Consider the following 57,281-nt stretch of genomic DNA (forward strand, 5'->3'; position numbering starts at 1 on the left):
GGCGTGCACCGCGGCGCCGGCGGCGTCCACGGCGCGGTCGGCGGCGGCCCACCAGCCGCCGCCCGGCGGCCCGCCGGCGGCCGGATCGCCGGGACGGGGGTCGTCGAGGTGCGGGATGTCGGCGGGAGTAGGCAGCGAATCGGCGTCGGCCGCCGTCCCGGCCTTCGGCCGGCCGTCGGGCTCGTCCGGCGGAGGCCGGTCCTCGACCGGCGGCGCGGCGTCGGGCGGAGCGTCGGGGGCCGGGTCGGGCCCGCCGCCGAGTTCCTCGGCGAGCACCCGCCGCTCGAGCTCGGCCCACCAGCGTTCCAGCTCGGCCTGCTGCTCCTGCTGCCACCGGCCCTCGGCGGCCGCGGCGGGGGCGGCGGCGTCGGGGGGTCCGGCGTCGGTGGCGGTGGTGTCCGGCTCGGCGGCGTTCCCCGCGTCGGCGGCCCCGGCGCGAATTCCGGCGTCGGCGGGGGGTTGCGCGTTCGCGGCCGAGGCGGTGCGCTCCGTGTCGGTGGCGGGGTGGTGGCCGGTGAGGGCCTGCAGCAGTCGGCGGATCATCTCGGCGGGCACCACCTGGCCGTCGACCTCGCCGGGGGCGTCGCCGCCGAGCAGGGTGCCGATCGAGGCCACCACGGTGAGCAGCACCCGCACCGGCGGCAGCTCGCACTCGCCGGGGCGCAGCACCAGGTCCAGCAGGCAGTCCACCATCCGCTGCCCGCGGCTGCGCGCATCGCCGGGCTCGGTGCCCAGGGCGTCGGCGCAGGCGCCCAGCGCCCGGTGCAGCGCCCGGGCCTCGGGCAGCGTGCAGACCACGCTGAGGGCGGCCATGCCCTCGGCGCGTTCGGAGCGCAGGTACACGCCGCGCTCGCGCAGCGCCCGGGCCAGCCGGCGGGCGGCCTCCCGGGCGTCGCGGACGGCGACGATCCGGCGGGCCCGGTCGCCCAGCTGGGCCGGGGTGGTCACCGCCGCCCGCCGGGACATCCAGGCCAGCAGCTCGGCCTCCACCGCCGCGCGCCGCGCGTCGTCGGCGATCGGCGCGACCTTGTCCAGCAGGTGCCACAGGTGCCCGGCGTGCAGCAGGCCGGTCTCCAGGGCGGCCAGCGTGCCCGGCAGCCGGTGCACCAGGGTCAGTGACCGTTCCAGCAGCGCCTCGGCGGCCTGCGCGGTGAGGTTCAGCGCCAGCGCCAGCTCCGGGGTGGCCCACTCGCTGACCGCGCGCAGCGGCTCGGCGCGGGCCGCTCAGCGGTCCGGGCTCATCGCGCCGGGTTCGCCCTGGGCCCGGTCGGCCGAGGCCGGCCGGGAGGCGGCGAACGCGGCCACCGCCCGGGCCCGCCGCGCGGTCTGCCGGGCGATCTCCCGGTCGGCGGCCTGCACCGCGCCCAGCGGCCCGGACGCCCAGCCCACCGCAGGGGCGTCGGGGCCAGGCGGGCAGTCCGGGTCGAGCACCCCGAGTTCCGGCTCTCGCTCCATGTCTTCGATCATATGTTCGAACACCCGACCGGGCAAGGCCTGTGGACACGTAACGCCAGGTCAGGAACGCGGCCCCGCGGACCGCAGCGGCACCGGACGTGCCGCGGGCAGAGCAGCGTCAGGCCGGGAGGACGGCGGTGCCCTGGACCTCGACGAGTGCCTCGTCGTCCCACAGCCTGGCCACGCCGATCCCGGCCATCGCGGGGTAGTCGCTGCCCACGAGCCGCCGCCACACCGCGCCGATCTCGCGTGCTCGGGCCCGGTAGTCGGCCAGGTCGACCGCGTAGACGGTGAGCGAGGCCAGGTCCCCCGGCGACCCGCCGGCCGCCCGCAGCGCGGTGAGCAGGTTGCCCAGCGCCCGTTCGAACTGGGCGACGACGTCCCTCCCGACGATCCGGCCCTCGGCGTCCATCGCCGTCTGCCCGGCCAGGAACACCGTCCGCCCCCCGGGCGGGGCCACCACCGCGTGCGCGAAGCCCGAGGGCCGGGCCAGCTCCGGCGGGTCGACGCGTTCGAGACCGCTCACGACTGCACCGTCCCGCCGTCGACGTTGATGCCCTGCCCGGTGATCGCCGCGCTTGCCACGCAGAGCAGCACCGCGTCGGCGACCTCGTCGGGGTCGACGAGCCGGCCGATCGGCTGACGGCGGGCCAGCGCCTCGCGCGCCTGCTCCGGCGTGCGACCGGTCGTGGCGCTGATCGTGTCCACCGTGAGCGCGGTCATCGGGGTGTCGACGTAGCCGGGGCACACCGCGTTCACCGTCACCCCGCTGCCGGCCACCTCGGCGGCGGCCGAGCGGACCAGCCCCAGCAGGCCGTGCTTGCTCGCCGTGTATGCGGCGACGTAGGGGTCACCGCGCTTGGCCGCGGTGGAGGCGACGGCGACCACCCGCCCCCAGCCGGCCTCGACCATCCCGGGCAGCGCGCGGCGCAGCAGCCGGAACGGGGCGGTGAGGTTGAGGTCGAGCATCCGGGCCCAGTCCTCGTCCGTCGTCCGGGCCAGCGGGGCCGAGGCGCCGGCGCCGGCGTTGAGCACCAGCACCTCCACCGGGCCGCCCCACTCGCGCTCGACCGCGCCGAGGACGGCGTCGGCGGCGGCGGGATCGGTGAGGTCGGCCGGGACGACCAGCGCGGGGCCGAGCAGGCCGGCGGCGACGGCGGCCAGCTCGTCGGCGGAGCGGGCGGAGAGGGCCACCGCGTGGCCCTGGTCGGCCAGCCGCCGGGCGACGGCGGCGCCGATGCCGCGCCCCGCCCCGGTCACCAGGCAGCGGCGGGAGACCACGCCGGCGAGCTTGCCAGCCGCTCGTGACGACCGTCAACATGGCGACATACCGGCCGGGGAGCGCGGCCGGTGCCCGGCGACCACGGAGGGGTGGAGCGCATGCGGCCCGAGGAGTTCACCGACATCCGCTACGACGTCGAGGAGGACAACCACGCGGTCATCACCATCGACCGTCAGGAGCGGATGAACAGCTTCCGCGGCCGCACCGTCGACGAGCTGATCTCGGCGTTCAAGCACGCGTGGGCGGACTCCCGGGTCGCCGCCGTCATCCTCACCGCGGCCGGGGAGCGGGCCTTCTGCACCGGCGGGGACGTCAAGGAGCGGGCCGAGACCGGCGGCTACGGCGAGACGGAGTGGGGCACCTTCGAGATCGAGCGGCTGCACCGGATCATGCGGGACATCCCCAAGCCGGTCATCGCCGCGGTCAACGGCATCGCGATCGGCGGCGGCCACGTGCTGCACGTGCTCTGCGACCTGACCGTCGCCTGCGAGGAGGCGACGTTCGCCCAGTCCGGGCCGCGGGTCGGCTCCTTCGACGCCGGCTTCGGCTCGGCCTACCTCGCGCGGGTCGTGGGGGAGAAACGGGCCCGGCAGATCTGGTTCCTCCTCGACCGGTACGACGCCGCCACGGCCGAGCGGTGGGGACTGGTCAACGAGGTCGTCCCGCGCGCCCAGCTGCTGGACACCGCCCGGGCCTGGGCCCGGAAGATGGGCACCTACTCGCCGACCGCGCTCCGCTTCCTCAAGCACTCGTTCAACGCCGACACCGACCACCTCGGGGGCATCTCGCACCTGGCCTTCGACGGGCTCTCGCTGTTCGCGGTCAGCGAGGAGGGCATGGAGGGGGCCCGGGCCTTCGCCGAGAAGCGACAGCCGGACTTCCGCCGCTTCCGGTGACGGCCCCGCCGCCGCGCCTCGCTCCCCCCGCGGGAGAGGATCGCTGACGTGCTCGACGGACACCTCCTCGTGGACGCGCACGTCCACGTGCCCCACCTCGCCACCCTCGCGCCGGCCTGGATCGACTGGGCGCGCCAGTTCGGCCGGCCCGGCCTGCTCGAGGAGGTCTGGCGCGCCGACGGCAGCCCCGACCCCGTGGAACTGGACCGGCTGTTCGCCGAGGAGGGGGTCGACGTCGCGCTGCTGTTCTGCGAGTACAGCCCCAAGGCGACCGGCTACCAGCTCTTCGACGACCTGCTGCCGATCGTCGAGCACAACCCGCGGCGGTTCCGCCCGGTGGCCAACGTCAACCCGCACCTGCACTTCCCGATCGCCAAGGAGCTCACCCGCCAGCTGGACCTCGGCGCGGCGGCGCTGAAGCTCCACCCGGTGCACGGCGGTTTCCGGGCCGACGACGCCGCGCTGTACCCCGCCTACGCCGTGCTGGTCGAGCGCGCGGTGCCGCTGGTCGTGCACTGCGGCACCAGCAGCTTCCCCGGGTCGACCAACGCCTACGCCGATCCGCAGCTGCTCGACGCCGTCCTCCGCGACTTCCCCGACCTGCAGGTCGTCCTCGCCCACGGCGGCCGGGGCTGGTGGTACGACGCCGCGGCCTTCCTGGCGGTCTCCCGGCCGAACGTCTGGATCGAGCTGTCCGGCCTCCCGCCCAAGCGGCTGCCCGAGTACTACGCCCGCTTCGACCTCGGCCGGCTGGCCCGGAAGTGGATCTACGGCACCGACTGGCCCGGCGTGCCCGGCCAGGCCGCCAACGCCCGAGCGGTCGCCTCCCTGGGCCTGCCCGACGACGTCGTCCCGCTGGTCCTCGGGGAGAACGCGCGCCGGGTGTACGCGGGCCTCGACCCCGCCTGAGGGGACCCCGGTTCGTCGTCCGGCGGGGCATCGGTCAGGATGGAGCGGATGTACCGGGGGAGAGGAGAGGTCACCCGTGGGCAAGCACCGGGCACCTGACGCAGACCCCACCGACTTCGACGCGGCGACCACCGCCCTCGTCGACGTCACCGGCGACTACGAGATCGACGCGGCGCACACCCGCATCGGCATCCGCGCCCGGCACGCGATGGTCACCACGGTCCGCGGGTCGTTCACCGACTTCAACGGGACCGCGCACCTCGACACCGGCGACCCGGCGGCCAGCTCGGTCACGCTGCGGATCCGGACGGCGAGCATCGACACCGGCCAGCCCGACCGGGACGCGCACCTGCGCTCGGCGGACTTCCTCGACGTCGAGACCTACCCGGAGATCGTGTTCGTCTCGACCGACGTCGAGCAGATCGAGGCCGACGTCTACGCGGTGAGCGGTGACCTCTCGATCCGCGGCACCACCCGCCCGGTGTCGGTCGACTTCACCCTCACCGGCTCGGCGAAGGACCCGTTCGGCAACACCCGGGTCGGCTTCGAGGGCGCGCTGGCGATCAAGCGCAGCGAGTGGGGGCTCACCTGGAACACGCCGCTGGACACCGGCGGCGTGCTGGTCAGCGACCGCATCCAGATCGAGTTCGACGTCTCCACCGTCCGCGTCCGCTGACGGGCGGCGCGCCCTACAGCCGCCGGATCGTCGCCAGCCAGGCCGGTGCGCCGGCGTCGTCGTGGAAGCGCGTCAGGATCCGGTCCGGCTCGACGGCGGCGACCTCCCATCCGGTGGCGGGCTCGAACGCCGCTCGCAGCTCGTGCCGGCCGACGGGGTGCGGGCCGGTGCCGGGGCCGTCGTCGCTGAAGCACAGCACGTACAGGGTCCCGCCGCGCCCGGTCACCGATGCCAGGCTCGCCACGTATCCCGGCCGCTCGTCGCCGTCCAGGGCGTGGAACAGCCCGCAGTCCAGCACCGTGTCGAACCGGCGCCCCAGCCGCTCCAGCCGGAGCGCGTCGGCCACGGCGAACTCGGCCGCGATCCCGCGGTCGTGGGCCTTCTCCCGGGCGATCGCCAGCGCCGTCCCGGCCACGTCGACGCCGAGGACCGGCAGGCTCAGCGACGCGACGTGCAGTGCGTTCTCGCCGGTTCCGCACCCCGCATCCAGTACGGCGCCGGCGAACCCGCCCGCGGCGGCCACCCGCACCACCGCCGGCTGCGGCCGGCCGACGTCCCACGGCGCGGGGCCGTCGTGGTACGACGCATCCCAGGGCAGCCCCGTCATCCGCTCGTGAGCGGTCGGCTGCCGACCGGCGAACGGATCGTCAGCGGAGGTCCCCGGCACCGTCGTCCTCCTCGTCCACCTGTTCCCGGCACCACATCGTGGCACCCGGGGCCGACGGGTCGGAGCGGACCGGATCCGGCCGGCGTCGGGGCCGGCGACGGCGCCAGAACGGCGTGGCGAACCGGCGCACGTCCCCGTAGTGACGCGCGTGGTCGGCCAGGTACCGGGCGCACTCGTCGTCGCGCGCGGACTCGTATCGGGCGACCACCGTCCCGGCGGATCCGGGACGGTCGAGCAGGTGCCCGGCCGCGTCCGCAGCGGACTCCGCCGTCCGGAGCGCTCGCAGGACCCCGCTGCCCGTGAGCGGGTCGACGGAGAGCGCCGCGTCGCCGACCGACAGCCAGGGCCGCGGATCACCGGCGCGCCGCGAGCGTTGGCTGGCTGCGGAGTGCGCTCGTGGCGCCGACCGCAGGGGCGCGGCACCGACTCGGGCGGCGGTCACGGCCGTCGCGCTCAACCGGTCGCGCCACGGCGCGCTCGCGTGCAGACCGCCCTCCCGGCAGAGGTCGGCGTCGGTCATCAGCATCCCGACCATGCCCGCCCCCGGGAGCGGCGCGGTGTACCACCAGCCCTCGGCGGCGGCCTCGAGGAGCAGGTACTGCTCCTCGGCGACGTCCACGCCGTCCCACCGGACGGCCAGGGCGACCAGCCGGTCGAACGTGCTGCGTCCGGCGCCCAGGGCGCGGGAGATGCCGGCGCGGCGTCCCGTCGCGTCGACCACCAGCCGGCCGCGCACGGCACGCCCGTCGGCACAGGCCAGCAGCCACGCGTCACCGTCCGGCCGGCATCCCACCGCCGCCGTGCCGGTCCACAGGTGCGCGCCGGCGGAGGCGGCGGCGTCGGCCAGCATCCGGTCGAAGGCGCGGCGATCGACGTGCCAACCGCACGCGTAGCCGCTGACGAGGTGGGAGTGCTCGACCGGTGCCGGGTCGGCCCAGACGCTGCGGGTGCCCCACGAGGGCAGGGGGTGCAACCCGGTGAACCGCTCCCAGACGCCGAGGTCCTCCAGCAGCGGCCAGACGAGCGGAGCGAGCGTCTCCCCGACGCGCGGCCGGTCGAAGCGGCTGCGTTCCAGCACGGCCACCGACCGGCCCGTGGCCGCCAGCCGCAGGGCCGTCGCCGAGCCGGCCGGCCCGCCGCCCACGACGACGGCGTCCCAGGTGGACGGCACGGTCAGTGCTGCGGCCGGAGGGTGCGGCAGCGCTCCTCGAGGCACGCCCGGGCCCGGTCCAGGTCGAAGCCCAGGCGCCGCAGGCGTTCCAGCAGCGACGGGTCGACGACCCCGTCCTCGAACAGGCAGGACAGGAGACCGCACAGTGCCTCGTCCACCTGGCCGGCGCCGCCCGAGGGGGCGGGCGTGTCGCCTCCCCGCCACACGGCGGCGGTGACCGTCCGCTCCCGCGTGAACGGCCGGCCGGCACGGGTGCGTCCGCGTGCGCGCACCCGCGCGCGGTAGACGCCGGGAGCGGCGGTGCCGAAGCCGGCCCGGAACTCGCCGGGTGCCCCCGGCGCGAGGGGGAGCACCGTCGCCGATCCGTCGGGGCGGGTGATCTCCGCCCACACCGCGGGGTCGCCCTCGATCGGGAGGCTCGACTGGGTCAGGGTCGCGTCGAGTGCGACCTCGGCGCCCGGCTCGTAGGAGCGCTGGCTCGCCTGGGCCCGGAGCGACACGTTCGAGAACGCGTGCACGACCAGGCTGTAGGGCAGGCCACGCCGGCCGGGGTCGGCCTCGGCGGCGTCCGGGAGCGCCCCGGCCCCGGGCGTACCGCCCTGCTCGGCCACCACCGAGAACGCACGCTCGAACTCGTACGGTCGACGCGGCGGGACCGGCGGGTCGGACGGGCCGCGACGGCCCCTCAGGATCTCGCGGTCGACACCGTCGGCGTCGTCGGTCGGCCCCGTCCGGGGCCGTCCCGGCGTGAGCAGCGCGTGCCAGGTGCCGGCCTGGTCGAACCGGCGGGGACGCAGCTGGACGGGCAGGGCGAGCCGGTAGTACGCCACGCCGTCGCCGGTCCCGTACTGCATCGTCGGTTCCTGGGTGGCCCGCCACGGTTCCACGAGCAGGCCGTTGGGCGTCTGCAGCCGGAAGTCGACGGCGTCGGGCCGGGGGGTCAGCAGGACGACCTCGACGCCCGAGTCGGCGTCGCTGAGCTGGAACGGGATGCGGTGGACGGCGCCCCGGACCAGTTCGCCGTCGGGGTCGAGGACGACCTCGGCCTGGGTGAGGCCCGCCAGGATCTGGAGGAAGTACTTCTGCAGCAGGAACCGGTTGTCACCGGTGATCGCGCCCGTGACGAGCAGGAACCCGCCGTTGTTGCCCGACACCGTCTGCAGTGCGGGCACGCTGATGTTGTGCGGCTGGCCGAGGCCCACCGCGAAGGTCCGCTCGTTGATCTGCCCGGCGACGTCGGAGATCAGCCGTGGGCTGTTCTCGATGCCGTCGGTGAGGACGACCAGCGCCTTGACGTCGAACGGCGGCGCCGCGGTCAGCACGGACCGGCCCTCGGCGATGCCGTCGCCGATCGACGTCGCCCCCAGGGGATCGAGGGCGTTGCCGTTGATGACGTCGTGGGTCGCCCTGCGGTTCACGTCCGTCAGGCCGCCGGGTCCCAGGGGCAGGACCGGCTGCAGCGACTGGGCGTCCTGGTTGTAGCGCACGAGGCCGACGCCGTCGCCCTCGAGCACCAGGTCGACGAAGGTGTTCGCGGCCTGCTGGAGCGAGGCGTGCTTGCTCTGACCGTCGCCGCGGTCCTCGGCCATGCTGCCCGACCGGTCGAGCACCAGGGCGGCGGCCGCCGTCGCGCGGGCGACGGTGTTGCCGTCGACCGAGACCTGCCAGGTGTCCCCGGACGCGGCCTCCCGGACGGTGAGGGTCTGCGTCGGGATGGACGACGGTGCGACACCCGTGCGGTAGACCAGCCACAACCGGGCGCCGGCGACGGCGTTGGGGGCAGTGGGGCCGACCGTGACCGAGGACGTGGCCGCGACCAGCTGCGGGTGGGCCGGGCCTCCGCCGGGCGCGAAGTCCAGGGTGACCGCGGCGCCGGGCGAGACGACCTCGAACGTGATGGCCAGCGCCGCCTCGCGCACCATGCCCATCGGACCCTGCGGCACGTCGGTGAAGCGCAGGTGGGGCGTGAGCAGGGTGATCGAGGCCTCGTCGCAGTGCTCCACCTCCACGTGCTCGTCCCCCTGCCGGACGACGAAGCCCAGCGTGTGCCACAGGGTGGCCATGTCGTCCATGCTGGTGACGTCGCGGTCCCACCGCGCCTGCCCCCCGGTGTCCTGGGGGACGACGTCGTTCGGGCGCGGCACCGGCCACCAGTTGTCCCCGCAGGCCTTGAAGTCCGCCTGCCACGGGAGCGCCATGGCCCTGGAGATGCTGCCGGCGGTCACGGTCGGGGCCAGCCGGAACGGCGCGGTGTAGGGGGACTCGATGATCGGGCGGTCTCCCGGCGCGAGCCCGCCGCCCTCGATGCCCGGGAAGAACGCGCCACCCACACAGGCCTCGAGGGCCGCCCGGTCCAGGCCGTCGGGCGTCACGTCGGCCTCGGGCGCCGGCACCCCCACCCAGTCGGCCGTGTAGGCGCCGGACTGCCAGCGCTGCACGTGCGCGAGCTGGATGGGCGTCAGCGACGAGTCGGCCCCGTTCAGCAGCGGCATGTCGCCCAGCGGGCGGAGCCGGGCGACGATCGCGTCGACCAGCGGCTGGCTGGTGACGGGCTCGGGCCAGGTGTGCGCGCCGAAGATGCCCTCCACCCACCGCATGTCCCGGGCCCGCTGCAGGATCGGGTGGATGTCCCGCGTGTACGACGTCGTGGTCGGCGCCGTGCGCAGACCCAGGTCGACCATGTGCTGCAGCACCCGGTCGTAGAGCGTGACGGGGCTGTCCTGGTGCGGCGCGAACTTGGGTGGCGCGGTGATCACCCACGCCCGGTCGACCGCCGGTGTCGAGCCGTCGGCGCGGAGCGTGATCGATGCGCTGACCGGGCCGTCGGCGACGTCGTCGTACCAGCCCGCGTTGGCCCAGAAGTTGCCGATGAGGTTCCCGGCGGGTGATGCGGCGTCCCCGCGCCCGCCCAGCACCAGCAGGTGGCCGGCGTCGTCGGACCTGATCTCGCCGAGGGGCACCGGGACCACCGGGTGCCCGGCGAAGTGGATCGACCCGCCGTCGAACACCGCCCGCTGGTCCGGGCCAGTGAGGGTGCGCGGGCCGGGGTCGATGGTCAGGTCGGCGACCGGTTCGGCGTTGCCCCGGCCCGGGTGCGCGGCCTTCGCGTTGACCAGGTGGACGGTCCAGGAGATCTCGGCGTCGTCGTCGGTGATCTCCTGGACCGTGCCGTCGTCGTGCTGGGCGAAGACGCGGAACCGGGCCGCCTGGCGCTTGACCCGGCACTGGGCGTCCTTGAAGCCGCCCTGCGGCTGCGGCACCTCGCCCACGCGCTCGGGTCCGATGAAGAACTCGTCGGGGCTGTTGCCCACCCGTGCGACGCCGATCGCCGGGTGGATGCGGTACACCGTGGCCACGGGACGCTCCTTCCACGTGGGACCTCCGTCCCACGGGCAGGAGCTGCTGCTCGCGGCCGGGTGGGACCGGACGCCGAGCAGTGTGGAGCCGCGCGCGTCACGCCCCCGTCACGAGCCGGTCACCGGCGGGAGCCGGCGTTCTCCCGCCTCGACGGCGCAGCGGGCCCACGGGGCGGCGCGAGCCCCTCGCCACGCGCCCTCAGCGCATCGCGCCCTCGGTCAGGTAGCGGGTGTGCCAGCTCAGCGCCTCGGCCAGCAGGTGCGGGGTGTGCCGGCCGGGGGCGTCGCGCAGCGCGCGGTCGTAGTAGTCGCGGAGGAGGGGCCGGTAGTCCGGGTGGGCGCACCGCTCGATCACCAGCTCGGCGCGCTTGCGCGGCGGCAGCCCGCGCAGGTCGGCGAGCCCCTGCTCGGTGACGATCACCGCGACGTCGTGCTCGGTGTGGTCGACGTGGCTGACCATCGGCACGATCGTCGAGATCGCCCCGCCCTTGGCCGTCGACGGGGTGAGGAAGAAGGAGATGTAGGCGTTGCGGGCGAAGTCCCCCGAGCCGCCGATGCCGTTCTGGATCCGGCTGCCCATGACGTGCGTGGAGTTGACGTTGCCGTAGATGTCGGCCTCGATCAGCCCGTTCATCGCCAGGACGCCGAGCCGCCGGACGATCTCCGGGTGGTTGCTGATCTCCTGGGGTCGCAGCAGGATCCGCTCCCGCAACGCCTTCGCCTCGGCGTCGAACCGCGCCGTCCCCTCCGGGCTCAGCGAGAACGCCGTCGCCGAGGCCGACACCATGCGGCCCGAGCACAGCAGCTCGAGCATCCCGTCCTGGATGACCTCGGTGTAGGCGGTGAGCCCCTCGAAGGACGAGCCGCCGAGCCCGGCGAGGACGGCGTTGGCGACGTTGCCCACCCCCGACTGCAACGGCAGCAGCGAGCGCGGGACGCGGCCGCGGGCCACCTCGTGCTCCAGGAACTCGACGATGTGCCCGGCGATGGCGACCGAGTCCGCGTCCGGCGGACGGAAGGCGCTGTTCCGGTCCGGGGCGTCGGTCTCGACGATCGCGACGATCTTCTCCGGCGGGCAGCGCAGGTACGGCACCCCGATCCGGTCGTCGGGACGGGTCAGCTCGATCGGCCGGCGCGACGGCGGCAACGCGGTGCCGTAGTAGATGTCGTGCATCCCGTCCAGCGCCGGGCTCTGCCGGGCGTTGACCTCGAGGACGACGCGGTCGGCCAGGTCCAGCCAGGTCTTGTTGTTCCCGACCGACGACGACGGGATCAGGTCGCCGTCGGCGGTGATGCCGCTGACCTCGACGACGGCGACCTCCAGCGGGCCGAGGAAGCCCATCCACGCCATCTGGGCGACGTGCGACAGGTGGACGTCGATGTACTCCATGAGCCCGGCGTTGATCTTCTCGCGGCTCACCGGGTCGGACTGGTAGGGCAGCCGCAGCTCGATCCCGTCGGCGGCGGCGAGCGCGCCGTCCAGCTCCGGGGCGGTGGAGGCGCCGGTCCAGACGTTCACCCGGAAGGGCCGGCCGGCCTCGTGCGCCTCGTGGATCTCCCGGGCCAGGGCCTGGGGGACGGCCTTGGGGTAGCCGGCGCCGGTGAAGCCGCTCATGCCGACGGTGTCGCCGTCCCGGATGTGCGCCGCGGCCTCCTCCGCCGGGACGACCTTGCGGGCCAGGCCCGGGGAGAGGATGCGTCCGGCGCCCGCCATGGCCCCACGCTACGCGGCGCGGCCCTCCGGCCAGAGGGCGAGCAGCGTGCGGATGCCCGTGACGAGCGCGAGTGGCTGGTCGAGCATCGGGTGGTGCCCCGCCTCCGGCAGGTCGACGACGGGCAGCCCGTCCGGCACGAGCGCGGCCATCTCGGCGGCCATCTCCGGCGTCACCAGGCCGTGCTCGCAGCGGAACAGCGCCGCGGGAGCGGCCAGTCGGGGGAGCAGCTGCCGCACGGACGGGCGGGTGCCGAAGAACGAGGGGTCGAACTTCCACGTCCAGCCGCCCTCGACCGGGCGCAGCGAGCCGCGGGCGACGTGCTCGCGGACGTAGGGCAGGTAGGCCTCCTGCGGGGGGAGGGTGCGGAAGCGGGCGACCGCGGCGTCGAGGTCGGCGTGCACCTTGTGCACCCGCGGCTGCTCGCGCAGCGTCTGCTCCTCGGGCGGCTGCCGGTCCAGCGGGGAGTCGATGACGGCGACCCCGGCGACGGCGCCCCCGTGCTCGACCCCGGTGGTCAGCGCGACCCAGCCGCCCATGCTGTGGCCCAGGACCACCGGCCGGGACAGCTCCTCGGCGGCGGCGACGGCGAGCACCTCCCGCGACCACTGCGACATCCCGTAGCCGTCCCGCCGCTCGCTGTCGCCGTGCCCGCTGAGGTCGAGGGCGACGACGCGGTGGGTCGCCAGCAGCGGCGCCACGTGGTCCCACCAGCCGGAGTGCGCCGCGCCGCCGTGCACCAGCACCAGCCCGGGCCGGCCCGGCTCGCCCCACGCGCGGTAGTGGACGCGGGCTCCGTCGACCGGCACGTCCCGGTGCTCGGGTGCACTCGCCAGTGCACGGGGGAACCAGGCCGGGGTCGGGTCGCCGGGGCTCGGCATGGGTGTGCTCCTCGCGGTCGTCGAACGCGGGCCCCGGGGGGCCGGATGGGCACGTTACGCAGGCGCCCGGTGCGGGCACGTTCGTTGACCCGATCGGGGAGCGCTGGTTAGGGTCGGCGTGCGGCAGGGGAACCGGTGTGCGGATGCCGCACACCGGGCCGTCCACCGCACCCGACGACGAGGAGCCGCCATGGAACTGGAGTCGATCCTCGACCCCACCGGCGCGACCGACGCCGCCGCGGACACGTCGCTGGCCCCCCGGCCGACGACCCTGCGCGGCAAGACGCTCGGCCTGCTCGACAACACCAAGCCGAACGGGGCGGCGCTGCTGTCCGAGCTCGGCTCGGTCCTGCGGCAGCGCTACGGGCTCAAGGACGTGCTGATGTACAGCAAGCCCTACTTCGGCACCCCGGTGGAGCCCACGCAGACCCAGCGGATCTTCGAGGAGTGCGACTTCGCGATCACCGCGATCGGCGATTAGGGCTCCTGCAGCGCGGCCAGTCTGGCCGACGGGATCCTCTTGGAGCGGCAGGGCGTGCCCGCCGTCTCCATCTGCACCGACGCCTTCCGCATCACCGCGGAGGCGATGGCCCGGACCTACGGGTTCCCGGGCTTCGCGTACGTGTCCATCCCGCACCCGGTGGCCTCCCTCTCGGCCGAGGGCATCCGGCAGCGGGTCGAGGAGATGCTGCCCCGCGTGCTGGAGATCCTCGGGGTCGAGGACTGAGCGGGTGAACGACACCCAGCGCGCCATCGAGCACTGCTACGCGAAGGGCTGGACCGACGGCCTGCCGGTCGTCCCGTGCGACGCCGAGGCGCTGGAGGTGGTGCTCGCCCGGGTCGACCGCGACCCGGGCGAGGTGCTGTTCGAGATGCCGCAGATCAACCGCGCGGTCACCGTGCGGCTCGCGGCGGTCAACGCGGTGATGGCCGGCTGCCTGCCGGAGTACTTCCCGGTCCTGGTGGCCGCGTGGGACTCGCTGCGCGAGGAGGGCTACGCGGGCAAGGGCATCTGGCAGAGCACCACCGGCACCGCCTCGCTGCTGCTGGTCAACGGTCCGGTGCGCACCCAGCTCGGCGTCAACTGCGCCGGCAACCTGTTCGGGCCGGGCTTCCGGGCGAACGCCACCATCGGGCGGGCCGTCCGGCTGACCGCGATCAACGCCCTCGGGCTGCGGCCGCACGAGCTCGACCAGGCCACCCAGGGCACGCCGGCGAAGTACACCGCCTGCATCGGGGAGAACGAGGAGGAGTCCCCGTGGGCGCCGCTGCACGTCGACCACGGCCTCGCCCCCGAGGACAGTGCGGTGACGGCGATGACGATGCGCTCCACGCTGCACATCGAGGCCCGGCACACCGGCGTCCCCGAGCAGCTGCTCACCGACGTCGCCGGATCGCTGGCCCGCACCGGCGCGCTGCTGCACCAGACGGTGAGCGCCTGCGTCGTCCTCGGCCCGGAGCACGCGCACCTGCTGGCCGACGCCGGCTGGTCCAAGCGCGACGTCTCCCGGTTCCTCCACGAGCAGTCGTTCGTGCCGCGGGAGGTCCTCGACCGCGCCGGCAAGGGGGCGGTGTCGGCCAAGAGCCACTGGCGGGTGGCCCGCGACCACCCGGACGCCGTCGTCGACGCCGGGCCCGACCCGGCCCGCGACGGCATCTCCGCGATGACCTCGCCCGAGGCGGTCCTCGTGGTGGTCGCCGGCGCGTCCAACTCCGGCGTCTCGGCGATCGTGGAGACCTTCGGGCCGCGCGGCGGCCGACCGGCCGTCACCCGGATCGCGGGGGTCTGACGCGTGCCGGAGGAGGGCTTCCGGGAGAACCTCGCCACGGTGCTCGAGGCGGTCGCCGACGCGGTCGGCACGCTCGACCCGGACCGCACCGTCCTCGTGCACGGCGACCGGGCCCGCACCTGGGCGCAGTTCGACGAGCGCGCCGCCCGGCTGGCCGGCGCGCTCGCCGCGCGGGGGGTCGGCCCCGGCGATCCGGTCGGCATCGGGCTGTACAACTCGCCGGAGTACCTCGAGACGGTGTTCGCGGTCCTCAAGCTGCGCGCCGTCCCGGTCAACGTGAACTACCGCTACCGCGAGGCCGAGCTCGAGCAGGTGCTGCGGATGGTCGGCGCCCGCGGGCTGGTCGTCGACGCCACCCTCGCCGACCGCGCGGCCGTCGTCGCGGGCCGGTTCCCCGAGCTGTCCGCGGTCGTCGTCGCCGGCGACGAGGGCAGAAATGGCCATTTCTGCCCCTACGAGGAGGCCATCGCCGGGCCGCCGGCGCCGCGGTGCGAGCGCTCGGCCGACGACTGGGTGCTGCTGCTCACCGGCGGGACGACGGGGCTGCCCAAGGCCGTGGTGTGGGACTGCGCCGGCGTCTGCGGGGTGGTCTCCTCGGCCTACGGGCGGGCGCAGCGCCCCGTTCCGGCCGACCTCGGCGGCGTGGTCGCCGACGCCGTGGCGGCGGTGCGCGAGGGCACCGCGCCGGTGTTCCTCCCGGCCTCGCCGCTCATGCACGGCACCGGCTTCTTCACCAGCCTGGGCAACCTGCTGCGCGGCGGCCGGGTGGTCACCCTGCCGCAGCGGTCGCTGGACCCCGCGGCGCTGTGGGCGGCGGTGCAGGAGCACGGGGTGCACGAGCTGGCGATCGTGGGCGACGCGTTCGCCGTCCCGCTGCTGGCCGAGCTGGACCGCGCCGCCGCCGAGGGGACGCCGTACGACCTGGGCTCGCTGCGCCGGGTGTTCAGCTCCGGGGTGCGGTGGGGCACCGAGACCAAGCGGGGGTTGCTCCGGCACGGGCGCCTCACGCTGCAGGACTCGATCGCCGCGACCGAGGGCGGCCCGTTCGGCATCTCGCTGTCCGGCCCGGACCCCGACGCGGTCACCTCCCGGTTCACCCTGCCCGCCACCGCCCGGGTGGTCACCGCGGACGGCCGCGACGTCGTCCCCGGGTCGGGCGAGGTCGGCGAGCTGGCCAGCACCGGCAACCTGCCGCTGGGCTACCTGGACGACCCGGTCGCGACCGCGGCGGTGTTCCGGACCTTCGACGGCGTGCGGCACGCCGTCCCCGGGGACTCGGCGACGGTCGAGGCCGACGGCACGCTGACCCTGCTGGGCCGCGGCTCGGGGGTCATCAACACCGGCGGCGAGAAGGTCTTCGCCGAGGAGGTCGAGCAGGCGCTCGTCGACCACCCCGCGGTGGCCGAGGCGGTCGTCGTCGGCGTCCCGGACGACCGGTGGGGGAGCCGGGTCACCGCGCTGGTCGTGGCCGAGCCCGGCGCCGAGGTGGACGCCGACGCCCTGGCCGCGCACGTGGGCGCCCGGCTGGCCGACTACAAGCGGCCGCGGCTGGTCACCGTCGTCCCGGCGATCGAGCGGACGGTGTCGGGGAAGATCGACCGGCGCTGGGCTACGGAGCGGGCCCAGGAGCTGAGCGGGCGGGACTGACCGCTCAGAGCTGACCGGGCGGCGTCGGTCGCACGCCGAGCAGCCCGATGTCCCGCTCGACGAGGCGGGCGGTCTCCTGCAGCGGCTGCAGCGCCGCCCGCCGCAGCGCCGTGGGGGACAGCCGCCGGGAGTGCGTCCCGACGTTGACCGAGGCCACGACGGTGCCCTGGGAGTCGCGCACCGGCACCGCGATGGACGTGACCCCCTCCTCCAGCTCCTGGTCGACCAGCGCGTACCCGTGGGCCCGCACCTCTCCGAGCACCTCGCGCAGCCGCACCGGATCGGTGATCGTCTTCGAGGTGCGTGCCTCCAGCCGGGTTCGTCCGAGGTGGGCGTCCAGCTCCTCGTCCGGCAGCGCGGCCAGCTGCACCCGGCCGTGCGAGGTGAGGTAGGCGGGCAGGCGGGTCCCGATCGTGATGCCGCCGACCCGCACGCGGCGGGGGCCGACCCAGGCGACGTAGACGATGTCGTCGCCGTCGAGGACCGCGGCGCTCACCGTCTCGTTGAGCCGGTCCGACAGCGCGGTGAGGTGCGGCGCCATCACCTGCGGCACCGACATCACCGACAGGTAGGTGTAACCCAGCTCCAGCACCGACGGGCGCAGGTGGAAGCGGCGGTCGGCGGTGCCGACGTAGTCGAGGTCGACGAGGGTGAGCACGAACCGGCGGGCCGCGGCGCGGGTCATGCCGGTGCGGCGGGCGATGTCGCTGAGCGTCAGCTCCGGCTCGTCGGCGGTGAACGCCTTGATCACGGCCAGCCCGCGCTCCAGGGACTGCACGAAGTAGTCCCCGCGCGCCCGGCCGCCGGCCGTCACGGTCTCGTCCGCGCCCTCGGGCACGGTCTCCGGTTCGCTCAGTGGGTCCAGCTCCTCCGCGCCGTCGCGGTCGTGTGCCGCGCCGTCCATGTGGCCGTCGATCCTCGTCCGTGCGGCGGCGCCGGGACAGGCACCGGGGACGCTACCCGCCCGACGGGGTGACGATGACCTGCCCGCGGTCGGCGTCGACCCGCACCCAGTCGCCGGTGCGGATCAGCTCGAACGGGTCGCCGTCGAGGTCGGTGACCGCGGGCACGTGGGTCACCACCACCCCCAGGGCGATCTTGGTGTTCATCGTGGTGAAGACCATCGCGGCCGGGGCAGAGCCCATCAGCCGGGACATGTGGAACATGCCCGACCAGCCCGAGGAGCCCTTCGCGCCGCGGAACACCAGCACCTTGCCGGCGAAGGACTGCCCGACCAGCTCGTGCCGGGACTCGATGACCCGCCCCTTGCGCGGCTCGACCCCGCCCCAGCCGGAGATCGCCTCGCGGGTCACCAGCGCCTCGCCCTCGGCGACGCCGCCGACGAGGCCGCGGCCGGTCAGGACGACGGGGGTGCTCACGGCCGTTCCCCCCGCCAGGTGCCGGTCACCGCGGCGTCCACGCACTCGGTCAGCGTCCCGAACCAGCCCTGCACGTTCATGATCGCGGGCAGGTAGTGCACCTGCTTGGCCGAGTCGGTGGCGATCACCCGGGTGCCCTTCGGGAGGAACTGCCCGATCGCCGGGCAGGTGTCGCTCATCAGCAGCGCACCGGCCTCCTCGAGCGCCCGCGCGTAGCCGTTCTGCTCGGCGACGTGGCGCAGCGCCCGGGGCGTGAAGACCCACAGCTCGGTGTCGGCGTGCACCCGGCGCCCCTCGAGCAGCCGGACGACGTCGCGGATCTGGCCCAGCGTCGCGTGCGGGCACCCGATCATCACCAGGTCCACCGCGTCGTCGCGCGCGGTGGCGTTGAGGTGGGCGTGGGCCTCCCGGCGCTCGGCCGGGCCGTAGCGCAGCCGCTGCACCGGCGCCCGCCCGGCGAGGGCCTCCTCGACGGTGCGCGCCTCGGCCGTGATCCCGGGGACGTGGTACATCTCCACCCCGCCCGACGACGCGGCCGCGGCCCCGAAGTGCTTCAGGCGGACGAGGTCCGGCGTCGCGGCGATCCCGTCGACGACGGGGATGGCCTCCTCCGGCAACTGCTCGCCGATCCAGTAGCCCAGCAGGCCCCAGTCGAGGTTGGCCTCCACCGGCGTCGTCACCTCGACCAGGTGCGTGCCGCGCCGGTTCTCCTCGAGGTGCAGCCCCCAGTAGGGGATCTTGCCGGTGAGCATGGCCGCGCCGGTGCTCTCCCGGCCCTCGACGTTGGTCCGCGCGCCGAGCACTGAGTTGACGTAGACGACCGCCGAGCTCTCCATCCAGGCGCAGTGCTCGCCCTTCAGCGGCACGTTGCCCACCTGGTACGGCGTGCAGGTGTTGAGCAGGTGGATGCCGTGCTCGGCGTTGTACCGCTCGCTGGCCACGATCTCGTCGTGCTCGGCCTGCGGCAGCCCCTGCACCTGCCAGTGCTTGGTGTCCATCGGCCCGATGAGCTGGTAGCTCTGCGCCTTCACCGGCGGGATGGTCAGCACCGTCGGCGCGTCCAGGCTGTGCTCGGAGAACGCGGCGTCGGGGGTGGGGGAGCCGCACACCAGGCTGTGCCGGGAGCCGAAGAGGTTGGCTCCGCACACGTTGTCGGTGTCGACCAGCCGCTCGGCGCCCAGCACCTCGCCGTAGCGGACCAGCAGGTCCATCGCCGCGGCGACCGCCTCGCCCTGCGCACCGTCGAGCATCGCCTTCTCGTCGTCGGCCAGCCTCACGACGCCTCGCCTCCGTCGAACCGGACGCCGTCCTCCACCAGCCGGGCCTGCAGCTTGGCGACGTCGACGTCCCCCAGGGCGACCCCGGCGGAGAGCGCCAGGTCGGCGGCGGTGCCGGCGGCCTGGCCCATCGCGAAGCACGGCCCCGAGACCCGGGCGCTGGACTGGCCCTCGTGGGTCATCGACGCGCACCGGCCGACGACGTAGGTGTTGGTGAGCACCTGGGGGACGATCATGCGGAACGGCAGCTGGTTGTAGCCGCGGGGCTGCCGCTGCCAGCGGATCTCGACGTCGCCGGCCACGTGCGCCTCCACCGGCCACCCGTTGACGCCGATGGCGTCGGGGAAGTCCGCGCAGTCGAGGATGTCGTCCTCGCTGAGCTGGTAGGCCCCGACGATCCGGCGGGTCTCGCGGATGCCGATGTCCGGGGCGATGTCGACGACGTAGGCGGCCTCGAAGCCGGGCACCTCCTGCTGGTAGAACGGGAAGACGTCGCGCACCTGGCGGCGGCCCTGGAGCTCGCCGCGGGTCAGCTGCCAGACGTCGGTGCCGTCGATCGCGCTGCCGTCGGGGTTGCGCAGCTGGGTGATGTTGGCCCGCCACTCCAGCGGGTTGCGCTGCGGGCGCACGATCGGCCGCTTGCGCGGGAAGAGGTACCGGCCACCGAGCTCGGCCTCGTCCATGAGGTCGGGCAGCTTGTCGTAGGTGGCGTGGGCGGCGTCGGCGTCCACGCCGTTGATGCGGAACATCAGCGACGGGTAGAGCATCCCGTGCGCCGGGTCGGTCTTCTCGTACGGCGCCCCGGCCCAGGCGGCGAGGTCGCCGTCCCCGGAGCCGTCGACGAACACCTGGCCGCGGATCGCGCCGCGGCCGGACTTCGACTCCACCAGCAGCGCGTCCACCCGCTGCTCGTCGGCCATGACGACGCCGACGGCGAGGGCGTGGAAGAGCAGCGTCACGCCGGCCTCGACCAGCAGGTCGTCGAGGGCGATCTTGTAGGCGGAGATGTCGTAGGCCTGGGCGAGGATCCGGTTGGCGAAGCTCAGGTGCGGCGCGTTGAGCCCGTCGAGGGCCGCCATCCGCTCCAGCAGCTCGTCGGTCAGGCCGTGGACGACCTGCCGGTCCTCGCCGTGCACGCGCGCGTGCAGCCCGCAGAAGGTGGACAGCCCGCCGGCGCTGCCCGCCCCGCCGGTGTAGCCGTTGCGCTCGACCAGGATGGTCGAGCGGCCGGCGCGGGCGGCGGCCGCGGCGGCCATCACCCCGGCCGGGCCGCCGCCGACGACGACGACCTCGTACTCGCCGATGACGGCGGTGCGCCGTCCGGGTTCCTCGATCCAGGTCACCGGTCCTCCTCGGGGCCGCGGCCCGGGGCCGGTGCGGTGAGCACCGCGCCCTCCGGGACGGGGGAGACCAGCCTGCGGTACGCCGACAGCCAGCCGTGGTCCGGGCCCGGTTCGGCGGTGCCCAGGCGCTCGCGGCGGGCGGCCAGGACGTCGTCGGGGACCTCGAGGTCGACGGTGCGCCGGTCCACGTCGATGACGATGCGGTCGCCGTCCTCCACCAGGCCCAGCGGGCCACCGAGCGCCGCCTCCGGGGTGACCTCGCCGACGACGGTGCCGACGTTGACCAGGCCGGACATCTGCCCGTCGGTGACCAGCGCGACGCTGTCGCCGAGGCCCGCGCCCTCCAGGGCGAAGACGACCGCCGAGCCCAGCGCCATGCCGGGGCCGCCGACGACGCCGAGGCCGCGGACGACGAGCACCGTGCCCGGGTGCACCTCGCCGCGGGCCAGCCCCTCCAGCGCCGCGTCGCGGGAGGGGTAGCACAGCGCGGTGCCCTCGAACCGGCGGTTGCCGCGGTCGTCCACCGGCCGCTTGACCACCGCGCCGCCGGGGGCCAGCGAGCCGCGGACCACGACGATGGTGGGCCGGGTGCCGAACGGCCGGTCCGCGGGGCGGACCACCTCCTCGTCGGCCGCCTCCGCGTCGGCCAGCACCTCGCCGAGCGTGCCGCCGTCCACCGTGGGGACGTCGAGGTCGAGCAGGTCGCGCAGCTGGGCCAGCACCGCCCGCGTGCCGCCGGCCCGCTCCAGGTCCTCGATGAAGTGCGGCCCGTTGGGGCGGACGGCGCACAGCAGCGGCACCCGGTCGGCGAGCTCGGCGAACAGCCCGGGCACGTCGACGTCCACCGCCGCCTCGTGCGCCACCGCCTGCAGGTGCTTGATCGAGTTCACCGAGGCACTGGTGGCGAGCATGACGGTCACGGCGTTGCGGAAGGCCGCCGGCGTCATCACCTGGCGCGGGCGCAGGCCCTCGGTGACCAGGCCGACGATGCGTGCGCCGGCCCGGCGGACGCCGTCCCACATCGCCGGGCTGTTGGCCAGCACCGGCGTGGTGCCCGTCAGCGACATGCCGAGCGCCTCGCAGGCCATGTGCATGGTGTTCGCCGTGCCCAGGCCGGCGCAGACACCCGGGCCGCGGATGGCGTTGTCGGCCATCCCGCACAGGTGCTCGAAGGTCATCCGGCCGGCCGCCACCGACCCGGCGGCGAGGAAGACCTCCTCGATGTCGACGTGCTCGCCCCGGTAGTCGCCGCTGGGCTGGTAGCCGCAGCCGACGACGACCGTCGGGATGTCCAGCCGCGCGCCGGCCATGAGGTGCGCCGGGGCGGTCTTGTCGCACGAGGCGAGGGTGACCATGCCGTCGAGCTGGGCGCCCTCGACCGCGACCTCGACGTCGTTCACGATCAGGTCGCGGCTGGGCAGGATGTAGCGCCCGTCGCGGCCGGCCGAGGTGATGAAGTCGCTCGGCGCTGCCGTGCGCACCTCGAAGGGCAGCCCACCGGCGGCGCGGATCGCCTCCTCCAGCACCGGCACGATGCCGTCGAGGTGGCTGAAGCAGATCGCCAGCTTCGACGAGCTGTTGACGATGGCGATCTTGGGCTTGCGCATGTCCTCGTCGGAGATGCCCAGCGCCCGCCACTGTGCCCGGCGCACCGCCCAGCGGGAGCTGCCCTCCTGCAGGTTGCTCCGCAGCTCGCTCACGGGGAGACGCCCGCCACCGAGTCGTGCCACGGGATCATCAGCCGCTTGGTGAGCGTGACCGCGGCGTAGAGCAGCGAGCCCATGAGCGCCAGCAGCACGATCACGGCGAACAGCTGCGGCGCGTCCAGCGCGTTGAGGCTGCGCACCACCAGGTGGCCCAGGCCCTCGCTGCCGCCGAGGTACTCGCCGACGATCGCGCCGATCACCGCGAAGACGATGCCCACCTCGGCCCCGGCGAAGATGTAGGGCAGCGTGCTGGGCAGCTCCAGGTTCCGGAACGTCGCCCAGCGGCTGGCGCCCAGGCCGCGCATGACGTCGCGGTGCCCGCGGTCCACCGACCGGACGCCGAGCATCACGTTCAGCATGATCGGGAAGAACGCCAGGATCGCGGCCATGATGATCTTCGATGTCGTCCCGAAGCCGAACCAGATGACGAAGATCGGGATGAACGCGACCTTCGGGATCACCTGGAGGGCGACCAGCGCCGGCTGCACGGCGCGCTCGAGCCAGACCACCCGGCCGAGGATCGCGCCGACGGCCATGCCGAAGACCAGCGCGAAGAAGAACCCGACGAGCACCTCGTAGAGGGTGATCCAGATGTCGGTCCAGACCGCGGCGGTGCCCAGCATCGTGACCAGGGAGTCCCAGACGTCCAGGGGTGCGGGGAGGATGAACTCCGAGACGCCGATGACCGAGACGGCGAACTGCCAGCCGCCGATCAGCAGGAGCAGCAGGATCGGCGTGGAGATGAAGGGCAGCGCCTTCATCAGCCCGTCGCGGTCACCGGCGTAGCGCTGCTTGGCCTCGGTGCTGCCGGGACCGGTGGAGGTCTCCGGTGCGGGGCGGTCGAGCGTGGTCATGCGTCCTCCTCGACGGCGCTGGTGTTCGAGCGACTGCGCATGCCGGTCACTCCTCGTCCAGTTCCTGGCGGAGCACCCGGACGATCTCCTGGAACTCGCCACTGGTCTCGGTCTCCAGCGAGCGCGGCCGCGCCAGCGGGACGGGCGTCACGGAGCGGATCCGGCCGGGCCGCGGGGTGAGCAGGACGACCCGGTCGGCCAGGAAGACCGCCTCGTTGATGGAGTGCGTCACGAAGACGACGGTCGCGCCGGCCTGCGCGTGGATGGACTGCAGCTCCAGGTTCATCTTGTCGCGGGTGAGGGCGTCGAGCGCCCCGAACGGCTCGTCCATCAGCAGGATGGTCGGGTCGTAGCTCAGCGCCCGGGCGATCGCGGCGCGCTGCCGCATGCCCCCGGAGAGCTCCCGCGGGTAGGCGTTCTCGAACCCGGGCAGGCCGACCAGCTCGCAGAGCTCCGCCGCCCGCGCCCGGCGCGCCTTCTTGCCGACGCCGCGCAGCTTGAGCGGCAGCGCGATGTTGTCGGCGACGGTGTACCAGGGGAACAGGTTGGCGTCCTGGAAGACCAGGCCGAAGTGTTCGAAGGCCTCGTCGTTGCGCTTGCCGCCGCGCCAGATGCTCTGCCCGTCGGCGGTCACGGTCCCCGAGCTCGGCGGGAGCAGCCCGGCGAGGATGCGCAGCAGCGTCGTCTTCCCGCAGCCCGAGCGGCCGACCAGCGAGATGAACTCGCCGCGGCCGATGGAGAGGTTGACGTTGCTGAGCGCGTGCACCTCGCCGCGCCGCGCCTGGTAGATCTTGTCGACCCCGGTGACCTCGAGCTGGGCCTCCCGGAGTGGTGCGCTCGCCGCCGCCGGTGCGGCGGGCACGTGGGGCGCGGGTGCGGACACGGTCATGCCGTCCTCCCTGGAACCGGTCGGGGTGGTCATCACGGGGCCGGGGCGAAGTCGTTGGTGTACCACTCCTCCGGGTTCAGCCCCTCGGGCACGAAGCCCGACCCGGACATCTCCTCGTAGACCGTCTGCCACTGGTCGGGCAGGGTCCGGGCGATCTCCTCCTCGCCGGCCGCGGTCCACGACTCCACGTACTGGCTGAGGGCGCCGCGGGCGACCTCCGGGTCCTCGAGGGTCGGGATCGCGTACTCGGAGAGGCACTCGATGGTCTCGGCGAAGTCGTTGGCCTCGTCCTCGGCGACGAACAGCACCGCCTCGCGGATCGCGGCGAGGTAGGCGCGCAGCTGCTCCTGCGCCTCGGGGTCGTCGGCCTGCTCCTGCGAGGTGATGTAGACCTGGCCGCCGCTCTGCACGTCGTCGGACGGCGAGTAGATGACCGCCTCCGGCTGCTGGGCGTCGAGCGCCACCGCGGTGTCCAGCGAGACGACGTACCCGCCGATCCGGCCGGAGGTGACGAGGTCGAAGACGCCCGGCGCGAGGCCGACCACCTGCGTCTGCACGTCGTCGGGGTCGATGCCGGCCGAGGCGGCGGTGAGCTTGAGGATGATCTCGCTGGTGCCGCCCTCCGACGGCGTGCCCATCAGCCGGCCCTCGATGTCGGCCGCCGACTCCAGGGGGTCGGATTCGGCGGAGACGAAGCGGATGGTGCCGGTCTTGAAGATCTGGCCGACGTTGACCAGCGGCGCGTCCCGCTCGCCGATCGCGAGCATGGTCTCCATGTCGCCGACCCGCGTGATCAGCGCGCCCCCGGCGATCACCGTCTGGATCGCCTGGGCCGAACCCTGCGTCGTCTCGAAGCTGACGTTCAGGCCCTGCTCCTCGAACTGGCCGCAGGACGCCGCGACCAGCTCCGGGGTGAAGGTCAGGCTCTCCAGCGGGAGGATGTTGAGGAAGGTGACGTCCTGCAGCTCGCCGCCGCCCCCGCCGTCGCCGTCGCTCCCGGACGCCGCCTCGTCGTCCCCACCGCCGCAGGCGGCGAGCAGCGTCGCGGCGCTGGCCGCGGCGACCGCGGACCGCCACCGGCGGGAGCGGGGGCGGGAGCCGGAGGGGTGTGCGTCGGTGCGGGTCATCTGGGCTCTCCCTCGAGCGGACGGGACGACGGGGTCGCGCGGAACGGCCGCGGGGGTGTGGGGATCACGGTGACCTCCCTGCGGGGCGCACGAGCCGGGCGGAGTGGAGGGGGCGGGTCGCTGGTTCGACCGGGAGCGGAGAGTGTGCGGCATGCGATCACTCGTGCTCTTCCCGAACATATGACCCGCGTCACGGCGGTGTCAACGCCGCCGCCCCGATCGGCCGAGAGCGTGACCCGACCGTGACCCACGCCACACCGGCCTCGACCCGGCCGGGCGGCCCGGGTACGGTCTGTGCGGCAAGTGCGCAGTCGTTCGCATGCCGCACGCAAGGCCCGGCCCCCAGGAGGAGCCCGTGAGCAGTCAGCTGGAGACGAGGGACGCCGGCGTCCCGGCGGGGGACACCGACGCCGACGGCCGTCCCCGGGTGGACATGGAGACGCTGCGCCGCGTCATGGAGTACTACGCCCGCCAGGGGTGGACCGACGGGCTGCCGGTGATGCCGGTGACCGACTCCTACCTGGCGGAGTTCCTGGCCCGGACCTCCCGCGCGCCGGGCGACGTCGTGTTCCGGATGCCGCACCTCGACCGGGTCTGCACGGTCCGCTCGGCCGCCGTCAACGCGGCCATGGCCGGCTGCCTGCCCGAGTACTTCCCGGTGGTCCTCGCCGCCTGGGACGCCCTGACCGCCGAGGGCTACGCCGGCAAGGGGATCTGGCAGAGCACCACCGGCACCGCGCCGCTGCTGCTGGTCAACGGGCCGGTCCGGGAGCGGATCGGGCTCAACAGCCGCGGCAACGTCTTCGGCTCCGGGTTCCGGGCCAACGCCACGATCGGCCGGGCCGTCCGGCTGACCGCGATCAACGTCTTCGGTCTGCACCCGCACCAGCTCGACCAGGCCACCCAGGGCACGCCGGCCAAGTACACCTGCTGCATCGCGGAGAACGAGGAGGACAGCCCCTGGGCGCCGTTCCCGGCCGACCACGGGTTCGCGGCGGGCGACAGCACGGTGACCTCGATGCTGGTCCGCTCGGTGGTCCACCTCGAGGCCCGGCACACCACCGACCCCGAGCAGCTCGGCCGCGATCTCGCCGGCACGCTGGCCCGCACCGGCGCCCTGGTGCACGAGACGATCAGCGGCTGCCTGGTGCTCGGTCCCGAGCACGCGCACCTGTTCGCGGCGGCCGGCTGGTCGAAGGCCGACGTCCGACAGTTCGTGTTCGAGCACGCGGTGAACACCCGCGAGCGGCTGGCCGAGGTCGGCAAGGACGCCGTCTCGCGGGAGACGCGCTGGCGGCTGCCGGCCGCCCACCCCGACGCGGTGCCGGACACCGCGTCCTCGACCGGGCAGGACCTCGTCCCGGTGCTCAACTCGCCCGAGGCGCTGCTGGTGACCGTCGCCGGCGCGCACAACGCCGGCGTCTCCGCCGTGGCCGAGACCTTCGGCCCGCGCGGCGGGCAGCCGGCGATCGCCCGCGTCCAGGACGCACCCACCCAGGAGGACAGCCGATGACCACCGTGCACGAGCCGGCCCGCGACACCCCCGTCTACGGGGAGTTCGACGTCGTGGTCGTCGGCGGGGGACCGGCCGGGATCATGGCCGCCACCGCCGCCGCCCGGACGGGGCGCTCCACGATCCTGCTCGAGCGCTACGGCTTCCTCGGCGGCGCCGGCACGATGGGCGGGCTGTCCACGTTCTGCGGGCTGCACGCCAAGGTGCGCGGCGAGCACCGGCAGGTCATCCACGGCCTGGCCGACGAGCTGCTCGAGCGGCTGGTCAAGCTCGACGGGCTCAACGAGCCGCACCTCACCATCAACGACGGCATCCTCGCCCAGGCCTTCGACATCTCCAGCTACAAGCTGGCCGCCGACGAGCTGGTCACCGGCTCCGGCGCCCGGCTGCTCTTCCACGCCGTCGCCGTGGGCGTGGTCATGGCCGACGACGCGACGATCGACGCCGTCCTCATCGAGTCCAAGTCCGGGCGGGCCGCCGTCCGCGGGCGGGTCATCGTCGACGCCTCGGGGGACGCCGACGTCGCCGCCTGGGCCGGCGTGCCGTTCGAGAAGGCGCCGCACCTGCTCTACCCGTCGCTGATGTTCCGGATCAACGGCGTCGACGTCGCCGCGGCCGGGGACGCGCCGTGGCGCACCGTCGAGCGGCTGATGAACGAGGCGGAGGCGGCCGGCACGCACACCTTCCCGCGCAAGAAGCCGATCGTCCGGCCGCAGCGCAACCCGCTGGAGTGGCGGGCCAACCTCACCCAGCTGTCCAACCCCGACGGCAGCGCCGTCGACGGCACCGACGTCGACCAGCTGACCCACGGGGAGCTGCAGGGCCGCCGGCAGGCCTTCGACGCCTTCGACTTCATCAAGCACCGGACGCCGGGCTTCGAGAACTCCTACATCGTCGACCTCGCCCCCCAGGTCGGGATCCGCGAGACCCGGCGGGTGTTCGGCGAGTACCGGCTCACCGAGGACGACGTGCTGGACTGCGCGGACTTCCCCGACACGATCGGCGTCAACGGCTGGCCGGTGGAGGCGCACGTGGCCGGCACCGTCGAGTTCCGCTGGCAGCGGGGCGAGGACTCGCGCGGCTACAACCAGCTGCCCTACCGGATGGTCGTGCCGCAGGGGGTCGACAACCTCTTCGTCGCCGGGCGGTGCGCCTCGATGACGCAGGGCGGGCAGTCCTCGGCGCGGGTCACCGGGCCCTGCTTCGCGATGGGGGAGGCCGTCGGCACCGCCGCCGACCTGGCCCTCGCCGGCGGGCTGGCCGTCCGCGACGTGCCGGTGCCCGAGCTGCAGCGCCGGCTGGAGCGGGCCGGCGCCTTCCTGGGCCGCGGGGAGGAGTGATGGCGCAGCTGCGCAGCAACTTCCCGGTCGGCGGCACCCCGTGGGCGATGCGCCGGGCGCAGTGGACCGCGCTCGGGCTCACCGACGAGGACATGGAGAAGCCGAAGATCGCCATCGTCAACAGCTCGTCGAAGCTGGCCAGCTGCTTCAGCCACCTCGACGACGTCGTCCCGCCGCTGATGGCGGCGATCCGGGCGGCCGGCGGGGTGCCCTTCGAGGTGCGCACCGCTGCGCCCAGCGACGCCATCACCAGCGCCGGGGCGCAGGGCCGCTACATCCTGCCCACCCGGGACCTCATCGCCAGCGACATCGAGGTCGCCGTCGAGGGCGCCCAGCTCGACGGCATGGTCACCCTCGCCTCCTGCGACAAGACCACGCCCGGCCAGCTCATGGCCGCCGGCCGCCTGGACCTCCCGACGATCGTCGTCGGCTGCGGCTACCAGCCCTCCGGCGTCTACCGGGGCGAGCACGTCGACTTCGAGGACGTCTTCCTCTACGCCGGCCACGTCGCCACCGGCGCGATGACCGTGGAGGAGCTCGCCGAGATGGCCTCGGTGGCCGTCAGCGGCCCCGGCGTCTGCGCCGGCATGGGGACGGCGAACTCCATGCACATCGCCACGGAGGCCCTGGGCATGGCGATGCCCGGCAGCACGCCGGTGCTGGCGCTGAGCGACAAGATGTTCGCCGACGCCGAGCGGGCCGGCCGGCGGATCGTGGACCTGGTGCGCGAGGACCTCCGGCCGCGCCAGATCCTCACCCGGGGCGCCTTCCGCAACGCGGTGACCGCGGTGCTGGCGATCAGCGGGTCGGTCAACTGCGTCAAGCACCTGCAGGCGATCGCCGTCGAGGCCGGCTGCGACGTCGACGTCCTCGCGCTGTTCGAGGAGCTCGCGCCGCGGGTGCCGCTGCTGACCGGGGTCAAGCCCAACGGCGAGCGCCGGATCGACGAGTTCGAGGCCGCCGGCGGCGCGCAGGCACTGCTGTACCAGCTGCGGCCGCTGCTGGACCTCGACCAGCCGACCGTCGACGGCCGCACGATGGGCGAGGTGCTCGGCGGGGTGACCGTCGGCGACGCCGACGTCATCCGGCCGGTCGACGACCCGCTGGCCACCCACCCCGGCATCACGATCGTCCGCGGCTCGCTGGCGCCGGAGGGGGCGGTGGTCAAGCGCACCGTCGCCGACGACGGGCTGCACCGCTTCACCGGCCCGGCGAAGGTCTTCTCCTCCCGCGACGCGGGGCTGGCCGGCATCCGCGGCGGCCAGGTGCAGGCCGGCGACGTCGTCGTGCTCAGCGGGCTCGGCCTGCGCGGCTCGCCGGGCATGGCGCTGACCTCGGCGTTCATCTTCGCCCTCGACGGGGCCGGGCTCGGCGACCAGGTCGTCGTGGTCACCGACGGGCAGATGTCGGGGCTGGTCAACAAGGGTCTCGTCGTCGCCGAGGTGAGCCCCGAGGGCGCCGTCGGTGGGCCGCTGGGCCTGGTCCGCGACGGCGACGTCATCTCCGTCGACGTCGACGCGCGCACCCTCGACCTGGACGTGCCGGCCGAGGAGCTCGACCGGCGCCGGGCCGAGCTGCCGCCGCTGCGCGCCCCGAGCGGCTGCGGGTGGCTGGACGTCTACGCCCGGACGGTGTCGCCGCTGGGGCGGGGCGCGACGCTCGGCGGCTGAGCCGCGGTCCGGCCGGCGAGGAACCAGGCGACCAGCGCCGCGAGGACCGCGGCGCAGGTGCCGATGAGCCCGATGACGGTGTAGGCGACGCCGGCGGGCAGGTCCCCCCCGGCCGGCGTCGCCACGGCGAGGACCGTCGCGGTCGACGCGCTGCCCACCGAGAAGCCCGCGTAGCGCAGCACCTGGTTCAGCGCCATGGCGCTGCCGGTCTCCGAGGGCGGGACGGCGGAGACGACCAGCCCCGCGGCCGCGGCGAACACCGTGCTGACCCCCAGCCCGGCGACCGCGGTGATGATGAACAGCACCCAGAGCTCGCCGCGGTACAGCGCGAACATGGCCTGGGACGCGGCCATCAGGAGCGCGCCGGTCGAGAGCACCACCCGGGGCCGGACGCGCTCGCCCAGCCGCCGGGAGAGGGGCCCGGCGAGCATGCCGGCCATCGAGAACGGCAGCAGCAGCAGGCCGGCGACCAGCCCGGAGGCCCCGAAGCCGTAGCCGCTGTCCTCGGGGGTCTGGGCGAGGATCGGCACCGAGCCGAGCATCAGGTAGTTGGCCAGGCTGACCAGCAGCACCGCGCCGTGGCCGGCGGCCGGCAGCCGGCCGCGGGCCAGCCGGAGGTCGATGAGCGGCGCGCGGACCCGCAGCGCGACCACCACCCAGGCGGCCAGCAGCAGGACCGACGCCGCGCTCAGCAGCAGCACCGGGGGCGAGGTCCAGCCCCAGCCCTCACCCTCGCTGAGGGTGAGGAGGGCGCCGGCGAGGCCACCGCCGAGCAGGAGGGCGCCGGGCAGGTCGAACCGGCGCGCCGGGGCCGGCGCGGCCGGCGGCAGCACGAGGGCGGCGGCGACGAGCGCGCCGGCGCAGATGGCCGTCGCCGTCCAGAAGGCGGCGCCGGGGCCGCCGTAGGTGGCCAGCGCCCCGGCGACCGGGTACCCGAGGCCCACGCCCGAGACGACGGTGATCGACAGCGCGGCGATGGTCCGGCGGGACCGGGCCGGCGGCAGGGCCTCGCGCGCGGTGGCGATGAGCAGGGGCATGAGCCCGAGCCCGAAGCCCTGCAGCCCGCGGCCGGCCAGGAACCAGCCGAGGGACAGCGGCAGCGCGGTGAGCACGCCGCCGAGCACCACCAGTCCGAGGGCGGTGAGGGCGATGGCCCGGCGGTGCGACCCGTCGCCGAGCCGGCCGAGCACCGGCGTGGCGACCGCGCCGACCAGCAGCGGCATGGTGAGCGACCACTGGGCCACGTGCAGCGGCACGTCGTACAGCTCGGCGACGGCCGGGATGAGCGGGGCACCGACGCTGCTCGTGACCGCGACGACGGTGGCGACGAGGACGAGCACCGGCACGAGCACCGGCACGAGCACCCGGGAGGCGCCCGGCGCGCCGGCGCCCGGGCGCGCGGACGCCGGCGACCCGGGACCCGGGTCGCCGGCGTCCGTCGCCGCGTCCTGCGTACTCAGGCGGCGGCCTTGCCGGTGACGTTGTGCGGGTCGATGACGTACTTCTTGGCGACGCCGGAGTCGAACTCCGCGTAGCCGCGCGGGGCGTCGTCGAGCGAGATCACCGCGGCGTTGACCGCCTTCGCGATCTGCACCTTGTCGTGCAGGATCGCCATCATCAGCTGCCGGTTGTAGCGCATCACCGGGCACTGGCCGGTGGTGAACGACAGCGACTTGGCCCAGCCGGTGCCCAGCGAGATCGACAGCGCGCCGACCTTGGCGGCCTCGTCGATGCCGCCCGGGTCGCCGGTCACGTAGAGACCGGGGATGCCGAGCGAGCCGCCGGCCGCGGTGATCTCCATGAGCGAGTTGAGCACCGTCGCCGGCGCCTCCTGCTGCGCGCCGTCGCCGTGCCCGCGGGCCTCGAAGCCGACGGCGTCGACGCCGGCGTCGACCTCGGGGACGCCGAGGATCTGCTCGATCTGGTCCTTGGGGTCGCCCTTGGAGACGTCGACGGTCTCGCAGCCGAAGGCGCGGGCCGCGGCCAGCCGGTCCTCGTTGAGGTCGGCGACGATGACCACCGCCGCGCCGAGCAGCTGCGCGGAGACCGCCGCGGCCAGGCCGACCGGGCCGGCCCCGGCGACGTAGACCGTCGAGCCGGTGGTGACCCCGGCGGTGTAGGCGCCGTGGTACCCGGTCGGGAAGATGTCCGACAGCATGGTCAGGTCGAGGATCTTCTCGATCGCCTGGTCCCGGTCGGGGAAGCGCAGCAGGTTCCAGTCGGCGTAGGGGACCATCACGTACTCCGCCTGGCCGCCCTGCCAGCCGCCCATGTCGACGTAGCCGTAGGCCGAGCCGGGGCGGTCGGGGTTGACGTTCAGGCAGATGCCGGTCTTGCCCTCCTTGCAGTTGCGGCAGCGGCCGCAGGAGATGTTGAACGGCACCGAGCAGACGTCGCCGGTCGTGATGAACTCCACGCCCGGCCCGGTCTCCACGACCTCGCCGAGGATCTCGTGGCCGAGCACCAGGCCGTGCGGCGCGGTGGTGCGGCCGCGGACCATGTGCTGGTCGCTGCCGCAGATGTTGGTGGTCAGCACCTTCAGGATGGCGCCGTGCGGCACCTGACGGCCGACGTTGTCCGGGTGCACCCCGGGGCCGTCCTTGAGCACGAGCTCCGGGTAGTCGAGGTCGGTGATCTCGACCTTGCCCGGGCCCTGGTAGGTCACGCCGCGGTTGTTCGCCATGGGGTCCTTCTCCTCGTCGTCGAGTGGACGCCGGCACGGTGGCCGCTGCCGGCGCGGACGGTCAACTGGTGCTTCCAGGAGGTGGGAGAGCCGGCGGGGAACCCGCCGCCCACCCCCTGGACGGTCCTTCCGCGGGGAAGCCCATCGAACCCGCCGAACGGCGCGCGCTCGTCGAGCTGGGCGGCGCCGTGGCCGTTGACGAAGGTGTACCCGGTGCGCAGCCGCGCCGCGACCGCGGCGGCACGGTGCGGGTCGGCGGTCCGGAACAGCCCGGTCCGGATCCCCGGCAGCTGGTCGGGGGACACCATGCGTCCTGCTCTCCCGTCGGTACAGGGGCCTGCGGCGTGCTCGCGCGCGGGTGCTGGAGGTCACGGTAGGGCCGGGGGACCGGGTCCGCCCGGGCCCTCCGACGGCACCGGGACCCGCCGTGGCGGAGCCCCGGGGCGCGACATCCGACGTACGCGGCGGGCGCCGGTGTCCGGGGGCTAGCGTCGGCGGCACCGGCCCGCACACCGCCAGGAGGACGACGCCGTGCCCACCGTGCGCGAGACCACCTTCGACCTGCTCCGGACCTGGGGCCTGACCACCGTGTTCGGCAACCCGGGGTCCAACGAGCTGCCCTTCCTCGACGGGTTCCCCGACGACTTCCGCTACGTGCTCGGCCTGCACGAGGGCGCGGTGCTGGGCATGGCCGACGGGTACGCCCAGGCCACCGGCCGCCCGGCGCTGGTGAACCTGCACTCCGCCGCCGGCCTGGGCAACGCCATGGGCAACCTGGCCAACGCCAAGGCCTGCGGGACGCCGCTGGTGGTGACCGCCGGCCAGCAGGCCCGCCCGATGGTCGGCCTGGGGTCGATGCTCGGCGAGCCGGCCATGACCCGCGTCCCCGAGCCGCAGGTCAAGTGGTCGTTCGAGCCGACCCGCGCCCAGGACGTCCCCCGGGCCCTGTCCGAGGCCCACCACCTGGCCACGCTGCCGCCGACCGGTCCGGTCTTCGTCTCCCTCCCGCTCGACGACTGGGCGCAGCCGGTGGACCCGGTCGAGGTCGCCCATCTCGGCGGCCGCCGGGTGCGCCGGGCCGGCGGCCTCGACGACGAGCTGCTCGCGGAGCTGGCCGGCCGGCTGGCCGCCGCCCGCAACCCGGTGCTGGTCGTGGGCCCCGAGGTCGACGACGAGCGCGCCTTCCCCCGGGTGGTGGCGCTGGCCGAGCGGCTGCAGGCGCCGGTGTGGACGGCCCCCTCGGCGCCGCGGTGCCCCTTCCCGACGCGCCACCCGCTGTGGCAGGGCCTGCTGCCGCCGAGCATCGCCGGCGTCGCCGCGCACCTGGACGGCGCCGACCTGGTCCTCGTGCTCGGCGCGCCGGTGTTCCGCTACCACGTCTACGTGCCCGGCCCGTGGCTGCCCGAGGGTGCCGAGCTGGTCGCCGTCGGCAGCGACCCCGGCACGGCCGCCCGGGCCGCGTTCGGCGACGCGATCGTCGCCGACGTCGCCACCGTCGCCGGCCAGTTGCTGACCGGGCTGGCCGACCTGCCGCCGCGGCCGGAGCGCCCGGCGCCGGAGCGGGCGGTCGCCGCCGAGCCGGGAGCGGCGCCGTTCACCGCGGACGCCGTGCTCGGCCTGCTCAGCCGGTCGGTTCCGGGGCACACCCGGTTCGTCAACGAGTCGACCGCGAACACGGCGCAGTTCTGGTCGCACCTGGACCTCGCCACCCCGCGCGGGCTGTTGTTCCCGGCCGCCGGCGGCCTGGGCTTCGGCGTTCCCGCTGCGGTGGGTGCCGCGCTGGCCGACCCCGCCCGCCCGGTGGTCGCCGTCCTCGGCGACGGCGCCTTCCAGTACGGCGTCCAGGCGGTCTGGACGGCGGTGCAGCACCAGCTGCCGGTGACCTTCGTCGTCCTGCGCAACGGCGTCTACGGGGCGCTCGCCTCGTTCGTGGGCCAGCTGGGCGTGTCGAAGATCCCCGGGCTGGAGCTGCCGGGCCTGGACGCCGTGACGATCGCGGAGGGCTACGGCCTGCCGGCCCGCGCGGTGGCGTCGGCCGAGGAGCTGTCCGAGGAGCTGTCCGCCGCCGGCAAGGCGGAGGGGCCGCGCCTGATCGAGGTGCCGATCACGGCCGAGACCCGCACCCTCGGCTGACCGCCCCCCGGAGGGCAGAGATGGCCACTTCTGCCCTCGGGCGGCGTCGCTGCAGGTGGGGCGGCCGGCTGCGACGCATGACGTAGCCGGCCTCGCCGCGACGACCGAACGGAAGCGGGTCGGCGGGCTCAGGACTTCCCGGGCCCGACCGGCTTCCATCTGGAGAGCTGTGCAACCGGAGTCACGACCCGGTTCCACACCCATGTGCCCACAGGCGTCCAGAGGAGCTCACCCGTGGCCAGATCCACCACCACTGCGCCCGCGAAGGCCGGCCCGTCGAAGAAGGGCATCTTCGCGGCCAGCTTCGTCGGCACGTCGATCGAGTGGTACGACTACTACATCTTCGGCACCGCCGCAGCGCTGGTGTTCGGCACCGTCTTCTACCCCGAGTTCGACCCGACCGCGGGCACCATCGCCGCGTTCGCCACCTTCGCCGTCGGCTTCATCGCCCGCCCGCTCGGCGCCGCGGTCATCGGCCACTTCGGTGACCGGATCGGCCGCAAGTCGATGCTCGTGCTCACCCTGCTGCTCACCGGCGGGTCGACCTTCCTCATCGGTGTCCTTCCGACCTACGCCGCGATCGGCGTCGGCGCCCCGCTGCTGCTGGTCGCGCTGCGGCTGATCCAGGGCTTCGGCGTCGGCGGCGAGTGGGGCGGCGCGGTGCTCATCGCCACCGAGCACGCCAGCCCCCGCCGGCGCGCGGTCTACGGCAGCTTCGCCCAGTTCGGCGTCCCGGTCGGCGTCCTGACCTCCAACCTGGCCTTCCTCGCCGTCTCGGGCATGGACAACGAGGACTTCCTGGCCTGGGGGTGGCGGATCCCGTTCCTCATCAGCATCGTGCTGGTCCTCGTCGGCTTCTTCGTCCGCAGCAAGCTGCAGGACGCCCCCGAGTTCCAGGAGGTCAAGGAGAAGAAGCAGGTCATCAAGATCCCGGTGGCCGAGCTGCTCAAGCGGCAGCCGCGCACGCTCGTCCTGGCCAGCCTGGCCTCGATCGCCCCGCCCGCGGTGGGGTACACGGTGATCGTCTACATGCTCACCTACGGCACCACGGTCGTCGGCTTCGACCGGACGACGCTGCTGTGGCTGATCCTCGGCTCGACCGCGGTCTGGATCGGCACGATCGTCGTGGCCGCCCTGCTGTCCGACCGGTTCGGTTCCAAGCCGGTGTTCGCGATCGGTGCGCTCACCGCGGTGCTCTGGCCGCTGCCCATGTTCGCGCTGGTCAACACCGGCAACGCCGCCGCGGCGCTGCTCGCGTTCGTCGTCGCCGCGTTCGTGCAGGGGATCATGGCCGGCGCGCAGGGCGGTCTGTTCACCGAGATCTTCGAGGTGAAGACGCGCTACAGCGGCATCTCGATCGCCTACCAGCTCGGCGGCATGATCGGCGGCGCGGTCACCCCGATCGCCGCCACCGCGCTCTACGGCGCCTACGAGTCCTCGACGCCGATCGCGATCTACGTGGCGGTGCTCTCGCTGGTCAGCCTGCTGGCCGTCCTCGGCATCCGCGTGGTGCCCGAGCGGGAGCAGTCCGACGCCGACCGGCTGGGCACGTCGGCCGTGACCGCCGGCTGAGCCGCACCTCCCGCACCACCGACGGCGCCGGCCGGGACCGCAGGGTCCCGGCCGGCGCCGTCGTCCTGCCGGGGGACCAGCGGGGTAGCGTGCTCGCGGTCGCACCCGGCCGGGGCGCGCGGTGGGAACGTCGGGACGAGGCTGAGGTGCGCAGCGAGGGAGGAGCCAGGGCCGGCGCGGCGTGGCCACCGGGGACGGGCGAGGACCCTGTGCTGCGCGCGCTGGTCGAGGTCTCCGCCGACGGACTGGCCCTGGTCGACGACGACGGCCGGGTGCTGGGACTCAACGCCGCGGCCGCGCAGATCCTCGGCTCACCGGCGGCCGATCTCCTCGGTGCCCGGCTGCCCGTCGACCCGGCCGGACACGACCCCGACGGGGCCGACCTGCGGCGGACCGGCTGGTCGACGCCCGGTGGCGGCCGCCGGGACCTCGAGTACCGCCTGCTGCCGGTCGCCCCCGGCCGCTGGGCGGTGTGGTTCAGCGACGTCACCGACACCGTGCGCCAGCAGCAGCGGCTCACCGCGATCACCCGGGCGGCCGCCAGCGTGGCCGACGCCTGGTCGCTGCGGGCAACCCTCGACGCGGTGGCCCGCGAGATCGCCATGACCGCCGGCATCGCCGCCGTCCAGATCCTCGCGCTCGAGGACCCTCGGGAGGACCTCCGGCTGCTCGGCATGGCCGGCTTCGGCGACGCTGTCGACTTCCCGGAGAAGCTGGCGCTGTGCCGCCAGCTCGGTGCGCAGGTCCTGTTCATGGAGGCACTCGACCGCCGGGAGCCGATCGTCAGCCTGCACCGCAAGCCGGTGATCATGAGCGATCCGCGGTGGGCGCCGCTGCACGAGGTGATGGACGTCCCCGACTGGGACAGCTTCGTCTCCATGCCGCTGGTGGTCCGTGGCCGCGGCCTCGGCGTCATCAACGCCTACTACCTGCCGGGGGAGGACCCCGGACCCGGCTCGCTGGCGTTCCTCGAGGCCATGGCCGACTCCGCCGCGGTGGCGATCGAGACCGCGGCGCTGCTCGCCTCCACCCGGTCCCGGGCCCAGTCCGACGAGCGCCGCCGGCTGGCCCGTGACCTGCACGACTCCGTCGTCCAGCAGGTGTTCTCGATGCGGATGCAGGCCGAGGCCCTGCGCGCGCACCTCGGCGGGGCCGGTGCCGACCCCGAGGCGGTGCGCAGCGGCGCGGAGGAGCTGGCCCAGCTCTCCGCCAGCGCGCTGGCCGACCTGCGCGGCCTGGTGTTCGAGCTGCGGCCGCTGGACCTCGCGGAGAACGGGCTGGTCGAGGCGGTGCGGTCGCACGCGGCGAGCGTCGAGGCACGGACGGGTCTGCTGGTGGAGGTGCACGCCCCCGACGGCCTCGAGCTCGACGCGGACGTCGACGTCCAGGAGGACCTCTACCGGATCGTCCAGGAGGCGCTGCACAACGTGGTCAAGCACGCCAACGCCACCCGGGCCGACATCCTCATCGGGCGGTCGGCCGGCGGCGGGCTGTGCGTCGAGGTCACCGACGACGGCTCCGGCGCCGCACCGGACGCGGCGGCGGACGAGCCGGAGGCCGGCGACGGCGTGCCGCGGGCGAGCCTGGGGCTGGTGTCGATGCGCGAGCGGAGCGAGCGCTGGGGCGGCCGGCTGGCGGCCGGTGCCCGCCCGGAGGGTGGCTGGCGGGTCGCGGTGACGTTGCCCGCGCCGGGCGGCGAGGCGACGAGGGAGGCCGACCGATGAGCACCGACCCCGCACCGGCGACGATCGGCGTGCTGCTGGTCGACGACCACGCGATCGTCCGGCGAGGGGTACAGGCCTACGTGGCGAGCATCCCGGAGCTCACCGTGCTGGGCGAGGCCGGCGACGGCCAGCAGGCGGTCGACCTGCTGCACCAGTGGCGGACCACCGGCCAGCGGATGCCCGACGTCGTCCTCATGGACCTGCAGATGCCCCGGATGGACGGCGTCGCCGCCACCGGGGCGATCGTCCGCGACCACCCCGGCACGAAGGTCGTCGTCCTCACCAGCTTCGGCGAGGTGGAGCGGGTGCACGCCGCACTGGCGGCCGGCGCCGCCGGCTACGTGCTCAAGGACGCCGACCCCGCCGAGGTCGCCCGGGCCATCACCGCGGCCGCCGCCGGCGAGGTGCACCTGGACTCCGCGGTCGCCCGGCAGTTGGCCCGCCGGATGGCCGCGCCGCAGGCCGGCCTCACCTCGCTGACCGCGCGGGAGCGGGAGATCCTCGCGCTGGTCGCCCAGGGGCACTCCAACCGCGACATCGCCGACACGCTCGTCATCAGCGAGCGCACCGCCCGCACCCACGTGAGCAACGTGCTGAGCAAGCTGCAGCTGTCCAGCCGCACCCAGGCGGCGCTCCTGGCCATCCGCGAGGGGCTCATCACGCCCCCGGCCTGACGGACCTCCCGGCGGTTTCCGCGGTAACCGACGGCGGACCTCCCGGCGGTTTCCGCGGAAACCGACCACGGCGGAGAGTTCGAAGGGGGGTCAGGCGTCGGTGATGCCGTACGACTTGATCTTCCGGTAGAGGGAGCTGCGCGCCATCCCGAGGGCGGCGGCCGCGTGAACGCGGTTGCCGCCGCACTGCTGCAGGGCCCGGACGATCGCGTCGCGCTCCGCGGCCTCGATCGGGGTCGGCGTGCGGGTGCCGGCCGTGCGGCAGTACGCGGGCAGGTCCTCCGGCCGGATGTCCCCCACCGGCCGGGTCAGGAGCGCGAGGTACAGCGCCTCGCGCAGCTGCGTCACGTTGCGCGGCCACGAGTAGCGGCTGATCAGCCGGTTCGTCTCGGGCAGGAGCCGCACCCGGCGGCCGGGCGCGAGTTCCGAGAGCAGCCGGGCGACGACCAGGGGGAGGTCGTCGGTGCGAAAGCGCAGCGGCGGCAGCGTCACCGCCTGCTCGAAGAGGCCGAGCACCGCCTGGAAGGGCAGGTCCGCGCCGACGTTCGCATCGCTCAGCGTCGCGGCGACGAGGCGCCGCCCGCGGTCCACGGACGTGAGGAACGTGCGTAGCCGGTCGATCCCGTCGGCACCGACGCGGTCGATGCCGGCCAGGACGAGGAGGGTGGGGACGGCCTCCGCGTCGGCGAGCACCTCCTCGGCATCGCGCACGACCTGGTCGGCCGGGCCGGTCACGAGGCGTCCCGACGGGTGGGCACGGCCGAACAGCTCTGCGACGAGGGTGCGTTTGCCAGTTCCCGCCTCGCCCATGACGAGGATGCGGTCCTCGCGCTCGAGGCCCGCCGTGATCTGCGCGCACGCGCCTATCCACCCCGGCGACCGGCCGTCGGACACCGGGGCGGCCGGCGGACGGGCAAGGCCGCGGGCGCGCGGGGCCTGCTGATCGCGGGCGGTCGACGGTGCTGCCCGCCCGCGCTGCGTCGGGACGTCGGGCCGCTGCCCGGTGGGCTCGTCGTCGAGCAGCAGCACGATGCCGGCGACCTCGTCCCCGGCGACGATGCGGGTCGCGCGCAACCGCACCGTGCGACCGGAGTCGAGGGCGAAGGACTCCGAGACCCGGTCCCGCCGGCTCATGAGGAACAGCGCGTGCTGGTGGATCGCGAACTGCTCGGCGGGTGCGAACAGCTGCTGGGCGCGCCGGTTGACCATGAGCGAGTCGCCCACGGCCATGACGGCCTGCCGCGGGCGGGCATCGGCCTTGACGAACGTCTCGAACAGGGCCTGTGTGGCCCGCGTGCGGTCGTGCAGAAGGTTCTGGCCGATGTCGGCGGCGGCGCGCCGGACCAGCGTGTGCACCAGGGGGTCCCAGCTCTCGGCGAGCGAGCTGACGTCCAGGACCCCCTCGACCCGGCCGGTCACCGGGTCGAGGATCGGGGCACCGGTGCACGCGAACTTCACGAGGGCCTCGGTGAAGTGCTCAGCCCCCACGACGGCGACCGACGATCCGGTCTCGAACACGGTCCCGATCCCGTTGGTCCCGACACCGCGTTCGCCGAAGTCGAACCCGGCGGTGAAGTCCACCCGGTCGAGCAGCCGGCCGACGGACGTCGAGCAGTCCAGCCGGTGCACGATCCGCGCATGGGCGTCCGACAGCGCGATGGTGAGGGGGACGTCGACCATCTCGTCGGCCAGCCGTCCGATGACCGGGCGGGCGCACCGAACGAGCCGGGAGTCCAGGTCGACGTCCTCGTGGTGGGTGATCCGGTACTCGTCGGCGTCGACGCCGGCGTCCCTGCTGCGCCGCCAGGAGGCCGCGACCAGGTCCCGCACACCGGCTGCCCCGGCTCCGCCGTGCTCGAGGAACTCGGCCCGAGCGGCGGCCGCGACGCGCAACCGGTCCTGCTGGCCTGCCTCCATCGGCACCTCCGCGAGGTCGCTCGCCGGGCCCCGTTGCCGGATGCGTCCTGGTGATCACCGGCGGGGGCGTGCCGAGGACTGTCCCAAACTGGGACGGCCGGCCCAGGTGGGTCAGCCCTGACGATGAGCCCTGGAGTGATCCAGGACACAGCGAAGGGTAGGGCATCTGATGACAGTCGCAGCAGCGGCGACGGCCGAGGCCGACGGCGGATCGGCGACCCGCGAGCTCGACGCCCTGGTGATCGGCACCGGCGTGGCCGGTCTGTACCAGCTCCACCAGTTGCGCGAGCAGGGGCTGCGGGTGCGTGCCTACGACGCGGCGGCCGACGTCGGCGGGACGTGGTTCTGGAACCGCTATCCCGGGGCCCGGTTCGACTCCGAGGCCTACATCTACCAGTACCTGTTCTCGGAGGAGCTGTACGAGGGCTGGAGCTGGAGCCAGCGGTTCCCCGACCAGCCCGAGATCGAGCGGTGGATGCACTACGTCGCCGATCGCCTCGACCTGCGCCGCGACATCCAGTTCTCCACCACCGTCACCGGCGCCCGGTTCGACGAGGACAGGGAGCGGTGGACGGTCATCACCGACCGCGGCGAGACGATCGACACGCAGTTCCTCGTCACCTGCGCAGGCATGCTGTCGGCACCGCTCACCGACGTATTCCCTGGGCAGGACACCTTCCGCGGCACCGTCGTCCACACCTCACGCTGGCCGGCCGACGGCGTCCATCTCGACGGCAAGCGGGTCGGCGTGGTGGGCATCGGGGCGACCGGCATCCAGGTGATCCAGACGATCGCCGACCGGGTCGGGCACCTGACGGTCTTCGCCCGCACCCCCCAGTACGTGCTGCCCATGAAGAACCCGCAGTTCGGGCCGGAGGAGGTGGCCGCCTACAAGGCGCGCTTCCCCGAGCTGCGCGAGACCCTTCCCCGCACCTTCACCGGCTTCGAGTACGAGTGGCAGCACGCCTGGGCCGACCTCACCCCGGAGCAGCGGCGCGAGCACCTGGAGGACATCCACGCCAACGGCTCGCTGAAGCTCTGGCTGGCCTCGTTCGCGGAGATGTTCTTCGACGAGGACGTCAACGCGGAGGTCTCGGAGTTCGTGCGCGCGAAGATGCGCGAGCGGCTCCGGGACGACCCGCACCTGTGCGACGTGCTGATCCCCGCCGACTACGGGTTCGGCACCCACCGGGTGCCGCTGGAGACCGACTACCTCGAGGTCTACCACCGGCCGAACGTCGAGCTGGTCGGCCTCCGGGACAACGCCGTCTCGCACGTCGTCCCCGAGGGCCTCGTGCTGGCCGACGGCACGCTGTACGAGCTGGACGTCCTGATCCTCGCGACGGGCTTCGACGCCGGAACCGGTGCGCTCACCCGCATCGACATCCGCGGTCGCGGCGGCCGCTCCCTCACCGAGGACTGGGGCCGCGACATCCGCACCACGATGGGCCTGATGGTGCACGGTTACCCGAACCTGCTCACCACCGCCGTCCCGCTCGCACCCTCGGCCGCGCTGTGCAACATGACGACCTGCCTGCAGCAGCAGACCGAGTGGATCAGTGACCTGATCCGCCACCTGCGGGCCGAGGACAAGACCGTCATCGAGCCCATCAAGGAGACCGAGGACGCCTGGGTCGCCCACCACGACGAGACGGCCGGCGCCAACCTGATCTCCCGGACGTCGTCCTGGTACCTCGGCGCGAACGTCCCGGGCAAGCCCCGGCGCGTTCTGTCCTACACCGGCGGCGTGGGCACCTACCGGGAGAAGTGCGACGAGGTGGCCGCCGCCGGCTACCCGGGCTTCGAGATCCGCTGACCCCCTTCCGTGCGCCGGGATCTCCGCCGCACCGCCCCACCACCTCTGGGAGGACTGCGATGACGCAGACGACACAGACCACGAAGGCGTTCGCGGACGCGGCCGACGCGATCCTCGACCGTGCCGTCCGGGCGGAGGCCCCGGTGGCCGGCGTCGTCGCCATCGCCACCGACCGGGAGGGCAACGTCTACGAGGGGGCGGCCGGAGCCCGCCGCCTCGGCGGGGACGACGCCATGACGACCGACACCGTCTTCGCGCTGTTCTCGACCACCAAGGCCGTCACCGCGACGGCCGTGCTCCAACTGGTCGAGGAGGGCCGGGTGGACCTGGACGCCCCCGCCCGCACCTACACCCCCGGGATCGGCGACCTCAAGGTCCTCGACGGCTTCGACGCGGACGGCTCGCCGCGGCTGCGCGACCCCAAGCGGGAGATCACGACCCGGCACCTGCTGACCCACACCGCCGGCTTCGGCTACGACTTCTTCAACGAGCACTACAACCGGCTGGCCACCGAGCACGGCCAGCCCAGCATCATCACCGCGACCCAGGCCTGCCTTCGGACCCCGCTGCTGTTCGACCCCGGGGAGCGGTGGGAGTACGGCAGCAACATCGACTGGGCCGGCCAGGTGGTGGAGGGCGTCACCGGTGAGCGCCTCGGCGACGTCTTCGCCGCGCGGATCTTCGAGCCCCTCGGCATCCGGGACACGTCCTTCGAGCTCGACGACCGGCTGCGGGCGCGGCGGGCGACGATGCACGAGCGGGGTGACGACGGGGCGCTGCGCCCGATGGACGACTTCGAGCTGCCGCAGCCGCCCGAGGCCCACATGGGTGGTCACGGGCTGTACGGCACGGTCGGGGACTACATGCGCTTCATCCGGATGTGGCTCAACGACGGCCGAGGCGAGAACGGCGTCGTGCTCCGGCCGGAGACGGTGGAGATGGCCGTGCAGAACCACCTCGGGGACCTCAAGGTGACGATGCTGCCGGGGGTGATCCCGTCGCTGTCCAACGACGCGGAGTTCTTCCCCGGGCTGTCCAAGTCGTGGTCGCTGCCGTTCATGGTCAACGACGAGCCGGCCCCGACCGGCCGGCCGGCCGGCGCCCTGGGGTGGGCCGGCCTGGCCAACCTCTTCTACTGGGTGGACCGGGCCAACGGGTACGGCGGTTTCTGGGCGACCCAGATCCTCCCGTTCGGTGACGCCACCTCGTTCGGCGGCCACCTGGAGTTCGAGACGGCCCTGTACGCCTCGCTCGCGCGCTGACCGCCGCCGGCGATCTCCGGCCTCGACCGCCGTGGTGGCCCCAGCGGGCCGCCCCGGCGGTCGCGGCGTGCCCGGGGAGGCGTCGGCCGCCCGCCGTGGCCCGGGCTGTTGACCAGGACATCTGTCGTAGGGCGACCGGCCGCGGGTGGCCGTGACGGAGCTGACATCGCGCCGATCCGGCGGGGGTGCCCGCTGCCTACTGTCGACGTACGTGCGGTCCCCCGTGGTCCCGCTGCCGGGACGAGCGCCCGGTGCTAGACCTGCCGATGTCACCGCCCCGCGCCGCACCCTGGAGTCCGCATCCGATGACCGAGAGTCCCCGCCCGGCGGAGCAGCTGTGGTGAGCCGGCACGTCATCGTCCGCAGGACCACGCTCACCACCACCTCGCCGTCGACCGACGGCATGTTCGGCGAGCTGTTCGCCACTCAGCTGGCTGCCCGCGGGGTACAGGGCCTGGTCATGGACGCCGGGGTGCGCGATGTGGCGGAGCTGACCGCGATGCGCTTCCCGGCCTGGTCACGCGCGGTGTCCGCCCAGGGCACCGTGCAGGCCAGCCCGGGCTCGGTCACCCCCACCCTCGAGCGGCTCGGCGTCACCTACGTCGACGAGACCCCCGACCCCACCTGAACCCGATCCACCCGAGACATCTCAAGGAGTCCCCGATGGCAGCCAACCCCATCGTCATGAACGGCTGGTACCTCGGCGCCTGGACCGAGGAGGTCGGCCGGACGCTCATGCAGCGCTGGATCTGCGGGCGGCCGGTCTGCTTCTACCGGCTGTCCGACGGCAGCGTGAACGCGATCGAGGACCGCTGCCCGCACCGCCGTTACCCGCTGTCGCTGGGCCGGCTCGAGGACGACGACGTCATCACCTGCAACTACCACGGCTACAAGATCGACGCCGGCGGCGCGTGCGTCGGGGTCGCCGAGCAGCCGGACCTGCCCAAGGGCGCGACGGTGCACCGCTTCCCGGTGGTCGAGCGCTACGGCATCGTGTGGATCTGGCCCGGGGACCCGGAGAAGGCCGACCCGGCCGACATCCCGGACGTGTCCTGGCTGACCGACGAGAACTGGACCCACGTGCACGGCTCGGTCGGGCTGAAGTCCCGCCAGGTGCTGCTGGTGGAGAACCTGCTCGACCTGACCCACGAGACGTTCCTGCACCCGACCTCGATCGGCAACGCCGCGGTCGCCGCCACCCCGATCGACGTGATCGGCGAGGGCAACCGGGTGTCCTTCATCCGGCACATGGTCGACATCGAGGCCCCGCCGTTCTACCGCTCCTCGATGGGCGTGACCACGAACATCGACCGCTGGCAGGACGGCGACTTCTACGCGCCGGGCATCTTCATCCTCAACATCCGGATCGCCCCGACCGGCACCGAGGAGCCCGAGGGCTTCCACATGAAGGTCATCTACGGCATGACGCCGGAGACCGAGACCACCACGCACGACTTCTTCGCCCTCGGTCGGGACTACAAGATCGACGACGCCGAGCTGTCGGAGTTCCAGCTCAAGCAGCAGCTGGCGGTCATGAAGGAGGACGTCGACGCGCTGGAGATCCAGGAGCTGATGGTCGCCACCGACCCGGGGATGGTCGAGTCCTCGATCCGCTCCGACGTCGCGGGCATCCGCGGCCGCCGGCTGCTGGAGAAGATGGCCAAGGCCGAGGCGGCCGCCCGCGGCGAGGCCCCGGCCCGGCCGGCGCGCCCCGCCCGCCCGGCGACCGCCGCCCCGACCCCGGAGCCGGCGGGCCAGGCATGACCACGTTCGTCCTGGTCCACGGGGCCTGGCACGGCGGCTGGTGCTGGGACCGGGTGGCCCCGCTGCTCCGCGGCGCCGGCCACGAGGTCCACGCCCCGACGCTGACCGGGCTGTCGGAGCGCAGTCACCTGCTCTCGCCGCTGGTGGGGCTGGACACCCACGTCGAGGACGTGGTCCGGCTGATCGACACCTTCGGCCTGCGCGACGTCGTCCTGGTCGGGCACAGCTACGCGGGGCAGATCGTCACCGCGGTCGCCGACCGGCGCCCCGACGCGATCGCCAAGCGGGTGTACCTCGACGCCTTCGTCGGCGACGACGGCGAGGCGGCGCGCGACCTGCTGCCCGAGCAGGTGGAGCACCACTGGGCGGAGTCCGCGGCCGAGCAGGGCTTCGGCTGGCTGGTGCCGGTGCGCAAGCTGTCGGTGCTGGGCGTGACCGAGCAGGCCGACGTCGACTGGCTGACGCCGAAGCTCACCCCGCACCCGTGGAAGACCTACCTCGACCGGCTCGACCTGACCGGCGCCGCCGACGCGGTGCCGGCCGCGTTCGTCGAGTGCGTGACCTGGATGCGGGTCTTCCAGGCCCAGGCCGAGCGGGCCCGCGCACGCGGCTGGCCGGTGCACGAGCTCGACACCGGTCACGAGGCGATGGTCACCGCCCCCAAGGCGCTCGCCGACGTCCTGCTCGACCTCGCCCGCTGACCGCCGTCCCCGACCCCCAGGAGACCACCGTGGAGTTCCTCGTCCGCTCCGAGAACCGCCTGCCTCCGGAGACCCCCGCCGAGCGGCGGGAGGAGCTGCGGTCCGCCGAGCGGGCCCGTGCCATGGAGCTGCGGGAGGCGGGCATCCTCAAACGGCTGTGGCGGGTGCCCGGCCGCAACGCCACCATCGGGCTGTACGAGGCGGCCGACCCGGCCGCCCTGCACGACGCGCTGGTGTCCCTGCCCATGTCGCCGTGGCTCGACGTGCACGTCGAGGCGCTGGCCCAGCACCCCCAGGAGCGCTGATGACGACGTCCACCGGCCGGGAGCTGCGCATCACCTTCCGCCAGTACGACGGCGAGATGCACGGGACCTGCTGGTGCGGGCTCACCTGGTCCAGCCCGCACCCGCGGCTCATGTGGGAGTGGCTGGACGACCACGAGCACCAGGGCGGCGAGGAGAATGACGCCGCGGCACCGGGTGCCGGGAACGGGAGGTCCACCGATGAGCTCTGACACGCCGGCCGGGCGGTTCGACCTGCCGGGGACCCCGGTCTTCGACGGGCAGACCAGCCGGCGCGGGTTCCGCATGAACAAGCTGTTCATGAGCCTGCGCTCGGCGGAGAACCGGGAGCGGTTCCTCGCCGACGAGGGCGCCTACTGCGACGAGTTCCGGCTGACCGCCGAGCAGAAGCAGGCTGTGCTGGACCGCGACTGGCAGGCGATGATCGACCTCGGCGGCAGCATCTTCTACGTGTACAAGCTGGCCATGATGGACGGCCGGTCGATGCAGTACCTCGGTGGTGTGTTCAGCGGCATGACCGAAGACGAGTTCGTGGCGGCGATGCGTGCGGGAGGACGGCGGGATGGCTGAGGTGATCTGGGGCCTGGCGACGTCGCACGTCCCCTCGATCGGGGCGGCGATGGACCGGGGCAAGACCGAGGACCCGCTCTGGAAGCCGCTGTTCGACGGCTACGCGCCGGCCCGCGAGTGGCTGGCCGAGCACGAGCCGGACGTGGCCATCGTGATCTACAACGACCACGCCAACGGCATCGACCTCGACATCGTCCCGACCTTCGGCATCGGCACCGCCGAGCGGTACGACGTGGCCGACGAGGGCTTCGGCAAGCGCCCGGTGCCCGACGTCGTCGGCGATCCGGAGCTGTCGCTGCACCTGCTCGAGCAGCTGGTCGACGACGGCTTCGACCTCACCGTCTTCCAGGAGCTCGAGGTCGACCACGGGTTCACCGTCCCGCTGTCGGTGTGGACGCCGGACCCCGGGGACGCCTGGCCGTGCCCGGTGATCCCGCTGCTGGTCAACGTCATCCAGTACCCGCAGCCGACGGCGGCCCGCTGCTACGCGCTGGGCCAGGCCCTGGGGCGGGCCATCCGCAGCTACCCCAAGGACGTCAAGGTGGCGATCCTCGGCACCGGCGGCATGTCCCACCAGCTGGCCGGCGCGCGGGCGGGCTACATCAACCCCGACTTCGACCACATGTTCCTCGAGGCCATCGAGAAGGACCCGGCCAAGCTGACCGCGCTCTCCCGGCAGGACTACATCCGCGAGGCCGGCTCCGAGGGCATCGAGATGATCATGTGGCTGATCATGCGCGGTGCCATGAACGAGCAGGTGACGAAGGTGCACTCGCACTACTTCGTCCCCGCTTCCAACACCGCGGCCGCGATCGCGCTGTTCGACAACCGGGTGCCGCAGCCGGCCTGAGAGCGGACCGCCGGGCCGCACCGCCTCTGCTCAGCGGTGCGGCCCGGCGGTGTCTCAGCGGCCGGTCACCAGTCGACGCCGGCCCGCTCGGTGCCGGTGCGCTGCAGCGCGCCCCGGTCGACGCGGTAGGTGTTCATGACGGTCAGCCGCGGGGTGTACACGTGCACGCTGACCGCGGCCTCCGCGCCGCCGTTGAGCACCTGGTGCACGTGGTGCGGTCCGAAGTGCCGCACCCGGCCGGTGGTGAGCTCGGCGGCGTCCTCCCGGGCGCCGACGCGCTCGCGCAGGGTGCCGCGGACGACGGCGAAGGCGCCGGCGGAGCCGCCGTGGTCGTGCAGCCCGGTGCCCTGGCCGGGCAGCCAGGACAGCAGCCAGACCTGGGCGCGGGCCAGCTCGGGGTGCAGGGACGGGTCGAGGACGTCGGCGGCGAGCCCCTGGTCGAGCAGGGCGCTCCAGCGGCTCTCGGGCCGGTACTCGACCAGCGGGGACCAGGCGGCCTCCGCGGCGGCGAGGGCGGCGGCGAGTGCGGCGGCGCCGGTGCGGAGGGTGGTCGTGTCGTCCGGGCGGTACAGCACGGAGGACAGGGCAGGGGACAGCAGGGAACGGGTCACGGGGTCTTCCTCGGGGAGTTCGGGGTGGTCTGGAGGTCGGGGGCGCTCAGCAGCCGCGACAGAGCGCGCTCGCCGTCCGCACCAGGTCCACCGCCGTGCGGCGGGTGAGCCTCACCGGGCACCCACCGGTTCGCGGGCCAGCAGGGGGAGGACCTCCTCGCCGACCCGCCACGCCTCCTCGAGGTGCGGGTAGCCGGACAGGACGAACTCGTCGACGCCCAGCGCCGCGTACTCGGCCAGCCGCTCGGCCACCTGCTCGGAGCTGCCGACCAGCGCGGTGGCCGCCCCCTCGCGGACCAGGCCGATGCCCGCCCACAGGTTGGGGGCGACCTCCAGCGACCGGGCGCCGTCGCCGGCGGCGCCGCCGTGCAGCGACGTCATCCGCGCCTGGCCGACGGAGTCCATGCGGGCGAAGCGCTCCTGCGTGGCGGCGATCGCCGACGCCGGCATCCCGGCCAGCATCCGGTCGGCCTCGGCCCAGGCCTGCTCCGGCGTGTCCCGGGCGACGACGTGCAGCCGCATCCCGAACCGGACGGTGCGGCCGTGCGCGGCCGCCCGCTCCCGCACCCGGTCCAGCCGCGGCGCGACCATGGCCGGCGGCTCGCCCCAGGTGAGGTACCGGTCCACCCAGCGGGCGGTCACCTCCTCCGCGGCCGGGGAGGCGCCGCCCAGGTAGACCGGCGGGACGACGTCCGGCGGCCGGACCAGGCCGGCGTCGCGCGCGGCGAAGTGCTCACCGGCGACGTCGAACCGCTCCCCGGCCAGGCAGCGGCGCAGCACCTCGAGGAACTCGCCGGTGCGGGCGTACCGGGCGTCGTGGTCGAGGAAGTCGCCGTAGGCGCGCTGCTCCACCGGGTCCCCGCCGGTGACGACGTTGAGCCGCAGCCGGTTGCCCGACAGCCGCTGGAACGACGCGGCCTGCTGGGCGGCGAGGGTCGGGAGCACGAAGCCCGGCCGGAAGGCGACCAGGAAGTGCAGCCGGGAGGTCAGCGGCACCAGCGCGGAGCAGACCACCCACGCGTCCTCGCAGCCGGACCCGGTCGGGGTGAGCACCGCCGCGAACCCGGCCTGCTCGGCGGCCTGCGCCACCGCGGCCAGGTACTCCAGGGTGGGCCGCCGGCGCAGCGCCGCGGCGCTGTGCCCGCGGTCGGTCGTCGCCGGCCCGACGTCGCGGCCGTCGCCACGGCTGGGCAGGAACCAGGAGACCTCCACGTCAGCGCCGTCCGGCGGTGCGGGCCGCCGCCACCTGCGGTCCCGCGACGGCCAGCCAGTCGTCCAGCGGGCCGGGGGCGTCCCAGGTCTTGTCGAGCAGGTAGAGCCCGCGGGTGGGCGTGGTGGCGCCGAGCTCGACCAGGACCGGCTTGAGCAGCAGGTCCGGCGCCAGCGCGTGGGCGGGCCCCGCGCCGAGCATGAGCGGGACCGCCACCACGCCGGCGAGGTCGCCGGTGCCGACCTGGTCGAGGAACAGCTTGAGCAGGCCGGTGTAGGTCGCCTTGTAGGTGGGGCTGGCGACGACGGCGACCTCGGCGGCCCGCAGCGCGGCGACCGCCTCCTCGACCGCCGGGTCGCCCCAGCCGAGCAGGCCTGAGCCGAGGTCGACCACGTCGACGACGCGGTCCGGCGGGGCGCCGGTGAGCCGCTCGACGACGTGCTCGGCGGCGGCGCGGGTCCGGGAGTGCGGCTTGGGGTTGCCGACGACCGCGATCGTGCTCACGGGGCGGCCGCCGCGGCGGCGTCGCGCTTGGCGACCTCCTCGCGCACGATCGGCAGCACGTACCGGCCGACGTCGATGGCATCCCCGAGCAGGTCGTAGCCGCGCATCGAGATGATGTCCACGCCGAGGTCCACGTAGTCCAGCAGCGCCTGGGCGACCGTCTCGGGGGTGCCGACCAGCGCGTTGGAGTTGCCCGCGCCGCCGGTCGCCGTCGCCGTCGGCGTCCACAGCGCGCGGTCGAAGCGCTCGCCGCGCTCGGCGATCGCCAGCAGCCGCTGGGAGCCGGCGTTCTCCGGCTCGGTGAGCGGGTGCCGCCGGGTCAGCGGCTGCGCGCCGCCGCCGGTGCGGGCGGCGATCCGGTCGACGGTGCGGTGCGCCTTCTCCCAGGCCAGCTCCTCGGTCGGCGCGATGATGGGACGGAAGGCGACCTGGATGCGGGGCATCGTCGTCCGCCCGGCCGCGCGGGCCGCCGCGTGCACGCGCTCGATCTGCGCCGCGGTCTCGGCCAGCGGCTCGCCCCACAGCGCGTAGACGTCGGCCTCGGCCCCGCCCGCGGCGTAGGCGGCCTCCGACGAGCCGCCGAAGGAGACGTCGGGCCGCGGCTGCTGCACCGGGAAGGTGTCGCTCACGAAGTCGGCGAACCGGTAGTGCTCGCCGTCCCAGTCGAAGGGCTCGTGCGAGGTCCACGCCTTCTTGACGATCTGGATGTACTCGCGGGTGCGGCCGTAGCGCTGGTCCTTGGTCAGGTGGTCGCCCTCGCGGCGCTGCTCGGCGTCGGTGCCGCCGGTGATGAAGTGGACGGTCAGCCGGCCGTCGCCGATCCGGTCCAGCGTGGCGAAGGTCTTCGCGGCGAAGGTCGGGTAGCTGACGTTGGGCCGGTGGGCCAGCAGCACCTGCAGCCGCTCGGTGTGCGAGAGCAGGAACGCGGCGGCCGCCGACGGCTCGGGGGAGCCGGACCCGTAGGCGAACAGCACGCGGTCCCACCCCCAGTCCTCGTGTGCGCGGCCGAGCCGCAGCGTGAACTCCTTGTCGAAGCTCGGCCCGGAGCGCGGGGTGGTCTCGGAACCGTCGTTGGTGGCGGCGATGCCCAGGAACTCGATCGGCACGGGTGGTCCTCAGGGGTGACGGGGGCCGCGCGGGACGGGCGGCCGGGGGAGGGGACGCGGGGCGGCGTCAGCGACAGCGCGCGGACCAGACCCGGCCCAGGTCCACGTGCACACGCCGGACCAGCCGCGGAGCGGCGGCGGTCGAGGTGAGGACGGCGGGCACGGACATATCTCTACCATCTCGATCGGGTTTGACGGGTAACCGGGTCGCATGTCACGCTGCCCGGCAGGTCAAGAGCGCCAGCGACAAGCCCCGGCTCGCTGGCCGGCAACCCTCCCTCCGCGATGGGGTGCCCCGGGTGACGACCCGGCGGGCGCCGACCGGCGTCCGCAAGCGCGGGCCCGCACGGGTCCCCGAACCGAGGAGGCCCCGTGACCGGCGCTGTCCTGTCCCGTCCCGCCGCTCCGGCCGGCTGCCCGCTGCTGCCGGTCGTCGGCGCGGACACCGAGGTGCCGCTGGTGCCCGCCGGCCGCGCCCCGTACGCCGACCTGGACACCGCGGCCAGCACGCCCGCCCTGGTCGCCGTCGCCGACCGGGTGGCCGAGGCGCTGCCGCTCTACGCCAGCGTGCACCGCGGCGCCGGCTACCTCTCCCAGGTGTCGACCGCCCTCTACGAGTCGGCGCGGGACACCGTCGCCGGCTTCGTCGGCGCCCGCGTCGACGACGTCTGCGTGCTGACGCGGAACACGACCGACGCGCTCAACCTGCTGGCCGGGTGCGTGCCCGCCGGGGATCGGGTGCTCGTCCTCGACTGTGAGCACCACGCCGACCTGCTGCCGTGGCAGCGCCGGGCCGCCACGACCGTGCTGCCCACGCAGGCGACGGTGACGGCGACCCTGCGCGAGCTGGCCGCGGAGCTGGTGCGCGGCCGCTACGCCCTGGTCGCGGTCACCGGGGCGTCCAACGTGACCGGCGAGGCGCTGCCCCTGGCCGACGTCGTCGAGCTGGCGCACGCCGCCGGGGCCCGGGTCGCCGTCGACGGCGCGCAGCTGGTGCCGCACCGCCGGTTCTCCCTGGCCGCGACCGGCGCCGACTACGTCGCCTTCTCCGGCCACAAGCTCTACGCCCCCTTCGGCACCGGCGCGCTGGTCGGCCGGCGGGACTGGCTGGACGACGCGCCGGCGCACCTCGCCGGCGGCGGGGCGGTGCACGAGGTGACCGTCGAGGGGACGACGTGGGCCGCGGCCCCGCACCGGCACGAGGGCGGATCCCCCAACGTGCTGGGGGCGGTGGCGCTGGCCGCCGCCTGCGACGCGCTGGCGGCGCTGCCCGACGGCGCGCTCGAGACCCACGAGCTCGCGCTGCGGGACCGGCTGGAGGCGGGGCTCGACGCCCTGCCCGGCGTCCGCCGGCTGCGGATCTGGCCGGACTCGACCGCGCCCACCGGCGTCGTCTCGTTCACCGTCGACGGGGCCGACCCGGGCCTGGTCGCCGCCGTCCTGTCCGCCGAGCACGGCGTCGGCGTGCGGGACGGCCGGTTCTGTGCGCACCCGCTGCTGGCCCGGCTCGGCGTGCCGCAGGGGGCGCTGCGGGCCAGCGTGGGGCTGGCCACCACCGCGGCCGACGTGGACCGGCTCCTCGAGGGCCTGGCCGCCTTCCTCGACCGCGGGCCGGCGGTCGACTACGCCGTCCGGTCGGGGCGGTGGGCGCCGGCCGACGACCCCCGCCCCCTGGCCGGCCTGGCCGGCGCGGACCCGGGGGCCGTCACCCGGGGAGCCGGCTGCGGCTCCCCCGGGAAGTGACCGTGTCAGCCCGGCAGCAGGACGGTGCGCAGCTCGTGCGCGCCGTCGGCGCGGGTGGCCTCGTAGAACCAGCGGGTGCCGCCGCCGGGCAGGGCCACCGCGTCGGCGTAGCGCAGCCCGCCGGGTGGGTGCGGGCTCTGCAGCAGCGGGCCGTCGGGAGCCGCGCGGAACCGGCCGTCGCCGTTCGCGACGGCCAGGCCGGTGCGCTCCTCCCAGTTCTCCGCCGCGGTGGCCCGGCCGTCGTAGAGGGCCCAGGTCCGGTCGCCGTCCAGGACGACGGCGGCGAACCGCACGCCGCGGGCGTCCCAGCTCCCCGGCGTGCCGGCCAGCGCGGTCCCGCGCCAGGTCCACTCGACGCCGTCCGGGCTGGTGGCGTGCTCGGTGGTCATGCGGTCGGTGGCGTGCGGGTCGTCGAGCGGGTGGACCGAGGCCCACAGGTGCCACTGCCGGCCGTCGAACCGGACCACCGGGTCCTTGACCGCCTCGCCGTCGCTGCCGGGCAGGACGGTGCGGGGAGTGGCCGCGGCGAGGTCCTCGACGCGGCCGGCCTCGAGCAGGTCCACCCGCCAGTGGCTGGTGCCCGGCGTCGCGCAGCTGACGTACAGCCGCCAGCGGCCCTCGGGCGTGTGCACCAGCGCCGGACGCTCCAGGGAGTCGGCGCCGAAGTCGTCCTTCCGGACCCGCGCGACCTCGGTGAAGTGGCGGCCGTCGTCGGACCGCGACACGGTGTTGGCGAAGCCGCGGCCCTCACCGACCGGGCGGCGCAGCCGGGCGGCCAGCCACCACGTGCCGTCGACCAGCTGGGCCGAGGGCCCGCCGGTCCACGAGCCGGGGCGGGGGTCGTCCGGTGCGAGCACGACCTCGGCGTCGGACCAGAACGACGACGCGTCCGGGAGACGGATGGCGGACGTCGGGGCGGGGGAGGACGGCACGCTGCGGCTCCGGGATCTCGGGCGGACGGCCCGCCCAGTGTGCATGCACCCGGCGACGACACAGGAGGAAGGCCCTGATGAGTGACCCCAGCGAGCGAGGTCCGCAGTTCGTGATCGCGGGCGCGCCCAAGGCCGGGACGACCGCGCTGCACGCGGCCCTGGCCACGCACCCGGGGCTGTACCTGTCGCCGGTGAAGGAGCCCAAGTACTACCTGACCGACGGCCGGCCGCCGCCGCGCAGCGGGCAGCGGGGGCCCGGCGACGCGCACAGCGCCCAGGAGTGGATCTGGCGGCGCGAGGAGTACCTGGCGCTGTTCGATGCCGCCCCGGAGGACGCCGTCCGCGGGGAGAGCACGCCGTTCTACCTCTACGACCGCGCCGCCCAGGCCCGGCTGGCCGCCGACGTCCCGGACGTGAAGGTGGTCGTCGTCGTCCGCGACCCGGTCGACCGGGCCTGGTCCAACTGGGTGCACCTGCGGGCCGACGGGCTGGAGCCCGAGGCGGACTTCCGCACCGCCGTCCGGCTCGAGGAGCGGCGGATCGCCGAGGGCTGGGCGCCGTTCTGGCACTACCGGGGGCTGGGGCGCTACGGCGAGCAGCTGCGGGACCTGTACAAGAGCGTGCCCCGGGAGAACGTGTGCCTGCTCCGCTACCGGCAGGTGGTCGACACCCCGCGCGAGGCGCTGGACCGGGTCAGCACGTTCCTGGGCGTCGAGCCGGGCGTCGCGCACGTCGTGCCGCCGGAGAACGTCAAGCCGCACGTCGCCGACACCGCCCGGTACCGCGTCCTGGCCCGGCTGACCCGCGCCGGCGCCGCGCTGGGCGCCTACGCCCCGCCGCAGGTGTGGCGCCAGGCCAGCCGGCCGCTGCTCGCCGCCCTGCACGCCGGGCGGTCGCCGCGGCCGCCGATGCCGGTCGAGGTGCGCCGCGAGGTCCTCGGCCCGCTGCTGCCGGACATCGCCCTGCTGGAGGAGCTCACCGGCGAGTCCTTCGCCGACTGGAAGGGCGACACCGGCCGCGGCGACTTCCGCTCCCGCTCGGCCGGCACCGCCGGCCGCTGACCCACCCACCCCGTCCCGAGGAGGACCTGCCGTGTCCGTCACCGACGAGCTGCTCGAGGCCAACGCCCGCTACGCCGAGGCCTTCCGCGGCCCGCTGCCGCTCCCGCCGTCGCGGCAGGTCGCCGTGGTGGCCTGCATGGACGCCCGCCTGGACGTCTACCGCGCGCTGGGCCTGTCCGAGGGCGAGGCGCACGTCATCCGCAACGCCGGCGGTGTGGTCACCGACGACGAGATCCGGTCGCTGGCCATCAGCCAGCGGCTGCTCGGCACCCGGGAGATCGTGCTGGTCCACCACACCGACTGCGGGATGCTCACCTTCTCCGACGAGGACTTCCGCACCGCGATCGAGCAGGACTGCGGCATCCGCCCGGACTGGCACTCCGAGGCGTTCCCCGAGCTGGAGGACGACGTCCGCGCGCAGCGGCAGCGCATCCTCGACAGCCCCTTCATCCCGGTCAAGGACAGCGTCCGCGGGTTCGTCTTCGACGTGGCCACCGGGAGGCTCAGCGAGGTCGTCTGACCCGCGCCGGGCGGACGGTCAGGTCCGGACGGCGTGCCCGGCGAGGGCGAACGCCTCGGCGCCGGCCGGGGTGCCCAGGGCCAGATCGGCGAGCACCCGCCCCGTCGCCGGCGCCGACTTGAAGCCGTGCCCGCTGAACCCCGCGGCCACCACCACCGGGCCGACGCGGTCGAGCACGAACTCGCCGGTCGGCGTGCTCGTGTAGGTGCACGACACCGGCTCCGGCGCGTCGGCGTCCAGGCCCGGCAGCCAGCGCCGCACGTACTCCTGCAGGCGGGCCAGCTGCCCCGGCTCGGCCGCGAAGGTCCGCGCGTCGGGGTGGCACTCGGGGCCGGTCCCGTGGAACCCGACCTTGACGCCCTCCCCGGGGCTGGCCAGCCCGTACACGCCGCTCGGCCAGCCCTCGGCCGGGTCTGGGTCGGCGGTGAACGCCGGCCACTCCAGGCCGGGGTCGAGCGGCCGGAAGTGCGCCGGCTGCTCCTGGGTGACCCGGAGCGGGGGCAGCCGGACGAGGTCGCCGAGGACGTCGGCGGCCCACGCGCCGGCGGCCACCACGACCGCGCGGGCGGAGACCGCCGCACCGGCGGCGCAGCGCACGACCACGCCGTCCCCGTCCGGCTCGACCGCGGTGACCCGCCGGTGGTGGCGGACGGCGGCCCCGTGCGCCGCCGCGGCGGCCTGGAGCGCGGCGACCGCGGCGTCGGCGTCCACCCGGCCGGCCGTGTGCGGCTCGAGCAGCACCGGCCCCGGGAACCGCATGCCCGCGAAGCGTTCCCCGGCCTCGGCCGGCGCGAGCCACTCGTGGGCGACGCCGGCGCGGTCCATCGCGCGGGCCGTCTCGCGCAGCCGGTCCGCGCCGGGGCCGGGCGCGGCGGTCGCCACGCCGGGCCCCGGGTGCAGCACGGTCGCCCCCGTCTCGGTCTCCAGCTCCGCCCACAGCCGTCGTGCCTCGGCGACGAGCGCCTGGTGGTGCGGCTGCGGATAGGTGCTGCGGTAGATCCGGGACCGGCCGTGCGAGGCGCCGAGGACGTGGCCGGGGCCGAACTGCTCGAGCAGCACGACCCCGACCCCGCGCCGTGCGAGCGCCCAGGCGGTGGCCGAGCCGATCACGCCGCCGCCCACCACGACCACGTCGGTGAGCCGGGGCGTGCCCGGCCCGGCCGCCGTCAGGACCCCACCGCCGGGTTGACCACCGGCTCGTCGACCGCCTCGTCGGACAGGCCCCACCGGTCCAGTGTCTCGCCGTAGGTGCCGTCCTCGAAGACGTGCTGCAGCGCCGCCTGGACGGCGTCGACGAGGCCGTTGCCCTTGAGCGTCGTCGCGGCGACGTAGGTGGTGTTGGGCCAGCCGGCGTTGACCGTGCCGACGATCTCGACGTCCCCGACCGACTGCTGGTAGACCGCGGTGGGGTTCGGGCCGATGTAGGTGTCGATCCGGCCCGACTGCAGCGCCAGCAGGGTGTCCGCCGAGTTCGCGAAGTACTCCAGCTGCGCCGGCTCCAGCCCGGCCGCCTCGTTCTGCGCGTTCCAGTCCAGCAGGATCCGCTCCTGGTTGGTCCCGGAGCCGACCGCGATCGTGAGGCCGGCGACGTCGGCCGCCTCCTCGATCGACAGCCCGCTGTCGGGCCGGGCGCTGAAGGCCATGACGCCCTCGCGGTAGGTGGCGAAGTCGAACAGCTGCAGCCGCTCGGTGTTGACGCCGACGTTGCTGAACACCGCCTCCAGGTCGCCGCTCTGGACACCGAGCGGCCACTGCTCCCAGGCGACGTTGACCACCTCGAGCTCCAGGCCCAGGGCCTCGGCGACCAACGAGGCGATGTCCACCTCGCTGCCCACGACGGTGGCGTTGTCGTCGGCCAGGAAGCCCAGCGGCGGCTCGCCGGCCCCGGCCACGCCGATGGTGAGCGTCCCGTCCTCGGCGATGTCGGCCGGGACGAGCGCGGCGGCGTCGGGGTCCTCGTCGGTGTGCACCCGGCCGGCCTGCTCCGGGCTGGTGTCCACCTCCAGGACCGTGGTGGTCCCCTCCGCGGCGGCGGCCTCGGTCCGGGCCTCGGACTCGATCTCCGCCGAGCTGGTGCAGGCCGACA

The 57,281-nt window shown here is 74.5% G+C and carries 52 protein-coding genes, 1 pseudogene and 1 riboswitch (1 of these 54 running past the window's edge); of the genes and pseudogenes, 25 read left to right on the forward strand and 28 right to left on the reverse strand.

Annotation, left to right across the window (positions count from 1 at the left end; translation table 11 throughout):
- From MY526_RS16920 to MY526_RS16935, 4 genes are all read right to left on the reverse strand, one after another.
- On the reverse strand, positions 1–1,206 hold a 1,206-nt coding region (locus MY526_RS16920), incomplete at its 3' end, for a DUF222 domain-containing protein (RefSeq protein ID WP_436704686.1).
- A gap of 18 nt (positions 1,207–1,224) precedes the next feature.
- Entirely contained in the window at positions 1,225–1,455 is a 231-nt protein-coding gene (locus tag MY526_RS16925) for a hypothetical protein (RefSeq protein ID WP_436704615.1), read from the reverse strand.
- 118 nt (positions 1,456–1,573) lie between these two features.
- Positions 1,574–1,981, reverse strand: a complete 408-nt coding sequence (locus tag MY526_RS16930) for a RidA family protein (protein ID WP_436693766.1) — start codon at positions 1,979–1,981, stop codon at positions 1,574–1,576.
- Positions 1,978–2,736, reverse strand: a complete 759-nt coding sequence (locus MY526_RS16935; RefSeq protein WP_436693767.1) for an SDR family NAD(P)-dependent oxidoreductase — start codon at positions 2,734–2,736, stop codon at positions 1,978–1,980. The genes MY526_RS16930 and MY526_RS16935 overlap by 4 nt, the downstream gene beginning before the upstream one ends.
- A gap of 69 nt (positions 2,737–2,805) precedes the next feature.
- Here MY526_RS16935 and MY526_RS16940 point away from each other — a divergent pair, with 69 nt between their 5' ends.
- The 3 genes from MY526_RS16940 to MY526_RS16950 all read left to right on the forward strand — a co-directional run bounded on the left by MY526_RS16940 (position 2,806) and on the right by MY526_RS16950 (position 5,218).
- Complete coding sequence (locus tag MY526_RS16940; RefSeq protein ID WP_436693768.1) at positions 2,806–3,633, forward strand: enoyl-CoA hydratase-related protein; 828 nt, start codon at positions 2,806–2,808, stop codon at positions 3,631–3,633.
- Positions 3,634–3,681: 48 nt separating this feature from the next.
- On the forward strand, positions 3,682–4,542 hold the full coding sequence (locus tag MY526_RS16945; RefSeq protein WP_436693769.1) for an amidohydrolase family protein: 861 nt from the start codon (positions 3,682–3,684) through the stop codon (positions 4,540–4,542).
- Positions 4,543–4,618: 76 nt separating this feature from the next.
- Positions 4,619–5,218, forward strand: a complete 600-nt coding sequence (locus tag MY526_RS16950) for a YceI family protein (RefSeq protein WP_436693770.1) — start codon at positions 4,619–4,621, stop codon at positions 5,216–5,218.
- Between the two features lie 13 nt (positions 5,219–5,231).
- Here the strand turns inward: MY526_RS16950 and MY526_RS16955 are convergent, their stop codons facing one another.
- From MY526_RS16955 to MY526_RS16975, 5 genes are all read right to left on the reverse strand, one after another.
- Entirely contained in the window at positions 5,232–5,885 is a 654-nt protein-coding gene (locus tag MY526_RS16955) for a class I SAM-dependent methyltransferase (protein WP_436704617.1), read from the reverse strand.
- Complete coding sequence (locus MY526_RS16960; protein WP_436704619.1) at positions 5,866–7,056, reverse strand: NAD(P)/FAD-dependent oxidoreductase; 1,191 nt, start codon at positions 7,054–7,056, stop codon at positions 5,866–5,868. Before MY526_RS16960 ends, MY526_RS16955 begins: the two co-directional genes overlap by 20 nt.
- Before the next feature lie 2 nt (positions 7,057–7,058).
- Entirely contained in the window at positions 7,059–10,412 is a 3,354-nt protein-coding gene (locus MY526_RS16965) for a LodA/GoxA family CTQ-dependent oxidase (RefSeq protein WP_436704621.1), read from the reverse strand.
- A gap of 199 nt (positions 10,413–10,611) precedes the next feature.
- Positions 10,612–12,126 carry an acetyl-CoA hydrolase/transferase family protein gene (locus MY526_RS16970; RefSeq protein ID WP_436693774.1) on the reverse strand — a complete coding sequence of 505 codons (1,515 nt, stop codon included), beginning with the start codon at positions 12,124–12,126 and terminating at the stop codon, positions 10,612–10,614.
- Positions 12,127–12,135: 9 nt separating this feature from the next.
- The gene (locus MY526_RS16975; RefSeq protein ID WP_436693775.1) at positions 12,136–13,005 is read right to left on the reverse strand and encodes an alpha/beta fold hydrolase; all 870 of its coding nucleotides are present in this window, start codon (positions 13,003–13,005) and stop codon (positions 12,136–12,138) included.
- Between the two features lie 190 nt (positions 13,006–13,195).
- Here MY526_RS16975 and MY526_RS16980 point away from each other — a divergent pair.
- The 3 genes and pseudogenes from MY526_RS16980 to MY526_RS16990 all read left to right on the forward strand — a co-directional run bounded on the left by MY526_RS16980 (position 13,196) and on the right by MY526_RS16990 (position 16,442).
- A pseudogene (locus MY526_RS16980) lies at positions 13,196–13,732 on the forward strand (UGSC family (seleno)protein).
- Positions 13,733–13,736: 4 nt separating this feature from the next.
- Complete coding sequence (locus MY526_RS16985; RefSeq protein WP_436704623.1) at positions 13,737–14,795, forward strand: hypothetical protein; 1,059 nt, start codon at positions 13,737–13,739, stop codon at positions 14,793–14,795.
- Between the two features lie 3 nt (positions 14,796–14,798).
- Positions 14,799–16,442 carry an AMP-binding protein gene (locus MY526_RS16990; RefSeq protein WP_436704625.1) on the forward strand — a complete coding sequence of 548 codons (1,644 nt, stop codon included), beginning with the start codon at positions 14,799–14,801 and terminating at the stop codon, positions 16,440–16,442.
- A gap of 4 nt (positions 16,443–16,446) precedes the next feature.
- Here MY526_RS16990 and MY526_RS16995 read toward each other — a convergent pair whose 3' ends face one another.
- Genes MY526_RS16995 through MY526_RS17030 form a run of 8 tightly spaced genes read right to left on the reverse strand, consistent with a single transcriptional unit; the run spans position 16,447 to position 25,017 of the window.
- Positions 16,447–17,346, reverse strand: coding sequence for an IclR family transcriptional regulator domain-containing protein (locus MY526_RS16995; RefSeq protein WP_436693778.1), 900 nt, complete (start codon positions 17,344–17,346; stop codon positions 16,447–16,449).
- Between the two features lie 52 nt (positions 17,347–17,398).
- On the reverse strand, positions 17,399–17,821 hold the full coding sequence (locus tag MY526_RS17000) for an aconitase X swivel domain-containing protein (RefSeq protein ID WP_436693779.1): 423 nt from the start codon (positions 17,819–17,821) through the stop codon (positions 17,399–17,401).
- Positions 17,818–19,098, reverse strand: coding sequence for an aconitase X (locus MY526_RS17005; protein WP_436704627.1), 1,281 nt, complete (start codon positions 19,096–19,098; stop codon positions 17,818–17,820). Before MY526_RS17005 ends, MY526_RS17000 begins: the two co-directional genes overlap by 4 nt.
- Positions 19,095–20,441 carry an FAD-dependent oxidoreductase gene (locus MY526_RS17010; protein WP_436704628.1) on the reverse strand — a complete coding sequence of 449 codons (1,347 nt, stop codon included), beginning with the start codon at positions 20,439–20,441 and terminating at the stop codon, positions 19,095–19,097. Before MY526_RS17010 ends, MY526_RS17005 begins: the two co-directional genes overlap by 4 nt.
- Positions 20,438–22,141 carry a dihydroxy-acid dehydratase gene (locus MY526_RS17015; RefSeq protein WP_436704630.1) on the reverse strand — a complete coding sequence of 568 codons (1,704 nt, stop codon included), beginning with the start codon at positions 22,139–22,141 and terminating at the stop codon, positions 20,438–20,440. The genes MY526_RS17010 and MY526_RS17015 overlap by 4 nt, the downstream gene beginning before the upstream one ends.
- Positions 22,138–23,001, reverse strand: a complete 864-nt coding sequence (locus MY526_RS17020) for an ABC transporter permease (protein ID WP_436693783.1) — start codon at positions 22,999–23,001, stop codon at positions 22,138–22,140. The genes MY526_RS17015 and MY526_RS17020 overlap by 4 nt, the downstream gene beginning before the upstream one ends.
- Positions 23,002–23,047: 46 nt before the next feature.
- Positions 23,048–23,890, reverse strand: coding sequence for an ABC transporter ATP-binding protein (locus MY526_RS17025; protein ID WP_436693784.1), 843 nt, complete (start codon positions 23,888–23,890; stop codon positions 23,048–23,050).
- Between the two features lie 32 nt (positions 23,891–23,922).
- Positions 23,923–25,017 carry an ABC transporter substrate-binding protein gene (locus MY526_RS17030; protein ID WP_436704632.1) on the reverse strand — a complete coding sequence of 365 codons (1,095 nt, stop codon included), beginning with the start codon at positions 25,015–25,017 and terminating at the stop codon, positions 23,923–23,925.
- 355 nt (positions 25,018–25,372) lie between these two features.
- On the opposite strand from MY526_RS17030, the gene MY526_RS17035 reads away from it, so the two are divergent.
- Genes MY526_RS17035 through MY526_RS17045 form a run of 3 tightly spaced genes read left to right on the forward strand, consistent with a single transcriptional unit; the run spans position 25,373 to position 29,540 of the window.
- Positions 25,373–26,530, forward strand: coding sequence for a hypothetical protein (locus MY526_RS17035; protein ID WP_436693786.1), 1,158 nt, complete (start codon positions 25,373–25,375; stop codon positions 26,528–26,530).
- Positions 26,527–27,870: an FAD-dependent oxidoreductase gene (locus MY526_RS17040; protein WP_436693787.1), complete on the forward strand. Its 1,344-nt coding sequence runs from the start codon at positions 26,527–26,529 to the stop codon at positions 27,868–27,870. Before MY526_RS17035 ends, MY526_RS17040 begins: the two co-directional genes overlap by 4 nt.
- Entirely contained in the window at positions 27,870–29,540 is a 1,671-nt protein-coding gene (locus MY526_RS17045; protein WP_436704634.1) for a dihydroxy-acid dehydratase, read from the forward strand. Before MY526_RS17040 ends, MY526_RS17045 begins: the two co-directional genes overlap by 1 nt.
- Here MY526_RS17045 and MY526_RS17050 read toward each other — a convergent pair.
- The 3 genes from MY526_RS17050 to MY526_RS17060 form a co-directional block, all read right to left on the reverse strand.
- On the reverse strand, positions 29,489–30,898 hold the full coding sequence (locus MY526_RS17050) for an MFS transporter (protein WP_436704636.1): 1,410 nt from the start codon (positions 30,896–30,898) through the stop codon (positions 29,489–29,491). The two genes, MY526_RS17045 and MY526_RS17050, sit on opposite strands and share 52 nt — an antisense overlap.
- 98 nt (positions 30,899–30,996) lie before the next feature.
- Entirely contained in the window at positions 30,997–32,223 is a 1,227-nt protein-coding gene (gene fdhA, locus MY526_RS17055) for a formaldehyde dehydrogenase, glutathione-independent (RefSeq protein ID WP_436704638.1), read from the reverse strand.
- Entirely contained in the window at positions 32,202–32,531 is a 330-nt protein-coding gene (locus tag MY526_RS17060; RefSeq protein WP_436704640.1) for a hypothetical protein, read from the reverse strand. The genes fdhA and MY526_RS17060 overlap by 22 nt, the downstream gene beginning before the upstream one ends.
- Positions 32,532–32,754: 223 nt before the next feature.
- On the opposite strand from MY526_RS17060, the gene mdlC reads away from it, so the two are divergent.
- The 4 genes from mdlC (at position 32,755) to MY526_RS17080 (ending at position 38,326) form a co-directional block, all read left to right on the forward strand.
- Positions 32,755–34,356: a benzoylformate decarboxylase gene (gene mdlC, locus MY526_RS17065; protein ID WP_436704642.1), complete on the forward strand. Its 1,602-nt coding sequence runs from the start codon at positions 32,755–32,757 to the stop codon at positions 34,354–34,356.
- A gap of 234 nt (positions 34,357–34,590) precedes the next feature.
- Positions 34,591–35,928 (forward strand): MFS transporter, encoded by a 1,338-nt coding sequence (locus MY526_RS17070; protein ID WP_436704643.1) that lies wholly within the window; start codon positions 34,591–34,593, stop codon positions 35,926–35,928.
- A gap of 209 nt (positions 35,929–36,137) precedes the next feature.
- Positions 36,138–37,652 (forward strand): histidine kinase, encoded by a 1,515-nt coding sequence (locus MY526_RS17075; protein ID WP_436704645.1) that lies wholly within the window; start codon positions 36,138–36,140, stop codon positions 37,650–37,652.
- Positions 37,649–38,326: a response regulator transcription factor gene (locus tag MY526_RS17080; protein WP_436693796.1), complete on the forward strand. Its 678-nt coding sequence runs from the start codon at positions 37,649–37,651 to the stop codon at positions 38,324–38,326. Before MY526_RS17075 ends, MY526_RS17080 begins: the two co-directional genes overlap by 4 nt.
- Before the next feature lie 90 nt (positions 38,327–38,416).
- Here MY526_RS17080 and MY526_RS17085 read toward each other — a convergent pair whose 3' ends face one another.
- The gene (locus MY526_RS17085) at positions 38,417–40,243 is read right to left on the reverse strand and encodes a sigma-54-dependent Fis family transcriptional regulator (RefSeq protein WP_436693797.1); all 1,827 of its coding nucleotides are present in this window, start codon (positions 40,241–40,243) and stop codon (positions 38,417–38,419) included.
- Positions 40,244–40,412: 169 nt separating this feature from the next.
- On the opposite strand from MY526_RS17085, the gene MY526_RS17090 reads away from it, so the two are divergent.
- From MY526_RS17090 to MY526_RS17130, 9 genes are all read left to right on the forward strand, one after another.
- Positions 40,413–42,059, forward strand: coding sequence for a flavin-containing monooxygenase (locus tag MY526_RS17090; RefSeq protein ID WP_436704647.1), 1,647 nt, complete (start codon positions 40,413–40,415; stop codon positions 42,057–42,059).
- Positions 42,060–42,118: 59 nt separating this feature from the next.
- Positions 42,119–43,321 (forward strand): serine hydrolase domain-containing protein, encoded by a 1,203-nt coding sequence (locus tag MY526_RS17095; RefSeq protein ID WP_436704649.1) that lies wholly within the window; start codon positions 42,119–42,121, stop codon positions 43,319–43,321.
- Between the two features lie 340 nt (positions 43,322–43,661).
- Positions 43,662–43,949 (forward strand): hypothetical protein, encoded by a 288-nt coding sequence (locus tag MY526_RS17100; RefSeq protein ID WP_436693800.1) that lies wholly within the window; start codon positions 43,662–43,664, stop codon positions 43,947–43,949.
- Positions 43,950–43,984: 35 nt separating this feature from the next.
- Complete coding sequence (locus MY526_RS17105) at positions 43,985–45,085, forward strand: Rieske 2Fe-2S domain-containing protein (RefSeq protein ID WP_436693801.1); 1,101 nt, start codon at positions 43,985–43,987, stop codon at positions 45,083–45,085.
- Complete coding sequence (locus tag MY526_RS17110) at positions 45,082–45,786, forward strand: alpha/beta fold hydrolase (RefSeq protein WP_436693802.1); 705 nt, start codon at positions 45,082–45,084, stop codon at positions 45,784–45,786. Before MY526_RS17105 ends, MY526_RS17110 begins: the two co-directional genes overlap by 4 nt.
- Positions 45,787–45,815: 29 nt before the next feature.
- Positions 45,816–46,091: a muconolactone Delta-isomerase family protein gene (locus tag MY526_RS17115; protein ID WP_436693803.1), complete on the forward strand. Its 276-nt coding sequence runs from the start codon at positions 45,816–45,818 to the stop codon at positions 46,089–46,091.
- A complete protein-coding gene (locus MY526_RS17120) occupies positions 46,091–46,300 on the forward strand; it encodes a hypothetical protein (RefSeq protein ID WP_436693804.1) in 210 nt (69 codons plus the stop codon). The genes MY526_RS17115 and MY526_RS17120 overlap by 1 nt, the downstream gene beginning before the upstream one ends.
- Positions 46,290–46,658, forward strand: coding sequence for a protocatechuate 4,5-dioxygenase subunit alpha (gene ligA, locus MY526_RS17125; protein WP_436693805.1), 369 nt, complete (start codon positions 46,290–46,292; stop codon positions 46,656–46,658). Before MY526_RS17120 ends, ligA begins: the two co-directional genes overlap by 11 nt.
- Positions 46,651–47,508, forward strand: a complete 858-nt coding sequence (locus MY526_RS17130; protein ID WP_436693806.1) for a class III extradiol dioxygenase family protein — start codon at positions 46,651–46,653, stop codon at positions 47,506–47,508. Before ligA ends, MY526_RS17130 begins: the two co-directional genes overlap by 8 nt.
- Before the next feature lie 65 nt (positions 47,509–47,573).
- Here MY526_RS17130 and MY526_RS17135 read toward each other — a convergent pair whose 3' ends face one another.
- The 4 genes from MY526_RS17135 to MY526_RS17150 all read right to left on the reverse strand — a co-directional run bounded on the left by MY526_RS17135 (position 47,574) and on the right by MY526_RS17150 (position 50,939).
- On the reverse strand, positions 47,574–48,119 hold the full coding sequence (locus tag MY526_RS17135) for a cysteine dioxygenase (RefSeq protein WP_436693807.1): 546 nt from the start codon (positions 48,117–48,119) through the stop codon (positions 47,574–47,576).
- Between the two features lie 111 nt (positions 48,120–48,230).
- On the reverse strand, positions 48,231–49,331 hold the full coding sequence (locus tag MY526_RS17140; protein ID WP_436704651.1) for an LLM class flavin-dependent oxidoreductase: 1,101 nt from the start codon (positions 49,329–49,331) through the stop codon (positions 48,231–48,233).
- A 1-nt stretch (position 49,332) separates the two neighbouring features.
- Positions 49,333–49,833, reverse strand: a complete 501-nt coding sequence (locus MY526_RS17145; protein WP_436693809.1) for an NADPH-dependent FMN reductase — start codon at positions 49,831–49,833, stop codon at positions 49,333–49,335.
- Positions 49,830–50,939, reverse strand: a complete 1,110-nt coding sequence (locus MY526_RS17150) for an LLM class flavin-dependent oxidoreductase (RefSeq protein ID WP_436693810.1) — start codon at positions 50,937–50,939, stop codon at positions 49,830–49,832. Before MY526_RS17150 ends, MY526_RS17145 begins: the two co-directional genes overlap by 4 nt.
- A 229-nt stretch (positions 50,940–51,168) precedes the next feature.
- Positions 51,169–51,282, forward strand: a riboswitch (SAM riboswitch).
- Positions 51,283–51,311: 29 nt separating this feature from the next.
- Between MY526_RS17150 and MY526_RS17155 the strand changes: the two genes are divergently transcribed.
- Positions 51,312–52,682 carry an aminotransferase class V-fold PLP-dependent enzyme gene (locus MY526_RS17155; protein WP_436704653.1) on the forward strand — a complete coding sequence of 457 codons (1,371 nt, stop codon included), beginning with the start codon at positions 51,312–51,314 and terminating at the stop codon, positions 52,680–52,682.
- Between the two features lie 5 nt (positions 52,683–52,687).
- On the opposite strand, the gene MY526_RS17160 is transcribed toward MY526_RS17155, so the two are convergent.
- On the reverse strand, positions 52,688–53,614 hold the full coding sequence (locus tag MY526_RS17160; protein ID WP_436704655.1) for a hypothetical protein: 927 nt from the start codon (positions 53,612–53,614) through the stop codon (positions 52,688–52,690).
- 77 nt (positions 53,615–53,691) lie between these two features.
- Between MY526_RS17160 and MY526_RS17165 the strand changes: the two genes are divergently transcribed.
- Together MY526_RS17165 and MY526_RS17170 are read left to right on the forward strand one after the other, a co-directional pair.
- Positions 53,692–54,675: a sulfotransferase gene (locus MY526_RS17165; protein WP_436704657.1), complete on the forward strand. Its 984-nt coding sequence runs from the start codon at positions 53,692–53,694 to the stop codon at positions 54,673–54,675.
- 31 nt (positions 54,676–54,706) lie between these two features.
- A complete protein-coding gene (locus MY526_RS17170) occupies positions 54,707–55,195 on the forward strand; it encodes a beta-class carbonic anhydrase (RefSeq protein WP_436704658.1) in 489 nt (162 codons plus the stop codon).
- An 18-nt stretch (positions 55,196–55,213) separates the two neighbouring features.
- On the opposite strand, the gene MY526_RS17175 is transcribed toward MY526_RS17170, so the two are convergent.
- Together MY526_RS17175 and MY526_RS17180 are read right to left on the reverse strand one after the other, a co-directional pair.
- Positions 55,214–56,326, reverse strand: coding sequence for an FAD-dependent oxidoreductase (locus tag MY526_RS17175; RefSeq protein WP_436704659.1), 1,113 nt, complete (start codon positions 56,324–56,326; stop codon positions 55,214–55,216).
- A 35-nt stretch (positions 56,327–56,361) separates the two neighbouring features.
- On the reverse strand, positions 56,362–57,281 hold the 3' portion of the coding sequence (locus MY526_RS17180; RefSeq protein WP_436704661.1) for an ABC transporter substrate-binding protein. 85 nt of this gene lie beyond the right edge of the window; the window shows 920 of its 1,005 coding nt (coding positions 86–1,005); its start codon lies off the right edge, out of view; it ends in the stop codon at positions 56,362–56,364.

The sequence above is a fragment of the Geodermatophilus sp. CPCC 205761 genome (assembly GCF_051383655.1).
Lineage (GTDB): Bacteria > Actinomycetota > Actinomycetes > Mycobacteriales > Geodermatophilaceae > Geodermatophilus.

Bases quoted from the DNA above. Each gene is read 5' to 3' on its own strand.
- MY526_RS16925 (WP_436704615.1), bottom strand. From the start codon at position 1,455: ATGGAGCGAGAGCCGGAACTCGGGGTGCTCGACCCGGACTGCCCGCCT.
- MY526_RS16970 (WP_436693774.1), bottom strand. From the start codon at position 12,126: ATGGCGGGCGCCGGACGCATCCTCTCCCCGGGCCTGGCCCGCAAGGTC.
- MY526_RS16975 (WP_436693775.1), bottom strand. From the start codon at position 13,005: ATGCCGAGCCCCGGCGACCCGACCCCGGCCTGGTTCCCCCGTGCACTG.
- MY526_RS16995 (WP_436693778.1), bottom strand. From the start codon at position 17,346: ATGGACGGCGCGGCACACGACCGCGACGGCGCGGAGGAGCTGGACCCA.
- MY526_RS17020 (WP_436693783.1), bottom strand. From the start codon at position 23,001: ATGACCACGCTCGACCGCCCCGCACCGGAGACCTCCACCGGTCCCGGC.
- MY526_RS17025 (WP_436693784.1), bottom strand. From the start codon at position 23,890: ATGACCGTGTCCGCACCCGCGCCCCACGTGCCCGCCGCACCGGCGGCG.
- MY526_RS17030 (WP_436704632.1), bottom strand. From the start codon at position 25,017: ATGACCCGCACCGACGCACACCCCTCCGGCTCCCGCCCCCGCTCCCGC.
- MY526_RS17040 (WP_436693787.1), top strand. From the start codon at position 26,527: ATGACCACCGTGCACGAGCCGGCCCGCGACACCCCCGTCTACGGGGAG.
- MY526_RS17045 (WP_436704634.1), top strand. From the start codon at position 27,870: ATGGCGCAGCTGCGCAGCAACTTCCCGGTCGGCGGCACCCCGTGGGCG.
- fdhA (WP_436704638.1), bottom strand. From the start codon at position 32,223: ATGGCGAACAACCGCGGCGTGACCTACCAGGGCCCGGGCAAGGTCGAG.
- MY526_RS17060 (WP_436704640.1), bottom strand. From the start codon at position 32,531: ATGGTGTCCCCCGACCAGCTGCCGGGGATCCGGACCGGGCTGTTCCGG.
- MY526_RS17080 (WP_436693796.1), top strand. From the start codon at position 37,649: ATGAGCACCGACCCCGCACCGGCGACGATCGGCGTGCTGCTGGTCGAC.
- MY526_RS17085 (WP_436693797.1), bottom strand. From the start codon at position 40,243: ATGGAGGCAGGCCAGCAGGACCGGTTGCGCGTCGCGGCCGCCGCTCGG.
- MY526_RS17090 (WP_436704647.1), top strand. From the start codon at position 40,413: ATGACAGTCGCAGCAGCGGCGACGGCCGAGGCCGACGGCGGATCGGCG.
- MY526_RS17095 (WP_436704649.1), top strand. From the start codon at position 42,119: ATGACGCAGACGACACAGACCACGAAGGCGTTCGCGGACGCGGCCGAC.
- MY526_RS17105 (WP_436693801.1), top strand. From the start codon at position 43,985: ATGGCAGCCAACCCCATCGTCATGAACGGCTGGTACCTCGGCGCCTGG.
- MY526_RS17110 (WP_436693802.1), top strand. From the start codon at position 45,082: ATGACCACGTTCGTCCTGGTCCACGGGGCCTGGCACGGCGGCTGGTGC.
- MY526_RS17120 (WP_436693804.1), top strand. From the start codon at position 46,091: ATGACGACGTCCACCGGCCGGGAGCTGCGCATCACCTTCCGCCAGTAC.
- ligA (WP_436693805.1), top strand. From the start codon at position 46,290: ATGAGCTCTGACACGCCGGCCGGGCGGTTCGACCTGCCGGGGACCCCG.
- MY526_RS17130 (WP_436693806.1), top strand. From the start codon at position 46,651: ATGGCTGAGGTGATCTGGGGCCTGGCGACGTCGCACGTCCCCTCGATC.
- MY526_RS17165 (WP_436704657.1), top strand. From the start codon at position 53,692: ATGAGTGACCCCAGCGAGCGAGGTCCGCAGTTCGTGATCGCGGGCGCG.